This is a genomic window from Chitinispirillales bacterium (assembly GCA_031254455.1).
Classification (GTDB): domain Bacteria; phylum Fibrobacterota; class Chitinivibrionia; order Chitinivibrionales; family Chitinivibrionaceae; genus WRFX01.
The window spans coordinates 1-45573 of sequence record JAIRUI010000030.1; the positions used below are offsets into that span (position 1 = coordinate 1).

38 protein-coding genes and 2 tRNA genes are annotated in these 45573 nt (G+C 39.6%); 26 read left to right on the forward strand and 14 right to left on the reverse strand.

Going from position 1 to position 45573, the window contains the following annotated elements; genetic code table 11:
- Positions 1-98, forward strand: a 98-nt coding sequence (locus tag LBH98_01920; GenBank protein MDR0303514.1) for an IS5/IS1182 family transposase, incomplete at its 5' end; no start/stop codon positions are given.
- 135 nt (positions 99-233) lie between these two features.
- Here the strand turns inward: LBH98_01920 and LBH98_01925 are convergent.
- Genes LBH98_01925 through LBH98_01935 form a run of 3 tightly spaced genes read right to left on the reverse strand, consistent with a single transcriptional unit; the run spans position 234 to position 5004 of the window.
- A complete protein-coding gene (locus LBH98_01925; GenBank protein MDR0303515.1) occupies positions 234-1178 on the reverse strand; it encodes a glycosyltransferase family 2 protein in 945 nt (314 codons plus the stop codon).
- A complete protein-coding gene (locus LBH98_01930) occupies positions 1175-2902 on the reverse strand; it encodes a DUF6311 domain-containing protein (protein MDR0303516.1) in 1728 nt (575 codons plus the stop codon). Before LBH98_01930 ends, LBH98_01925 begins: the two co-directional genes overlap by 4 nt.
- Positions 2899-5004 (reverse strand): cation:proton antiporter, encoded by a 2106-nt coding sequence (locus tag LBH98_01935; GenBank protein MDR0303517.1) that lies wholly within the window; start codon positions 5002-5004, stop codon positions 2899-2901. The genes LBH98_01930 and LBH98_01935 overlap by 4 nt, the downstream gene beginning before the upstream one ends.
- Before the next feature lie 185 nt (positions 5005-5189).
- On the opposite strand from LBH98_01935, the gene LBH98_01940 reads away from it, so the two are divergent.
- From LBH98_01940 to LBH98_01985, 10 genes are all read left to right on the forward strand, one after another.
- Positions 5190-5438: a hypothetical protein gene (locus tag LBH98_01940; protein MDR0303518.1), complete on the forward strand. Its 249-nt coding sequence runs from the start codon at positions 5190-5192 to the stop codon at positions 5436-5438.
- A gap of 4 nt (positions 5439-5442) precedes the next feature.
- The gene (locus tag LBH98_01945) at positions 5443-5949 is read left to right on the forward strand and encodes a hypothetical protein (protein ID MDR0303519.1); all 507 of its coding nucleotides are present in this window, start codon (positions 5443-5445) and stop codon (positions 5947-5949) included.
- Complete coding sequence (locus LBH98_01950) at positions 5897-6496, forward strand: hypothetical protein (protein MDR0303520.1); 600 nt, start codon at positions 5897-5899, stop codon at positions 6494-6496. The genes LBH98_01945 and LBH98_01950 overlap by 53 nt, the downstream gene beginning before the upstream one ends.
- 10 nt (positions 6497-6506) lie before the next feature.
- A complete protein-coding gene (ispE, locus tag LBH98_01955) occupies positions 6507-7355 on the forward strand; it encodes a 4-(cytidine 5'-diphospho)-2-C-methyl-D-erythritol kinase (GenBank protein ID MDR0303521.1) in 849 nt (282 codons plus the stop codon).
- 141 nt (positions 7356-7496) lie between these two features.
- A complete protein-coding gene (locus LBH98_01960) occupies positions 7497-11249 on the forward strand; it encodes a tetratricopeptide repeat protein (GenBank protein ID MDR0303522.1) in 3753 nt (1250 codons plus the stop codon).
- A gap of 54 nt (positions 11250-11303) precedes the next feature.
- A complete protein-coding gene (locus LBH98_01965; protein ID MDR0303523.1) occupies positions 11304-11939 on the forward strand; it encodes a MotA/TolQ/ExbB proton channel family protein in 636 nt (211 codons plus the stop codon).
- Between the two features lie 33 nt (positions 11940-11972).
- Complete coding sequence (locus LBH98_01970) at positions 11973-12881, forward strand: hypothetical protein (GenBank protein ID MDR0303524.1); 909 nt, start codon at positions 11973-11975, stop codon at positions 12879-12881.
- A 16-nt stretch (positions 12882-12897) separates the two neighbouring features.
- A complete protein-coding gene (locus LBH98_01975; GenBank protein MDR0303525.1) occupies positions 12898-13398 on the forward strand; it encodes a biopolymer transporter ExbD in 501 nt (166 codons plus the stop codon).
- A 1-nt stretch (position 13399) separates the two neighbouring features.
- The gene (locus LBH98_01980) at positions 13400-14665 is read left to right on the forward strand and encodes a TonB family protein (protein ID MDR0303526.1); all 1266 of its coding nucleotides are present in this window, start codon (positions 13400-13402) and stop codon (positions 14663-14665) included.
- A gap of 16 nt (positions 14666-14681) precedes the next feature.
- On the forward strand, positions 14682-16013 hold the full coding sequence (locus tag LBH98_01985; protein ID MDR0303527.1) for a hypothetical protein: 1332 nt from the start codon (positions 14682-14684) through the stop codon (positions 16011-16013).
- Positions 16014-16106: 93 nt separating this feature from the next.
- On the opposite strand, the gene LBH98_01990 is transcribed toward LBH98_01985, so the two are convergent.
- From LBH98_01990 to LBH98_02000, 3 genes are read right to left on the reverse strand one after another with little or no spacing between them, the layout of a single operon-like run.
- Complete coding sequence (locus tag LBH98_01990; GenBank protein ID MDR0303528.1) at positions 16107-16379, reverse strand: EscU/YscU/HrcU family type III secretion system export apparatus switch protein; 273 nt, start codon at positions 16377-16379, stop codon at positions 16107-16109.
- Between the two features lie 3 nt (positions 16380-16382).
- Positions 16383-18755 (reverse strand): hypothetical protein, encoded by a 2373-nt coding sequence (locus LBH98_01995; protein MDR0303529.1) that lies wholly within the window; start codon positions 18753-18755, stop codon positions 16383-16385.
- Positions 18756-18760: 5 nt separating this feature from the next.
- A complete protein-coding gene (locus LBH98_02000; protein MDR0303530.1) occupies positions 18761-19543 on the reverse strand; it encodes a hypothetical protein in 783 nt (260 codons plus the stop codon).
- Between the two features lie 187 nt (positions 19544-19730).
- On the opposite strand from LBH98_02000, the gene LBH98_02005 reads away from it, so the two are divergent.
- The 4 genes from LBH98_02005 to LBH98_02020 all read left to right on the forward strand — a co-directional run bounded on the left by LBH98_02005 (position 19731) and on the right by LBH98_02020 (position 21830).
- Complete coding sequence (locus tag LBH98_02005) at positions 19731-20474, forward strand: metallophosphatase family protein (GenBank protein MDR0303531.1); 744 nt, start codon at positions 19731-19733, stop codon at positions 20472-20474.
- A 119-nt stretch (positions 20475-20593) separates the two neighbouring features.
- Positions 20594-21349, forward strand: a complete 756-nt coding sequence (gene tpiA / locus LBH98_02010) for a triose-phosphate isomerase (GenBank protein ID MDR0303532.1) — start codon at positions 20594-20596, stop codon at positions 21347-21349.
- Positions 21350-21359: 10 nt separating this feature from the next.
- Positions 21360-21719 carry a preprotein translocase subunit SecG gene (gene secG, locus LBH98_02015; protein MDR0303533.1) on the forward strand — a complete coding sequence of 120 codons (360 nt, stop codon included), beginning with the start codon at positions 21360-21362 and terminating at the stop codon, positions 21717-21719.
- A 27-nt stretch (positions 21720-21746) separates the two neighbouring features.
- Positions 21747-21830, forward strand: a tRNA-Leu gene (locus LBH98_02020).
- Between the two features lie 22 nt (positions 21831-21852).
- Here the strand turns inward: LBH98_02020 and LBH98_02025 are convergent.
- Positions 21853-24360 (reverse strand): SpoIIE family protein phosphatase, encoded by a 2508-nt coding sequence (locus LBH98_02025; protein ID MDR0303534.1) that lies wholly within the window; start codon positions 24358-24360, stop codon positions 21853-21855.
- A 203-nt stretch (positions 24361-24563) separates the two neighbouring features.
- Between LBH98_02025 and rpmE the strand changes: the two genes are divergently transcribed.
- The 3 genes from rpmE (at position 24564) to prmC (ending at position 26765) form a co-directional block, all read left to right on the forward strand.
- Positions 24564-24779: a 50S ribosomal protein L31 gene (gene rpmE, locus LBH98_02030; GenBank protein ID MDR0303535.1), complete on the forward strand. Its 216-nt coding sequence runs from the start codon at positions 24564-24566 to the stop codon at positions 24777-24779.
- Between the two features lie 89 nt (positions 24780-24868).
- Entirely contained in the window at positions 24869-25936 is a 1068-nt protein-coding gene (prfA, locus tag LBH98_02035) for a peptide chain release factor 1 (GenBank protein MDR0303536.1), read from the forward strand.
- Between the two features lies 1 nt (position 25937).
- Complete coding sequence (gene prmC, locus LBH98_02040; GenBank protein ID MDR0303537.1) at positions 25938-26765, forward strand: peptide chain release factor N(5)-glutamine methyltransferase; 828 nt, start codon at positions 25938-25940, stop codon at positions 26763-26765.
- Positions 26766-26771: 6 nt separating this feature from the next.
- On the opposite strand, the gene LBH98_02045 is transcribed toward prmC, so the two are convergent.
- The 4 genes from LBH98_02045 to LBH98_02060 all read right to left on the reverse strand — a co-directional run bounded on the left by LBH98_02045 (position 26772) and on the right by LBH98_02060 (position 34178).
- Entirely contained in the window at positions 26772-28673 is a 1902-nt protein-coding gene (locus tag LBH98_02045) for a hypothetical protein (GenBank protein MDR0303538.1), read from the reverse strand.
- Between the two features lie 104 nt (positions 28674-28777).
- Positions 28778-32293: a hypothetical protein gene (locus LBH98_02050; GenBank protein MDR0303539.1), complete on the reverse strand. Its 3516-nt coding sequence runs from the start codon at positions 32291-32293 to the stop codon at positions 28778-28780.
- A 100-nt stretch (positions 32294-32393) separates the two neighbouring features.
- The gene (locus LBH98_02055; GenBank protein MDR0303540.1) at positions 32394-34064 is read right to left on the reverse strand and encodes a cellulase family glycosylhydrolase; all 1671 of its coding nucleotides are present in this window, start codon (positions 34062-34064) and stop codon (positions 32394-32396) included.
- Between the two features lie 37 nt (positions 34065-34101).
- Positions 34102-34178: transfer RNA gene (locus tag LBH98_02060), tRNA-Pro, on the reverse strand.
- A 193-nt stretch (positions 34179-34371) separates the two neighbouring features.
- On the opposite strand from LBH98_02060, the gene rplM reads away from it, so the two are divergent.
- The 7 genes from rplM (at position 34372) to LBH98_02095 (ending at position 39776) form a co-directional block, all read left to right on the forward strand.
- The gene (gene rplM, locus LBH98_02065; GenBank protein MDR0303541.1) at positions 34372-34800 is read left to right on the forward strand and encodes a 50S ribosomal protein L13; all 429 of its coding nucleotides are present in this window, start codon (positions 34372-34374) and stop codon (positions 34798-34800) included.
- Positions 34801-34813: 13 nt separating this feature from the next.
- Positions 34814-35203: a 30S ribosomal protein S9 gene (rpsI, locus tag LBH98_02070; GenBank protein MDR0303542.1), complete on the forward strand. Its 390-nt coding sequence runs from the start codon at positions 34814-34816 to the stop codon at positions 35201-35203.
- A gap of 103 nt (positions 35204-35306) precedes the next feature.
- A complete protein-coding gene (rpsB, locus tag LBH98_02075; GenBank protein MDR0303543.1) occupies positions 35307-36116 on the forward strand; it encodes a 30S ribosomal protein S2 in 810 nt (269 codons plus the stop codon).
- Positions 36117-36199: 83 nt separating this feature from the next.
- Positions 36200-37096 carry a translation elongation factor Ts gene (gene tsf / locus LBH98_02080; GenBank protein ID MDR0303544.1) on the forward strand — a complete coding sequence of 299 codons (897 nt, stop codon included), beginning with the start codon at positions 36200-36202 and terminating at the stop codon, positions 37094-37096.
- 8 nt (positions 37097-37104) lie between these two features.
- Positions 37105-37818, forward strand: coding sequence for a UMP kinase (pyrH, locus tag LBH98_02085; protein ID MDR0303545.1), 714 nt, complete (start codon positions 37105-37107; stop codon positions 37816-37818).
- 4 nt (positions 37819-37822) lie between these two features.
- On the forward strand, positions 37823-38380 hold the full coding sequence (frr, locus tag LBH98_02090) for a ribosome recycling factor (GenBank protein MDR0303546.1): 558 nt from the start codon (positions 37823-37825) through the stop codon (positions 38378-38380).
- 19 nt (positions 38381-38399) lie between these two features.
- Positions 38400-39776 (forward strand): DEAD/DEAH box helicase, encoded by a 1377-nt coding sequence (locus tag LBH98_02095; protein ID MDR0303547.1) that lies wholly within the window; start codon positions 38400-38402, stop codon positions 39774-39776.
- A gap of 19 nt (positions 39777-39795) precedes the next feature.
- Here LBH98_02095 and LBH98_02100 read toward each other — a convergent pair whose 3' ends face one another.
- The 3 genes from LBH98_02100 to LBH98_02110 form a co-directional block, all read right to left on the reverse strand.
- A complete protein-coding gene (locus tag LBH98_02100; GenBank protein MDR0303548.1) occupies positions 39796-41037 on the reverse strand; it encodes a geranylgeranyl reductase family protein in 1242 nt (413 codons plus the stop codon).
- A gap of 174 nt (positions 41038-41211) precedes the next feature.
- On the reverse strand, positions 41212-42393 hold the full coding sequence (locus LBH98_02105) for an NAD(P)/FAD-dependent oxidoreductase (GenBank protein MDR0303549.1): 1182 nt from the start codon (positions 42391-42393) through the stop codon (positions 41212-41214).
- A gap of 48 nt (positions 42394-42441) precedes the next feature.
- Positions 42442-44097 carry a carbon starvation protein A gene (locus LBH98_02110; protein ID MDR0303550.1) on the reverse strand — a complete coding sequence of 552 codons (1656 nt, stop codon included), beginning with the start codon at positions 44095-44097 and terminating at the stop codon, positions 42442-42444.
- A gap of 300 nt (positions 44098-44397) precedes the next feature.
- Between LBH98_02110 and LBH98_02115 the strand changes: the two genes are divergently transcribed.
- A partial coding sequence (locus LBH98_02115) for a PAS domain-containing protein (GenBank protein MDR0303551.1) occupies positions 44398-45573 on the forward strand: 1176 nt, incomplete at its 3' end.

Sequence of the window (45573 nt, forward strand, 5' to 3'; positions counted from 1 at the left end):
TTAAGGTAATATCTGAAAAATACAGAAACAGAAGAAAAAGATTTAAACTAAGGTTTAATTTAATAGCGGGGATATGCAATTATGAAAATAATTATTGATTTCGCAAGAGGTCTATTATAGGATACATAAAAATTTTGCAATCCCGCAAAAACGGCGGAACAATATTATCAAGTATATAGTTTATTATCAGTGTTATGTTTCTGTTTGGAAACTTCATATTGTTTTCCTCTTAATTATTTCTCTCCATCGACAATGAAATGCGGGCGTTTTTTTACTTCTTGATGAATTTTGGCAAGATATTCTCCCAAAATTCCCACTGTAAAAAGTTGTATTCCGCCGATAAATAACTGCAGACAAATTATTGACGACCATCCCGTATCGGGAAGTCCGGCTATAAATTTTCTGACAATCATAAACGCAAAAAGCAAAACCGAAAAGACAAAAATTCCTATTCCTAATATTGACGCCAAATGAAGCGGTTTAATTGAAAATGAAATAATGCCTTCTAAAGAATAAAAAAATAATTTCCAGAAAGACCATTTCGTTTCGCCTGCGGCTCTTTCTATATTTTCGTATTCAAACCATTTTACCTTAAAACCTACCCATGGAAAAATACCTTTTGAAAACCTGTTGTATTCACCCAAAGAAAGAATCGCATTAACATATTTTTTGTTCATCAAACGAAAATCTCTCGCTCCGTCAACAACATAGGTGTCGCTTAATTTTGTAATGATTTTGTAAAATATTCTTGCGAAAAACGAACGAATCGGCGGTTCGCCTTTTCTGCTTACCCGCCTTGAACCGGCGCAGTCGAATTGTCCGTATTTAACCGCTTCAAGCATTTGCGGCAGCAAACCGGGGGGATCTTGTAAATCGGCGTCGATAGTAACGATAAAATCTCCGTTCGCTTTTTGAAGTCCTGCAAACATCGCCGCCTCTTTCCCGAAATTTCGCGAAAAAATCATATACTTGATTTTCTCATTATCTTGAGATAAAAATTTAATGATTTCTGCGGTTTTGTCGCAAGAGCCGTCATCGACAAATACAATCTCGTAATCGACTTCTTTTGCTAAACTTTCATCAAAAACTTTACGGATTTCGTTATAAAAAATCGGTAAAACTTCCTCTTCGTTAAAACACGGAACCACTATTGAAAGAATAGGTTTATTCGCATTCATAATTTGTCTTTGTACGATATGTGGGGGGGGGCAATTAAATATTCGTCAAGATAATCTTTGGAATTTTTAAGCCCAAAAACTATGTTATTAACCATGTAAGTCGGCATAATATCGGCCATAAAAGCGCCTGTTTCCAGATTTCCAAATATGTAAATCGTACTGTCTTTAACGTCTCCTTTCAAAATTCGTTCAATTTCTTCTTCTCTGTACTTTGACACGGGAAAAATTACTCGGGAGTAATTGTTTTCGTTCATAAACAATTTGTTTTGAACCGCAAAATACGACAGCGGATATAAATGTAATTTCTCAAAATACCTGTATTGTTGAGCAAGCGGAAGAGTATAAAATATCATTCTGTTGTCGTTTCCGATTTTATTCCAAATTGAAGAATTTAATTTGTTGGAATATTCAAATTTGTGTTTTAAAATTACGCCTTTGCGGTATATGAATTTATGTACGTCGGCGTACTGCACGACAAACAAAAGCGCCAGAATTATGGAGGCGGCGATAGGCTTAAATCCCTTGAATATACAAAATATGGAGAATAACATTAAAATATAAACCGTAACCCAGACAAATCTTCCGGTCGCCCTGAAAACAGACCAAATCTGCAGAATAAATTCCGGATACGGAATAAGCCAATTGTTCTTTCCTAAAGTAATTAGCGGAGAAAGCGCTATTATTACAAAAACGAGACACATTGTAAATATGAGCCCAAACTGTAAATATCTTTGTTTTGATACGTTTTTGTTTTTGATTTTTACCGCGACGATAAATAATGATATAATTACGGATATAATAATTCCTAATCCCAAATATCCTAACCCTTCTTCTTGCGCCGTATTAATTGTGGGCGTTACGGGCAAAAAAGTAGAAAAATAACTTATCTGCGGATTTATCGGGAAATTTAGGTTTGCGCTGTATAAACCCAATCCTTCCGCATAAGAGGAAGTATTGTCGTTAAAGTATCCGAGCAAGTACAACATTAACAAAACGCATAATATCGAACTTGCATAGGTGTATGTAATTCTTGAAGATTCTTTGTTTATAATAAAATCATGGAGCAAATAAAATGACATGATAATAAAACACATAGGCAAAAAATAACTATGAAACAACACGCTTAACGAAAGAATAGACGACCAGACAATACAAGTCTTAACAATACATCTTCTGTTGTTTGTAATTGCCGCATATATTGCAAGTAAGACGATAAATTGGGCGGCTAAACCGTCGTGATAAAATATGCGGTAGGTTAATATAGGCGCAATAGTGAAAAACAGAGAGCCGATAATTGAAAAAACCGAATTTTTAGTAATTTTTTTTATTAAAATTCCGGCGATTGAGCCTTGTAAAAAATGCATGATCAACAAAAATAAACCCGTATATTGAAATTTTTCAGGTAAAATCGGTGAAAAAATTTTGAATATAAAAGAAAATAACGGAATTGAACCGGTATATATAACAGAAACATCAAACGGATAAGAATTTGCGTTTGTTAAGCCAAATGGAAATTTCCATTGCGATATACGAAAAAATTCCCAGCCCAAATATTCCAATGCGACATCATGTTCGTTTACAAGCAACCAGTCGATATATTGGAAATTGAGAATTCGGATTCCGTAATGAAAACAAAAAAATATCGACGCCAATACGCCGCAAATAAGAAATATTCCGGCTTGCGAATTAAAGAATTTTTTGGTTTTCTTTAACTGCAAACTCACCAGTCTTTCTCTTTTAAAATTTCATACAATATTTGCGAATTTTGTGCGTTTATGATTTTTTCCCGCACGTTTGCTTTCGACAAAATTTTGCTCATTTCCGAAAGAAACTGCAAATGCGGCGTTGAATCCTTTTTAGGAGACAAAATTAACACGACGATATAAACCGGTTTTTTGTCTATCGCTTCAAATTCGATTCCGTCGGGCAAAACGCCTATAGCCGCCGTAATGTTTTCTACCGAGTCGGTTCTTGCGTGTGGAAACGCTACGCCGTCGCCGAGTCCGGTGGACATAGATTTTTCTCTTTCAAGCACTTCGTCATAAACTTCGCTGAGATTTGAAATTTTTCCGCTTTTTTCCAAAATATCGACCAATTCGCGGATAACCCCTTTTTTTTCTGTGGTTTTCAACGGAACAATTACCGAATCCGACGACAAATATTTCATATAATTGAAAGTCGTTTCACTTTCCGAATCGTCGTTTGAAATAATTTGGTTTAGTTTGTCCGGTCTCATAACTTCGGCGATCGAACCAAGCGACTGGTTAAGTTCGATAACCGTTTCATACATAATCGTGCTTGCGTATCCGATGTCTTTTGGTTCGGCGACAACCTGGATATTTTCATCGGTAGCCCTAAACAAGAACGTATGTTTACGCATTTGCATCATATAATCTCGTTGTTCTTCTTCCAATTTTTCGCGAATGAAAAACCCTTCTTCTTCACAATGTTTAATGATTTTGGTTATTATCAAGTCGATAAGCCCTTTGTTTAAGAAGGAATATTCTTTCTTTGCGCATATATTTTCATCGATTTCCATGTTTTCGGGTTTAATGCCAAGTTTGTCCATAAGTTTTTTTACGGTCGTTCCTTCCGCAAAAAGTGAAAACAAAATACAGGCGAGAGTGAGTTGAACTATCAGTCCGCGGTGCGGATAATCCACAGGGATTGCAAGCGCCAAAGCCGTAGGAATCGCTCCGCGCAGTCCGCCCCAAGTTAAAATCAGCGAATAATTGTGTGAAATAACAAGTTCAGGATTTTTCTTTCTCACAAAAAAGTTATACGGAGCGTTGCAAGCAATGACGCTGACGTATCTTGCAATCAATAAAACGACAATTGAAACTACAATCGCCGCTAAGACGCCGGTCGTAATCGGACTTTGGCTGAATATGTGCGCCTGTGTCATTCCCATAAGCAAAAACACGAAACTATTCGCCAAAAAAGAGAAAAACCCCCAAAATGTTTCGACTTGCTCGCGATTTTTTCGTTTGATAACGTCCTCTGCTTTAAGCGAAAGCGCAACTCCTGCGGCAAGCGACGCCATAACTCCCGAAAATTCAAGCTGATCGGCGATTATAAAAGCCGAATACGCCATAATTACGCTCAAAACTATCTGATATTCTCGTCTGTCTTTATCTAATTTGCAGATATACGAACCAAGAAGCCCGACAGCTGCTCCGACAGCGGTTCCGCCCGCCAAAATAGCGAAGAAATTCCATATCGCCAGCGGAATATTCAAGTTTGCGGCGCTTTGAGCGGCTTGCAGGCTGCCTGTCTTTATGTAGGTTAGAGAAAAAACAATTCCAAACAAAACTATGGCGGTGGCGTCGTTAGCCATTGACTCGCCGTCGATTATCGTTGTGAGCCGCTTTGGTGCGCTCACTTCCTTGAAAAGTGCGATAACCGCTACAGGGTCGGTGGCGGAAATAAGCGCTCCGAATAAAAGCATTGCGCCGAAAGACAATCCCAATGTTAAACTCAATAACCCACCCACGATAAACGCAGAAATTAAAAGTCCGAACGCCGCCAAAACGACAATCGGGACTATGTTTTTGAAAAGCACTTTACTATCTACGTTTAGCGCGGCGTCAAACACTAAAACCGGAAGAATCAAATACAAAATTATATCGGAAGATAACTGTAAATTTCCAAAGACCGCAAGTTCTTTCGGGTATAAAATCGAAAGCGTTCCGATGATAATTCCGACTACCACCAACCCGATAGTGTAAGGGAAATTTAGTTTTTTGAAAATTAAAGAAGAAAGAGCCGCTATCCCTATGAGCGACAAAATCAACAAAATTCCGCTGAGCAAAGATAATGAATCCACGAAAATCTCCTGTCTATAAGTCTTTTATCAATAAAAAATGTTCAAAAGCATACAGTCGGCAAGGAAAATATTAAATGCACAAACAAAAAGACTTCAAAACGACCGAAATTAAAGTAATTTTAAACGAAACGCTTGTTTAACAAATATTATTTTAACTATAAAAATTCAATAAAAGGTGCGGTTTTATGGAAAAATATTTGCGGGAGAAGCACGAAGAAAGTTTTGACGCCCAATATAATTATTGGCGTTTAAAAATGTTGCAAAATCCGTCGCAGGCCCTAAAAGATATAGATGCGGAATTGCAGGTTTTGTATATACGTTTGGACAACGATCAAGAGGGGAGAGGTCTCGTAGCCGAAACCGGAATTGCCGGAATGATCGCCGGTGTTGAGGCTGTTCGCGCAGAGTGTTTGGATTTGTTGAAAAACGGATGAGAGTTTGCAAAAAATTGTAATCGCTGTAACCGTTACGATATTTCTCGGATGCATTTTTGTTCCGGAAGAACCGCCGTTGCCTGCAGGTAAGTTTGAAGACAGGTTAAATTTTCGAGAAATAGTTTCGGAAACTTCGGCGTATTTCAGTTTTAACAGTTATCTTGAGTTGTTTGAAAATTCCGTCTCGTTCTACTGCGACGCAAACGATCAGGAATATTCGTCTAATGATTTTTTGGGACGCATAAATTCTATTTGCGCCGATACTTCAATTAGATGTTTTTGGAGCGGGAACGACGCCGGCGATGTATATATTTCAATGAATGAAGCGGTCGAACTTAACATCCGTAATTTCAAAATTGTTTCAAAAAATATTTCGGATACTATAAGGGGAGAAGCGAGAATTACTATAAGGTATGGAGGATTATCCGGATGGCAGATTGTTCGTTGGAGGGAAATCGGTGAAAAATACTCTTATTTTCATCCTTATTACAGTGGTTTTGTCGGTAATTAGTTGTTTTAATCCGTTTTTCCCGGAAACAGGTACGCCGCAACAGATTGAAAGTTCGCCGGGAAGGACGATTCAACTTTTGAAAGAAGCGTATGAGCGTAAGGATATTTATTCTTTTGAAGATTTAATATATTCAAAAAATGAATTTTCGTCATATACCCAGATTTCCGACGGCTACTTGTTTGAGTTAAACAATTTTTTATCCGCGACAATACCGAAAGTTTTTATCGACAGCGTTTTTATACCGAACAGGTTTTTGTTTCCAAATCTGTCTTATTTTGAGTTAAAATGGGAAGACGAATACAGAATTCATAGAAAAATGTTTGAAGCGCTTGAAGAAATAGTATTTTTATCTCCGTTTTATGTATCGGACGTTCAATATGAGATTCGCGGAGACGATACGGTTTCGGCTTTGGTAAAAACAGAGTCGTCGAAAATGAGGATCATATACGGGGGAAATAACGATGTCGTCGATATTACCGGGCAGATTTTTGCCATGAAAAAACACGGAGAAGTTTGGAAAATTTGGAAGTGGATAGAGTTGAATTGAAAGAGGGAATGTGATTCAAGGAATTTCTTATACGCGCATTACGCTTGCGCTTGACATAATAAAAAAAATACCGGATGGAGAGTTTGCAGGTTATCATGAACTCGGAATAATAAAACATCAAATTAATTTGGGTGATACAATAACCATTGAGAAATCCGGAGCGATGAAAATTTTTTGCGATAATCCGAACGTTCCTTTGAATGAAAAGAATATTTGTTGGCAAGCGGCGGATTTGGTAAAAAGAGAGTTTGGAATTAAAGAAAATGTTTCTATTGACATCGAAAAAAAAATTCCGGTTCAGGGCGGGCTTGCCGGCGGAAGTTCAAATGCCGCAGAAACGATAAAACTTTTGTTTGAATTATGGGACATAGAAATTCCGTTTTCGCAAAAAATTTCACTTTCAAGGAAATTAGGAATGGATGTCCCGTTTTATTTTTACGGGAAAAGCGCGTTTGATTCCGAAGCGGCGCAGGAACTGCATCCTATTGAAAACAATTGCAAAAAAATGTTCTTTTTGCTTGTAATTCCTCCGTTCGGAGTATCTACAAAAGAGGCGTATGCCAAAATTGACTACTCAAAAATCGGAAAGAACACCGATAAAACCGAGACGATAAAAAATGCTTTAAAAAGTGGAAATATTAAAAAAATTGCAGAAAACATGCATAATGATTTTGAACAGATTGTATTTTTACTGCACCCTGAATTGCAGGATGTTAAAAACAATTTGCTGAAATTTGGCGCCAACGCGGCGATTATGTCAGGTTCCGGTTCGACGATATTCGGCATTTTTGATGACTTTAAAACAGCCGAAATGGCAAAAGATAAATTTGAAAATGTGTTTTTGGGAAATTCTCTTTAAGAAAAAAAATGAGTTTTTTGAAAAAAAATAAGTAAATTTTTAATTGGTGAATTATTATATTATAGAGATGAAGTTTTGACGAAATGAAAAGTTTTGATTCTAAAAAATAATAACGAGCCGGATAAGGAGCTTGCAGCGGTTATGAAAAAAATTAGATTGATTGGTTTTATCGCAGTGTTTTTGATGGCGATTGTCACGCCGTCCGGAATTTACGGACAAACGGCGGCAGCGGATAAGGAAGCGGCGAAAAAAGAGAAAGAAAGACAAGAGCTCATCAAAAAATTGGAGGCGATGCAAAAACAAAAAGCGGCTGAAGAAGCGAAAGTAAATGCGGCAGGTAACGCTCCCACGGTCGGCGTGGAGCAAACTATCGCCCAATATGAGAGCTATTACGAAAAAAATTGTAAGGATGCCAATAATAAGACGTCTCGCTGCGCAGACGCTATGTTTTCTCTTGCGAGCGGTTATTATAAAGATGCGAGAGACGGGTTTGTAAAAGCGCAGAACGATTATGAAATAGCGATGAGCAGATGGGAAAAAAATCCCGTAGGTAAAAAACCGATTCCTCCGAGACCCAGTTATGATAAATCGTTAAAAACTTATGAGGAAGCGGTAGTGAAATACCCGGATTTTACTAAGGCGGCGGAAGGATATTATCAAATAGGAAACATTTACCTTCTTGACGGAAATACGGAAAAATCCAGAGCGGCTTTTACTACGTTGACGCAGAAGTATCAGAATTCTACCCGTGCGTCGGCGGCGCACTTCCGTGTCGCTGAAATATGTTTCTCCGATGTCAGGGATTATGCTTGTGCGCTTGAGAATTTAAATAAAATCAAAGATGAACATGTTACCGACGATATTAAAGAAATGGCTCATTTCCGTAAGGCTGAAATTTATTATAACCGCGGCGATTTGGATAAAGCTGCAGAATTATTCGGTTCTTATGTCGATAAATGCGACAGAAGAGAATATCCCAAAAGAGAACTTCGCGGAGAAGCGTTAGAATATTTGGCTGTTTCGTTTTCGGATATGCCGACAGGCGCGGATGCGGCAATAAGTTATTTTAAGAAAATCGGCAGCCGTTCTTATGAAGACACAATTATCTATAAAGTCGGTATGAAGAACTACGACCACGGACAATTCGACCAGTGTATCGTGGCTTTGAAGAGAGCGATTGAAAAGTATCCGCTTTTTATAGACGCTCCTAGGGCGCAAACAAATGTGATCAACTGTTTAGTTATTCGCAAGAAAAACGAAGAGGCTAACGTTGAACGAGAAAAATTGGTCGCGGCTTATAGCGCCGGAAGCCCGTGGGCGAACGCTAATGCGAATAAGCCTATTGCGTTGGCTTCAGCCGCCGAGAGTATTAAAAACGCGCTGAGTTCTATCGCTATATATAATCATGCTTTGGCGCAAGAAAGTAAAGACCCAGAAGGAAAGAAAAAATATTATACGAAGGCTATTGATTATTATGAAAGAGTTATACGCGGTTATCCCGACGACAAATGGCCGGTTTATGAATATCGTTACAATGTGGCGGAAGCGTATATGTCAACCGGACAATTTGAAAAAGCAGCCGAAAGTTACGATTTCGTAGCCAGCGCCGATTTAAGCAAGTACCCGGTTTATAAATCCGATATTGATACTTTGGGTGCGGAAGCCAGCGATGTTGAAAAGGCAAAAGCGGAAAATACAAGTAAAACTTCTCCCGTCAATATTTCTCAATCGGATGCAGGATTTAACGCTATTGTCGCTTTGGACAGCGTTCGCCAATCTGAAATTAAGAGAGGTAATTTGACCCCCGTGCAGGCGTATTCTCTGCCGGCGACGACGAAATTTATTAATTACATAAAGAGTTATCAGGCGAAGTTTCCTAAAAGCGAAAGCGCTTCCGAAGTGCTTTATTTGGCGGCAAGCGTTCATTTTGACGGCGGAAATTACAAAGAGGCGGTTGCGGCTTGTCAATTATTGCTTTCGGCATACGGGAAAAGCGATACGTCAATGTTCAGAAGATCTACGAAACTTGCGGCGGATTCTTATGTTAAGGATAAATTATACGATTTGGGTATCGCTAACTACGATACGCTTATCGCAAGAACTCCGAAAAACAGCGAGGATTACGTAAACTATGTCGATCTGGCGGCGGCGGCGATTTTCCAAAAAGCCGATGATTTGAGAACAAACAAACAAGTTGTTCCCGCAGTTTTGGAATTTAAGAGAATTGTTTCGAAATATCCGACAAGCCAAGTAGCCGACAAAGGTTGGTTTGAGGCGGCTGTAACGTATGAACAAGCGGATTCTGCGGTATCGGCTGCGGAAGTGTTTAAAGAATTGCACGTTAAATTCCCCGCGTCTGTTCTTATTGAAATGTCGTTCGTTCGTTCGGCGGAAAATTATGTTAAAGCCAAGAAATTTGCCGATGCGGGCGCTACGATGAAATTGGCGGCGGAGGTTGTTAAAAAACCTGAATTCGCCGTCGGCGCTTATTCAAGCGCTTCGGAATATTACAAAAGCGCTAACGAACTGAATTTAGCCGGGGATATGTTCTATGAAATATATAAAAAATTTCCAACGGATAAGCAAACTCCGCAAGCATTGTATAATGCCGGTTTGATATATGAAGACGCGCTGAATTATCTTAAAGCGATTGAAGTATATAATATTCTTGGGACAAAATATACTGAATCCGAGTTCGCTCCGTCAGGATATTTTTCAATCGGATTGTGTTACGAAAAAATGGGCGATTTCCAGAAAATGGCGGCTGCTTTTGTCGATTATTCCAAAAAGTACACTTCAAACCGCGACAGTCAAGTTAAAGCCTTGGTGAAAGCGGGTCAGGCGTATATGGATTTGAAAAACGAACCGGAAGCGAAAGCGAATTTCTATTTAGCGACACAGATATTTGCTAAGTTTAAGGACAGCGATGCGTTGTCCGCTGAAGACGGGGCGAAAGCGTACTTCAATATGGGTGAAATTCTTCGCCGCGATTTTGAGGCTATTAAACTTACCGGAAAGACGCAAAAAGATATTGACGCACAAGCGAAGAAAAAAACGGAAGCGTTTAAACCGGTTATTGATTCTTATATGAGCGCTGTAGGATTAGCGGTAGCCGAATGGGCGATACGTTCAATTTATTCAATCGGTATTGCGGCTAAGAACTATGCGAATGACGTACTTGAGCAGACGCTTATCGGTAAAAGCGAAGTTAAACTTGGAACGAAAGTTAAAATATTATCCGAAACGGTTCAGCCGATTTATGACGAAGCGATAGGAAGATTTGACAAGGCGATACAGCTTGCTCGTGAAAACGGTATTAAAGCGGATTATGTAAAAGAAGCCGAATTGTTTTTGATGCAAGCATGGTTTCTTAAAGGATATGCGTTTGAAGAAGCCGGCACTCTTTTGCGTAATTCGGAAATTCCCAAAGGATTGGATGAAGAAGAAGAAGTCGCTTACATTGACGCTCTTGAAGAATATTACGCTCAATACGCTCAAGGTGCTTTGCCGGTGTATCAATACGGTATTGCAAACGCTACAGGTTTGTTTGTCGGCAAAAACGGATGGTCAGACAGTATTCAGATGCATTTGGGACTTCTTGCGGCGGAGTTCGGTTTGGAAGATATACCCGCGGCTTCCGTAGATTTGGATACGGAAGTGGCGAAAGCGAGGTCCGAAGGTCGTTTTGTTGAAGTTTCCGCTGCTGATGCTGCTAAAAAGACGGCTGAAAGCGAACATCAACAGGCGATATCTGCGATTGCTTCCATATTTTCCGGAAATATGGATATAAATCAGAAAATAGAGGTTTTGGCGTCAAGGGAAGCGAATGCGAGAAGAGCGATAATTGAAGAAGAAACGAAAATTGCGAAACTTAAAGAAAAATTGGGATTATAATTAAGAGTGGATTTAAGATAATAACTATTAACAACTAACCGTGGAGGGTTAAAAATGGATTTGTTCATTAATTACATCGTTGTGGGGTTCAAACCGGAAAATGGCGGAACTTGGTCTCAAGTGTGGATTTTATTGTTGGGACTTAGCGGGCTTGGTTTTTGTATCGAAAGATTTATTTATTTGTTCTTTACGGCGGGAAATACTAAAGATTTTATGAGTTCTCTTCAAAGATTTGTGAAAACGAGCGATTGGGATAAGGCGCAAAAATTTGCCGAATCAAAACCAAACATGCCGCTTGCGAAAGCGGTTGCCGCAATTATAAAAAATCGTGATGCGGGAAGCAAAAAAGTTCAAAAAGCGATTGACGAAGTGTTTTTAAGCGACGCTCCGAATGTTACGAAGAATATATCGATTATAAGTATGTTCGCAAATACCGCGACGATGGTTGGACTTATGGGAACGATTTTCGGACTTATGATGTCGTTTGACGCTGTGGCTAACGCTCCGGCCGCTCAAAGAGCTACGGAACTTGCGAAAGGTATTTCTATCGCTATGTCAACAACGCTTTTCGGTCTTACAAACGCTATTCCGCTCATTCTTATACAAGGCGCTTTGGCGGGTAAAGCTGATAAAGTTCTTGCCGATTTGGATGAAAAAACGTCAAAACTTGTAAATCTTATTGAAGCGTAGTGACGGTCTTTATTAAAAAAAGAAGGTTTGTAAATGGCTAATAAGATAAAAAAGAAAGAAACGACGCCGGAGGACTTGGATTTAACCGTCTTTATGTCCTTAATGGTCGTCCTTATTCCGATTTTGTTGGTGTCTGCTGAATTTGCGAAAATCGCTACTGTGGATATAACGCTTCCGAGAGGCCGCGGTTCGCAGACGCAGACTACGCAGGCGGCAAAACCGCCGGAAGAAGAAAATAAATTGATTCTTACCGTGTTGATTTCAGATTCAGGTTTGACCATAGGCGCGGCGAACGGTTTCTTACCGTCGGTATTCTATAAAGAGTATCATGACTATACTTCAAAGTCGAACGGAGAAGCGTTGAAAGATGTGGAATATCATCCCGATAAGTTGGACAGAGAGACGATGGTATATTCCGACATGCCGATAAATCCTAGGTCAGGATTGCCTTATACTCCTCAGGAGAGAGAAGAAATAAATCTTATCGCTTGGGAAGTTGACGACAATCTCCAATATACCAAACCTCTGAAAGGTTGGTACTCAATTAATGACAACGATTTGATAACCGAAGAAAACGGGGATCCTGTCGGCGAAAACAATTTGAAAGTCGGCGATGTAAAATACGCTCTGCTTACTCGTTTCAGCAGTTCGGTTTTGGCTGTAAGGGAAAGTTCCGACGAGGACGATACCACCGAAATCGCCGCACGTTCATTGGAAGAGATAAAAAGTCTTGCCGATTATGAATTGAGAGAGATCTCGGCTTATGATTGCATTAAATCGTATTTAGTCCAGATACGCGAGCGTTATCAGGATGTCGAAGACAGAAACGATCTTATAATCGCTGCGGAAAATCAAATTATCTATGATAAGATAATTCAGATTATGGACGTGGCGAGAGGGGCTAATTTACCTAATATTTCAATCGCTAAATTGAGATTGTAGAAAGGAGGAAAACAGTATGGCGCGCGGACATTTTAAGAAACCGAAAAGTAAATCTTCTATTAACATAACGTCTATGATGGATATGTTTACAATTATATTATTGTTCCTTCTGAAGAGTTTTTCGGCGGACGGTTCTATGCTTACCAACGCCGACAATTTGATTCTTCCGAACTCAATATCTAACAAGAGACCGCAGGAAGTTGCGTTACAGGTCGCCGTTTCACAGGAAGCTATTCTTGTTGATAATACGCCGGTGGTCGATACGAAATCCGTTTTCAAAAAAGACCAGGATGAATATGACGAAGATACTACTTCGGCGTTGGACATGGCTCTTAAGGCTAAAATGGACGTAGAATTAGAGCTGTTGAGAATCGGGGCGTTAAAAGAAGTTAAAGGCGAGATTATAGTTCAGGTTGATAAAAATATCAACTTTGATGTGATGTATAAGGTTATGAGAACCTGTGGAAGACAGGGGTATATTAATATGAAATTCGCAGTAATGATGAGGGAGCAGTAATATGGCTTATCAAATTAAGTTAAAAAGGATAACGAATCCTGATGTTCTCGACAAAGTTGTTGCGGAAATTGCGAGATCGTCGGGAGCGTCTTCCGAAAAAATTAAAGGATCTTTGTCGTCACAGGCGTTTACTTCCATAGGTAAAAGTTTTGATCGGCAGACTGCAAAAGATTTACGGTCAAATTATGAATCTTTGGGCGCGATAGTTCAAACGATTGATTTGGACGACATTGACGAAGACGATGAAGAAGAAATCGACGGCAGAGTTCTTTCTCAAGAAGAATATATAAAAGCGCTTAACGAAAGAGCGGATATATTCAAAGTTGAAGAGGAAAAGAAATCGACTAAATTTATAGTTCCGCTTTTGTGGCTGCTCGGTATTGGGTTGAGTTATTATTTCGCCGTGATATTTAAAATAGAGGTTGTTGCGGCGGATTTCTACGAAAAACACATCAAAGAAAACGTAATCCAATTAGCGGAAACGATTGATTTGACGAAAAACCTTGACGAAAAGAAGAAAGAGGAAGAAAAAAAGGAAGAGCCTAAAAAAGAAGAGAAAAAAGAACTTAAACCCAAAGAAAATAAAGGCAGCGGCGGCGTAACGGGCGGCGGCGGAGATCCTAGGGCTAGAGTTACTAAAAAAGGTGTATTAGGTATAGTTTCCGGCGCTGTTACAGGAGCTGCGGTAGCCAATTCGGATTTATTCGGAAAAGGCGGTTATGCGCAAGGTATTGATGCCGTTCTTTCTGGTTCGGGCGGGCTTAAAGCCGGCGGCGGCGGTGGAACGGGGCGCGCCGGAGCGGCGGGTATAGGATTCGGTTCCGGATACGGCAGCGGTTTTGGCGGAGGTTCGGGTGGAATTGATAACCTTGCCGGATTAATGGGCGGCGGCGGCAGTAATGTCGAAATCAAAAAACGCGGTGATTTGAAAGTAAAAGAACCTGGCGGCGCTGGAGCGGCGGGACTTACAGGCGGTCGTTCCAGAGCTAGCATTATGCGTGTTGTCCGTCAAAATATGGCGAGTTTGCAATATGCGTATAATCAGCGGCTTAAGGATAATCCGGGTATGCAAGGACGTGTTACGATAAAATGGGCTATTGACGAATTCGGAAACGTTATTTTCTGTAAATTGGTCGGTTCTACTATTGGAGACGAGTCTTTTGAGCAAACAGTTGTTGATAAAATAAAACGGTGGGCGTTCGGGAAAATTGATATTCCCGGCGATGTTACCGAAGTAGAATATCCTTTTGTGTTTACACCTAACTAATTAAATAAAGGAGTTAATGGTGAAAAAAATTGTTATCGGTATTATGTCGGCTGGAGTCGCTTGTGCGGTTTTTGCAACCGATGCGAGAGTAGAAACTATGGGTAGAACCGATCATTTCTTTGCGGATGAAACTTCTATTCATCAAAACGCGGCGAACTTGGGTTTGTACGACAAAATTATGTACGGTTCTTATGGAGTATATAGTTTCGTTGACGGTAAATATAGTTCCGGAAAACCGTTGTTGCCGTTTTTCGGAGGGGCGGTTTCTTTAGGACAAAAAGAAAACAGCCGTTCAAAGTTTTCCATTGGCGTTACTTTTAACCGAGTTGATTCTGCACTCAACTATGTTATGTTTAATGTCGATTCTTTGGGCTTACGGTATAAAAAACTTGACAAAACGACTGACGGAAAGGTTCATTATGCTATAAATTCTTCAAGTGACGCCGTTAAATATGTGGGAAATCCGGAAAAAGGGTATAATAATGAATCTAGAAAAATTGATTTGGTAGGAAAAGTTGACGTTATGCTGGCGCAAACGCTTAATAACGGAACGACTATCGGTTTAGGCGGTTATCTCGCGTTTCAAGACTCGTCAAGAAGCAATGCCGACGGATATAAAAACCGTTTTGTACGCGGAAATGTCGGTGTAAACACTCCTATTGGCGACGGAGTTAATTTGGAAGCGTCCGTAGCTTTTTCCGCTACGACTTTGAGAGGAGAAATATTGTCGCCGGACAACGCTGAAAAACCATGGTTTAACGCCGCAGACAATGATATCGGAACTCATATCGACGTTCGTATGTTTGCGGACGTAGCGTCTATAAACGCGGCGTTTGTTCCTCATCTTCAGGCAAATATTATTCAGTATGCCTGCGGCGAAGAAAAAATTCTGGATTTCAATGCGGGCGTCGGTTTTAATTTGAATATAGACCGAGGTTTTTTCTGGACGGGTATCGAGGGCTTTTACAATAAGGCGACACGCGCTTTGGTTGAAGAAAAGATAGGCGGACCAGAAGCGGGACTGTACTTTGGAAACAGGGGTGTCATGGGAGGTAAAGTCGGTTTCGGTATCGAAAGAAACGTATTAACCGATTGGTTTGTTATTCGTGTCGGCGGCGGAAAGGTTCTTGCCAAAGAAGTGCTTGCAGACGGTAAAAAAGGTTCGAGATGGGTTGAAAATGCGGACGGAGATCACGTATCTTTAGGTATGGGAGTAAATATTGAAGATCGTCTGAAAATTGATTTTACCGTTTCTGAAAATATTCCATATACGTTTACGAATTTATTCAGCAATTCCAATGAAAGTTCGTACGTAGCGACTCGTGTCAGCGCGGTATTTGCGTTTTAATATCGGGATTTATGTAATCTAATTAAAACGGGAGCAAATTTGCTCCCGTTTTGCGTTTTTAAAAGGAATTTTATAAACATAATAAAGTTGGAATCAATTTATACTTTTGTGCGCCCTATAAACCCAACTTAAAATTTCCGCTACCGCTTTATATAATTCCGTAGGAATTTCACGATCAATTTCAATTTCGCTCAAAACTTCGACTAGCGCACCGTCTTCATAAATCGGAATTTCGTTTTCACTTGCTTTTTTAAGAATTTCTTCGGCGATTTTTCCCTCTCCCTTAGCCACAACTACAGGAGCGTTCGCTGTTTTCTCGTCGTATTTAAGAGCCACCGATTTTTTTTTCCGTAATTTTTTTACCATAAATTAACCTTTAACGTCAAAACGGTTTATTAAAATTTCTCTTTGTTCTTTCGCCTCTTTTGTTTTTTCTTTATTAAAAATTACAGAAATAGATTCTGTTCCTATGCTTCTAAGCGATTCGCAAAATTCTTCATAGTTTTTTTTGAACCATTCAAGCATTTTATCGTTTGTAAAATTTATCGAAACTTGTAATTGTTTTTCAATTGTTAAATTTGTTTTTGCGGAAACGCTGTTTCCTTTTTCAAGTTCAATGTTTAATTCTACTTGCTGTTCGTTTTTTTTTGATTTGGAATGTTTGTTTTTCCCCTCTTTATTCACATGCAGTTCGATTTGAATCCATGCGTCGGCAATTTGTATCGGTACGATGATAGTTTGTTCCGTACGTCCTGAAGAAATTACTTTATTCGCCAATAAATTTGATCCGTCGATTTTTCGTAACGCGTCGTTGACGGAATTTGATAAATCTTTTAATTTACCGAAAATCTCGGTCGATTTTTCATTTGTTTCAAAATTCGGTATGTTTTGCAATTTCTGCGAAACAATCTTTATATGCTGTATAATTTCCTTTAAAACCCCTTTTAAATTTTCTTCAAGTTTTTCTGATTTATTTTGTAAAATTCCTATTTTGGATATTATATATTCTATAGGTTTTTTTTCTTGGAAAATCATTTCTGAATTTTGAAAAATATTTCGAATTACATTTAGTTTTTCAGTCGAAAGTTTGAGTTCGTTTAATAAAAAATACGGATTGTTTTCTAGATCATTAGCAAATTTCTTTATGTTTATGGAGATATTTTCAATTGAATTTTCTTGTCCAAGCAATGATTTTAATATCGGCAGGATAACTTGTTTATTTTGTTCGTCGTTGGCGAAATTAAGCAGATTTGATAATACGGGAGGCAATATTTTTGAGTGAGAATTTGATGGTTTTATATTACTTTCTTTTATTGAATCTTCTAAAATCTTCTTAATATCGGCGGATATTGTTTCGATAGAATTTTTTTGCCAAAACAACGATTTCAGAACAGGCAGAGCCGTTTGTTTATTTTGCGTGGAATTAACAACGTTAAGCAAATCGTTAAAAGAAGATAAAATTGTTTTAATTTGCGGACTTGAATTTTCGTTAATAGAAAGCGGTACAGTTTTTGTTTGTGGATTTAAATTCTCGTTTGAAGTTTTAATACGTGTTTCAGCGATGTTTTTTGAAACAGATTCAAGGCTTTCTGTAAAATTTTTTATTTGAGCGGAAATATTTTCAATTGATTTATCTCTTGTAAATAACGCTTTTAATACAGGTAAAGTAAGTTGTCGATTTTTTGAATCGTTGGCGTAAATAAGCAAGTTAGACAAAATAGCCGGCGTAATTTTGTGCTGCGGGTTTGGATTTTCGGTTTCTTTTATGACATCTTGTAAGACGGTTTTCACGTCTTTAGTTAAATTCTGTGAAAGCATAAATCGCTGTTGTGCGCCGTTACGGATTATATTTGCGGTATCTATAAATAGTTCTTTAGGTAATTGTGGAAAATTTTTACTTAAAATAGCGCTAAATTCGGAATTAAACCGGGTTTGAAGAGTTATAGGTAAGAAAGTCGTTTGTGCTTTTCCGTCAATTTTTGCAAAAGCGAAGTTTTCGGCTTTAATTTGAGGAATTTTGTTTAATATTTCATTTAGCATATTTTTTATTGCCGAATTGTCTGTCGTCGTTATTAAACTATGAATGTTTTCTTTAAATTTCTCAATGTTTTGCACTATTAAGTGAATATTCTCCGGATTTTGCGATGTAATTTCATTTGCGTAATTTTCGCGAGAGTTTATAAGAATTTGCGGAATTGAAAAGAAATCGCTTGCCGATAAATTTTCATTTTTTATTTGATTTGCCGTCCACATAAAGAAATTTGTCACATCCGTATTTTTTGGAAGATTTTGCATTAATAGATATGAAACCGGAGAACGTTGAAACATACGTTCGATTTCTTTTAATAGAGCTTTCGCGAAATCTGCGTCCTCTGCGGGTAAAGACGGTGTTTCAAACGATTTTAAAACGGCTTCTGCATATTTTTGATATTCTTCTGTGTAATTTATAGTAGTCTGCTTCATTTGTGACGCAAACTTGTCCACTGCGTCGGCATCGGAATTTTCTTGCGGGACAGCGGAAGGCGAAGGTAAATAATCTTTTATGAGAGATAAAGGAATTTCTATTTTGTTCCCTTGCAGAAACGCATCGGTCCCTTGCGGAATTTCCAAGACCGCCAAAGCGCCGTTGGGAAGATTGAGTAAAAGCGAATTTTGTGAAACGGATTTTATCTCGGCATATATCGTCTTTTCATCCGGCTTTACGGCAAATATCTGATTTGACACGATATTTTGAAGCTCCAACTATTTTATTTCCTTCCGGCTAAATTCAGAATCATAACAACTTGGTCTTTACTCATAGAGAAATCCTGCGCTATTTTTGCCGTATCTTCGCCGTTATCGAATCTTTTTACTATTTCGTTTTTAATTTTCAACGCTCGCATTTGCTTCGGCTCCTCATTAGGCATAGTTTCGGTTTTCGGTTCTATTTGAACGACGGCTGCGTCACTCGTCTGATATTTTTGAGCGAGTTCCTTTATTGAGTAAGTAACGTTTTCTAAGTTTTTCGTTCTTTCTTTATATCGGTCGATTTCGGTCAATACATTTGCAGTTTTAGGTAATATTTCTTTTTTTGTTTCAAAATCCGGTAATTTTTTTGCGGTTGAAGTTCTCTTGTTTTTGTTTTTTTGGGAAACGATAAGGAAAATTCGCGCAAAAATTAAGAATGTCATTGCTAAAACGGCAATAGCCCCCATCACAATCACGAGGTTGTCTAAAACGGAACGATTCGTAAAAAAGTTTAAATTGTCTTCTTCATTTTTCAAAGGTGTTTTTTTTATATTCTCTTTGTCGTCAGAAATATCGTCGCTTTTATTTGAACCGTCCGCTTTCATTTCGTTATTTTTTGTTATGATAGCTCGTTCCAATTGCTTTATTTCAGAAGAAAATTCGTTACCGTCATCGCCGTCTTTTATCGCCTCGCGCCTTAAAAAATTAAGAGAGTCGAGCCGATACTGCAGTTGTTCCAACGTATGAGGAACCGCCGCTAAAAACGATACGAAGACAAATATAACTAAAAATATTCTCACCATTGTGGATTCTCCTTTTTACGACAAATTCAACGTGAATTTGTAACGTTTATTCTCCATTTATTATATTAAATATACTTTATTACTTTGTTGCAAAAGGATTTGTTTTTTTATGATAAAAACAATTATATATGATAAAAGGAAGCGAATAAAATTCTGTTATTTACATTTAATGTTAAAGGCGGTTTAATTGCGAATCGCTATAATGTCGGATATACACGGGAATCTTGAAGCGTTATCTTCGGTTCTTGTGGATATTAACGGTAGAAATGTTGACAGGATTATATGTTTAGGCGATATTATCGGTTACGGTTCTGAGCCAAATGAGTGCGTTTGGATGGTTGAAGCGTACTGTGACTATTGTTTGTTAGGAAATCATGAAGCGGCGATTTTTGATAGGCTTGTTGCGCAGGAATTTAATAAACATGCACATTTTTCAATTGATTGGACACGCGGCAACTTGAATCAGAAGTCTGTTAATTTTATTGAAAAAATGGAGTTGTTGAAGGTTGAAAATGAATTTACCGCCGTTCACGCGACGCCATATAGACCGAATTCTTGGAATTATATTTCTTCAATGGACGATGCGCGGTTTGCTTTCAATTTTTTTAATACTAAGTTTTGTTTTATCGGTCACAGCCATGTTCCTGGTGTTATTGTTTCGGAGAAAGATGAGTTAGATGTTTCAATTTTACCGCCTCGATCTTTTAACTATGGAACAGGTTTTAAGCAAAATGCGAAGTTTATAGTCAATGTCGGCAGTGTAGGGCAACCGCGCGATAAAAATCCTGATAGTTGTTATGTGATAATTGACACGGATTTACGAGAAGTGTCTTTTTTACGCATTCAGTACGATATTGCACTTTGCCAACAAAAGATGCGCACTGCCGGGTTGCCTGTTTTTTTAATAAACCGCATTGCTGAAGGTTGTTGAAAAATCATATCGGTCGCAATAATTATAATCGTTTCGTCAAATTTTACAATATTATCTTGATTGTACGTCTTGACAATAATTATTTTCATTATTGAAGTATTATTTTAACGGAGAATTTAATGAGTAGAAAAATATTTATTGCCGGTAACTGGAAGATGAACACTACAATTGAAGAGGCTGTAGAGTTGGCTAAAGGCATCATAGAGGAAACGAAAAACAGAGGTGATGTTGAAGTCGCTGTTTGTCCGCCATACGTCAATTTGTCGGTCGTAGCGCAGATAATTAAAGGAAGCGGAATAAAACTCGGCGCACAAGATGTTCATTGGGAACCGAGCGGAGCATATACAGGGAAAATATCCGCCGCTATGCTTAAAAGCGCAGGCTGCGAGTATGTTATTATCGGACATTCCGAACAGAGACAATATTTCGGTGAAACTGACGAAAGCGTTAACAAAAAAGTAAAAGCGGCGATTGCAGGCGGACTTAAACCGATTATATGTGTCGGCGAGTTATTAAGCGAACGGGAAAACGGGTTTACCGAAGTAACGGTAGAAAAACAGGTTGTAGGAGCATATAACGGTTTGTCTAAAGAAGACGCGTTGAAGACGGTTATCGCCTATGAGCCGGTTTGGGCGATAGGGACAGGTAGAACAGCCACTCCCGAGCAGGCGGACGAAATGCATTTGTTTATAAGAAATTCTCTTGTAAAATTATACGATAAAGATCTTGCGCAGAATATCGTCATTCAGTATGGCGGAAGTATGAATCCTAAAAATGCGAAAGAATTACTTGCGAAAGAAAATGTCGATGGCGGGTTAATAGGGGGCGCATCGCTTAAGCCTGATCAATTTAAGGGCGTGGTAATACCTCAGTAAAGGAAAAAGTATGTTGTTTGGATTATTGGTGTTTTTATTTTTGCTTGTTTGTTTGATTTTAATGTTTCTGGTTTTGGTTCAGGATGATAAAGGCGGAGGTATTTCCGGTGCGATCGGCGGCGGCGTTGGTTCTACGGCAAACTCAATTTTGGGGTCTCAAAACGCCGAGACTATTTTGACGCAGGGGACAAGAATTTTTGCAGGCGTATTTTTTGTGCTGACGATTGTAATTACACTTTTGGTGGCAAAAGGCGGTAATAGTTCTAAAAATTCCGCTTCACAGTTGAAAGAATATACTACAAGCGTTTCGGATGTCGTCGCTCCGTCCGGTGAGGCGGGGATTACGCCGTTTATTCCGAAAGACGAATAATAATTAACTTATGAGATTTTCATTTACGCGGATATGGTGGAATTGGTAGACACGCAGGATTAAGGATCCTGTGGGGGTTGCTTCGTGCCGGTTCAAGTCCGGCTATCCGCATTTCTTTTTTAGCGCTTTGAAATCAAAATGTCCTGTAAAGACTTATCATAGTTATATCGTCGAATCTGTCGGCGCTTTTTCTAAAATGTGACAAATCCTCATCGACCGTTTTTATGACATCCTTTGCGGTCTCATATTTTTTTCCTAAAAGTTTATCTAAAAGCCGTTTGAACGAATAGAACTTATTGTTATTGTTTCGCGTATCCGTAACCCCGTCTGTGTACAAAAATAATAATTCGTCTTTTTCTATAACGCACGAACCAACGGGGAATTTTGCCGTATCGGCAAGTCCGATAGCAGGGGCGGACGATTTTAATTCTTCGCGTAAAACCCCTTTGTTTGAAAACAAAAGTCCCGGGTTATGTCCTGCGTTTACGTAATCAAGTACGCAGGTTTTTGTGTTTAGTATCCCATAAAACAGTGTAACAAACATAAATCTTCCGTTGCGTCGTTGATTATATTTTGAAATGTAATCGTTTGTCGCGTAAATAGAATCAAGAGGCGATTGTCCGCTTTTAAGTGAGTTTTCGGTGAGAATTTGTAATAGTGTTTTTGTAAGAACCATAAATAAGGCGGAACTTACGTCTTTTCCGCTGACGTCGGCTACAATTATCGCTACCGTGTCGTCGTTAAGTTTGCAAATGTCGTAAAAGTCTCCAGATACCTCATGCGCCGGTTCGTAAACAACTTCGATATTAAATCCTTGCGGCTGGTATATCTGCTGTGGGAGAAAACTTCGTTGAATATCGCTGCCGAGTTGTAATTCGTGTTTTACGACTTCAAACTTTGAATGCTCTTTCTCTTGCTCCTTTTTATTGTGACTCATTATTTGTTCCGTGTGAATCGAATCGCTTATTTGTTTTCCAAGGGCTTCGAAAATATTTGTTTCATATTCTACTTTTTCGTCCAATATAAAATAGAGTGCGCCGTATGTCTCATTTCTAAAATAAAGCGGCTCGACAACGATTACAAAAGGTTTTTCTATATTTTTGCTGATAATATTGGGAAGCATAGTTTTTTCATATTTGTTTCCCGAATTTTTATCTATATTTAACCTTTTTCCATTTTTAACGGCAAGGGCGACTTTAGGTGCGACGATTTTGCTTGTCGCCGAAGATTTATATCTTAGCATAAAAAAGGTGTCCAAGCCGATTTGCGGAAATTCTTTTGCGATCGTATTCAATATTTTTTCGTAGTCCGCCGCATTTGAAATCAGTTCTTTCAATTCGTATAGATTCAAATAATTACTTTTTGTTTTAAGCCTTTTGTATCCTTCGTGTTGGTTAAGCATGTCAAAACGAAGATTTTCCGCACGGTTTAGCAGCATATCTGCGAACGCAAACGCTTCTCTTGTCATGTGTGAAATGGAATAATGCCATAAAACTCTGTAAAGCTGCGACAATTTGGATAAATTTTTACCTTTAATGACATCTTTTTGAAATTTTTGTTGAATAGTTTTTAAGAAGATATTGCTTTCCTGATTATTAACGTCTTCGCAGAAAGCGAATACTAATTGTTTTATCAGGTTTTTGTCATTATCGCCGATTTCACGTGAATTATTGAATAATTCAATTACGCGACCGTACAGGTCTTCTTTAATAAGAAAGTTTTTTGTGGCGACCGGGGCGAGTAACGCTCGTTTTATTCTTCCTTTCGGAATATCATACTCAAAAAAACATTTGCAGGAATTTCGTTTAACAAGTTCGGTTTTAAGCATAATGTCGCTTGGAACGTCTTTCCCGTCAAGTTTTTCCAAAAGCAGTTTTAACGCTTCGCCGCCCAATTTGCGAAGCGGTTGATTTACGGTTGTCATCGGCGGAAAAGTAAATTTGCTTTCGTCTGTGTTATCGAATCCTACGACGGCGATGTCTTGAGGAACATTTAATCCGAATTCTTTTAAAGCGTCAAGTACTCCCATAGCGGTTTCGTCGTCGATGCATACTATGACGTCGTAATAGATTTTTCCTTCGTGTTTTTCTATTATTTTTTTTACGGCGTTAATTCCAGATTCTCTGTCAAAATAGCCGAAAAAGACATCGTTTTTTGAAAATTTGACGTCTCTGATTTTCAAAACTTCCTTGAAAGCCGAAAATCTGTCTTTTACTTCCGAATTGTTTACCGGACCGTTTACAAAGGCAAATTTGGTAAATTTGTGTTCGTCAACTAAGTGAAAAGCCAATTCTCTCATTCCATATTGATTGTCTATCGTTACCGCCGGGATATTCGATGAAAGTTTGAGCATTGAGACTATCGGTATATCGCCGTATTCGGCGATAAATTTTTCTACTTTTTCTATCGAAACGTAACTGCATATCGAGCCGGAAATAATAATTCCGTCCAATTTCATCATTTTGGGAATTTCGTATAAAATATTTCGTCGAGTTTCGTATTGATCGTCCGGCGCTTCTAAAGATCCGCCTACTAATGCGATAATATTTATTTTTTTGGTACTGGTGCGAGCCGCCTCTTTTATTCCTTCCCACACTCCGGATTGATAATATCCGTCTAAACTTCCGATCAGAACGGCAATTGTCTTTTCTTCACATTCTTCTTTCGTAATTACCTCCCGAACATATAACGATTACAATATAGAAAAGTATTTTATCGGATACGGCGAAATCAATATATAATGTAAAAATTTATATAATTTATTATTTTCGTATAAATACTTGACTGGATAAATAACGTTTAAGTATTTTCACCTTGTACTATAATGAAATATCGGAGGGAACTGTGAGAGAAGGAATTCATCCCAAGTATCAAGCGGCTACGTTCACCTGCTCCTGCGGGAATGTAATAAAAACCAGCGCCGTAATCGGCGATAAGCATATTGAAATATGCAATAACTGTCATCCGTTTTATACCGGAAAATCAAAATTAGTGGATACTGCCGGAAGAGTTGAAAGATTTAACGCTCGTTATTCGGCTCTTAAAACGCCTAAAAAATAGGCGGAGTATCTGTTTTGTAAGAAAAAGAATGTGAATAGCTTCACATTCTTTTGTTTTTTTGAGAAATGATAATACGATAGGAATTGAAAATGAACGACAAAATACAAACGATAATTGAACGTTATTACGAATTGGGCAAGCGTATGGAACAGCCGGATTTTGCCGGTGATTTGAAAAAGATGCAAGAGGTAAGCCGTGAATACAGCGACATAGGAAAAAAACTTCCTTCTTTTAAAAAATATCTTGATACGCTTAAAGTAATCAACGATTCTGAAGATATTTTGAAGACGGAAAGCGATACGGAAATTCTTGAATTGGCGAAAGAAGAATTGGCGGCGGCGAAAGAATATTTGCCGGAAATTGAGAAAGAAGTGCAGATTTTATTGATTCCGAAAGACGAATCGGACGGTAAAAACGCAATTTTGGAAATTCGTGCAGGAACGGGCGGCGACGAAGCGGGGCTTTTTACGGGCGACCTGTATCGCATGTATCAATATTATGCGGAAAGCCGAAAATGGAAAACGGAAATAATGAGTTTAAGCGAAGGTGAAAAAGATTCCGTAAAAGAAGTAATTTTGCTTGTTTCGGGCGAAGATGTTTACGGTTCGCTGAAATACGAGTCCGGAGTTCATAGAGTTCAAAGAGTTCCTGAGACCGAAACTCAGGGGCGAATACATACTTCGGCGGCGTCGGTGGTCGTTTTGCCGGAAAGCGACGATGTCGATGTCGTAATTGAAGAGAAAGATTTGAGAATCGATTATTTTAGAGCGAGCGGCGCGGGAGGGCAGCATATAAATAAAACGGATTCGGCAGTCAGGCTTACTCACTTTCCAAGCGGGCTTGTGGTGAGTTGTCAGGACGAACGTTCTCAAATTAAGAACAAGGCGAAAGCTATGAAGATTCTGCAATCCCGTCTTTTAGATTTGGAAATACAAAAAAAACAAGCGTCGGAAACATCGGCGCGGCGTTCAATGGTAGGAACAGGCGACAGAAGCGCAAAAATCAGGACTTACAATTTTCCGCAGGGACGTGTCACAGACCATAGAATAAATTTAACGCTCTATAAATTGAATCAGGTTATGACCGGAGATATTCAGGAGTTAATTACGGCGCTTGCTCAGGCGGATTTACAGGAAAAGATCGCCGCAAGAGAGTGAAATGAATATTCGCGAAATTTATGTAAAAACCGCTTCGGAATTAACCGAGATTTCGGGAGATTTTGCCAAAAAAGAGTCGGAAGAGATAATTTGTTTTGTCTGCGAATGTTTAAGAAGCGATATTTATTTAAATCAAAAAACAGAAATTTCACAGAATCGGATTTTGCAAATTCAAGAAATAGTTTCACGAAGAAAAACGGGGAAACCGCTCGCTTATTGTATGAATTCAAAATATTTCTACGATAGAGAATTTTTTGTAGATACAAACGTTTTGATACCCAGGCATGACACCGAAATTCTGGTAGAAACCGTTTTGAAGAATGAAGACTGCGGAAAGAAATTTGTGCTGGAATTGGGAACGGGGAGTGGAATAATTTCACAAATATTGCAATCAAAACGTTCCGATTGGCGAATAATCTCGATTGATATTTCGTTTGAAGCGGCAAAGATAGCCAAGAAAAACTGCGATGAGAAAATATTTATTGTAAATTGCGATAAATTTTCGGCGATAACCGAACAAAACGTTTTTGATATTATTGTTTCCAATCCGCCTTATATTCAAAGTGCGGAAATTGAGAATCTTGACGATTCGGTAAAGAATTATGAACCGAGAATTGCAATCGACGGCGGGAAAAATGGATGTTATTTTTATGAATATTTGGCAAGAACGGCAAAAAAACTTCTTAACGAATACGGGAAAATTTATTGCGAAATAGGATTTAATCAAGCCGATATAGTTCCGCAAATATTTTTGGGACACAATTTTACGCAAGTTGAAACGACGAAAGATTTCGGCGGAAATCCCAGAGTCGTTTGTGTGCGAAATTAAAAAAACTTATCTGTTCCAAACCAACGAAACGGATAAATCCCAAAAATCTTTTGACGATAAAATTCCTTTGTTTATATTTCTTTTTATATAAAAATCTAAAAAGAAGTCTTTTTTTATAACGGCGTTTCCTGAAATAAAGGGAGACAAAAGATATGAAACGCCTCTGCTTTCGTAATCGTTTTGAGAATAAATAAAATTGTACGATTTCATTCTTTTTACTTCGATTCCGCTTGACATCATAAGAAAAGACGTAGATTTTGACAGTGAGATATTGGAAATTATTTCATATTTTTTATCTTCAACGCCATAGTATTCTTCATTATAAATTATTCCTCTGTCGAAGCGTCCAAGTGAAAAATAAAGATAGTTTGACCACCCGTTACTGTATTGCAGCGATAAATCTGAGTTGAATGAAAAATTTCTATTGTGATAGGGCAGGGGAGTGTTTCCGTCACCGGCAAAGCGGTATTTCTGCGGCGCAGCGGAAATATTTCCTTTCAGTGAAAAAATTACGGAAGTGTCTATGGTAAACATATTGCCTAATTCAAAAGCGTATCGTCTTTCACTTCTGCTTGCCGCACTCATTTGCGGTTTTAGAAAATAGATTTGGTATTTCAACATTTCCGCCGAAAAATATAAATCGTAAATTTGCGTTAAATGTAAATCGCACTGAATTTTCGTTTGGTTTGACACGTTGTCGAAATCGTCGTTCGCTTTCATAAGGATTCCGTTTGAGTTATATGAAAAAGGATAAACTCGTTTATGCCTTTCAATCGTATATTCGGCAAGCAAATGTACGATTTCTTTGGGCGATATATATTGCGACGATAAATAATACATAGGATTAAAAACGTTCGCGTCTTTTAATTTTTCGTTTAAAGTGTCGATGCCTGTCGATTTGGAATTTATATTTGATAAATAACAATTTTCCTCTTTTGCACCCGAAATTCTCAGTCCCGTTTCAAAATTCCAATTTCCAAAATCTTTATCGACGAATCCCAAAACGGAAACGGCGCTTTTTTTAAGCGAACCGTAAAATTTGTCGGTATTTAAATAACGGTAGCGGTTATTATTAACGGAAATTTCAAAAGACGGTTCAAAAAACGCTTCTCCGATTTTGGTAGCGCGCAGCAAGACATTCAAATTATTACCGTATTTATCAGGGATTTCGACTGTTCTAAATCCGTTTAGATATCCGAATCGTGAATTTATTTCACCCAGAACTATAGTGTCGCTTATGGAAAGAATTAGAGAGTCGGTTTTGAAAAATCCGTTTTTTTCGTATGTTAATTTTGCTTTGGAAACGGCGTTTCTATGGTTTTTATCGGAATTTATGTATCTTCCCATAATATTCCCGTCAAACAGAAGCGGAGTCTGCGCTATTTGACCGCCTAAACTGTCTCCGCCGAATATTGAAAAATATCCGCCGCCGCCCCAAATTTTTTCATTTTGCAAATCAATCGCATTATGTGCGGTATTACGATTTAATCCGCCTTCAAAGGCGGGGCCCAATGAAAAACCGAAAGGAAAATTTTTGGATGCGCTTTCTGCGGTAAACCCGATAGAAACAGCCGTCGCGTCATAGCCGTTATCGTTACCGTCTAAAGAGTATCTATAAACGAATACGGGAATATTCCATTCTCCGCCGATATTAAATTTTTCGTTGTTTGTCGTTTTCTTCCCATTAAACGAAAACAGCGACGATTGTTTTTTTGTTTCGGAATCGTTATAATAATCAATTTTTGCGTTAAGCGAATCGATTGAATTGGAATCTTTATTATTAAACTCGAACTCTGATTTTGAATCTGTAATCGCTCGATAAACCGATATATTCGATTCGAAATTGAATTCGTTTTCATGTGAAAAGATACTCGTAACAACAATTGTAATAATTACAATTATTTTCATTGTTTTCAAGTTTTCTCGCTTTTTTGACTTTCTTTCCACATTTTGCCAGGAATATACGTAATAAATAATAAGAGCGGATTAAAAACCCGCTCTTATTATTTATTTTATTTATTTTTAGTTCTTTCCGGAACGTATATAAGAGAAGACGTAACTCCTTCTTGTTTGACATCGCCGGTCGGCCATTCCGTCACGACAAATAATTTGTATGCGCCGGAACCCACGCTTCTGCCGTTTGCGTTCTTACCGTCCCAGGATATTCCAAGCACCACAGTTTCTGCATTTCCCATCTTGAATAAAGCTACTTTTAAGTGTTCGTCTTTGCCTTCTTCACCAAAGCCGCTCGTTTCTATAACCTTATTTCCTACGGCGTCAAGAATTGTGGCGGACTTAAGTTGCGTATTGTCTTTATTAACATTGTTGAGACGGGGATTAAGTATCGCTATCACGACCGCTTCGCTTCCGTTAACGTCCGTAATATCTTCATTGCCATCAACCGGAACAAAAACATCGTTCAGCTGTTTATCGTTGTCTTTATTCCAATTTTTTGTCGTTATTACCGTCATTGTCAAGTTGAGATCTTTCTGCCCGATTTCTAATAACGCTTTCCTGTTGATCGTATTATCGGACCAATTATCGTCGTTTATGTAATTATCGTAATCGTCATGCAGTCCCGCAGCCGGATGAACGTTAATTGAGTCACCCCTCGTCGGCTCTTTTTTGCCTTCTATTCCTATTACTTTAAAGCGCCATTCGTCATTCGATTGACTTATATACTCTACTTTTACTTCTTTGTATCCGTTTTTATCCCACAAGTAAAACACTCGCAGCTCACCAGTATTGTAATAGGCTTTCTCGCTGAAAGTTATTATCAAAATATCGGATTCTCCAGGCAGCAATTGACCATTGTTGCCGGTTTTGCCGAAGTTATAACGCGCTTTAACAATGTACGGCGGGATGTTGTCGTGTATGTTTGTCACTTCGTACGATTTTTCGTGAGAATTTACGAACCCGTCTTTTTTAGCGGTAATTTTAATAGTTATTTCTCCGTCCGGCATTTCGGCAAACGGAATTTTATCGCCGCTTTTTACAGTCTTTGACCACAATTTTCCGTCTTTGTCATACACTTTGACAACGACTTCCGCATCTGAGCCTTCGTCTTCAAGGTTTTTCCAGTATGTGTCTATTATCAAAGTATCATTCATATTTAGAATATCGCCGTCTTTGATATCTTTGAATTCGTCTTCGTCCTTTACAACGGGTTTAACCTGCAATTGTTTGAGTGTAATTACGGCTTCTTTCGGATCCTTGTCGTCAAATAATTCGTTAGCCTCAGTCCCTGCGGTAATCTTAATCGTAGTATTTTCCGCTTTTGAAGGGTCTATACCTATGTCGTCCAACAAACTAATTTTTATATACAATAGATCATCGCCTACATTTTTTTCTATAATTTCCCAGATTGCATTTCCTTCGCGGCCTCCGTATTCCCATTTCCCGTAGAACTTATGCTCGTAGTTTTTCATGTCGTCAGACATTTCGCTGGGGTCAAATACGACGATTATATAGTTTTGGTCGGTTCCGATTTCCTTACCGTTTGCGGAAACCATACCGCCGCCCTCTTCTATTTTTATGTCGGGTGCGGGAAATCCGTAGTGGTCGTAACCGATCCATAAAGTCATATCGTGCAAAATAGCGCGGCTCGCGTCTTGATCTTTCAAATAAGTCGGCTGATAACCAATCATAGCAAGGCGCTGACGTCCGTGCTGAACGACGGAAATTTGATTGTAAATTTTGTCTTTGAAAGCGTTGTAGTACGGATTTCTCCCTGAATTTGTCGCAGGAAGTTCGCTTTCTCTGAAATAATTTCCATCCTCGTCAAATTCTCCGGCTTTATTATCATCTTGTTCTTCTCCCGCTTTTGGTCCTGTCGCGTGCGGACGAACGAATTGCGCTTTTATGTTACCGGGTTTTCCCGCCCTTTGTTCGCCTAAGTAGTTGGCGTAATAATTCTCTTTCTTAAATCCTTCTTTTTCAATATCTGAAAAACTTTTCGGATTCATGTATTTGTTAAACGCCCAAATGCTCGCGCCCGCCTGAATTCGTCCGTTATCTCCGGCGCTGCTGCCGTACGGCTTAAATTTAAGTTCGGTCATCCCCATATTGGCAAAAGTCCCGCCGTAGTGACTTCCGAAAATTTCGTCGTAAATTTTACCTACGCCGTTATTAATAACGATTCTCAAATCGCGCAGTCCGCCGGCGTTAAAATTGATTTGTGTCCCGGCGGAGTATTGAGCCCAATCGTCTTTGTCTCCGTTTTGACCGCTTGGTCCTTTGCCTTTATTTGTGCTGTTGTTGTTTCCGTAATAAGCGTCCGCGCTGACGTTTTTTATATATCCAATTTTTTGCCCTTTACGCAAAACAATTAAACTGTCGTTTCCTCCGGTTTCAGGATTTTTTGCCCCAATCTTCCAATGATCTTTAACTACGTCGCCGTTCATAATCAATCCGCTATCGGACAAACAAAGTCCGCGGTCGATTCTCATTTCTCCGTTCAAAAACAGAGACGGAGACTCTCCTTTTATATAAACCTTATTATCTTGTTCTAAAATCCCGACTAAAAGGTCAACTTCGTTATGCCAACCGTAACCCATCCGCGCTTCGTACTCGTCGTTTTCTATAACTTCCACCGCCTTTGCGTTAATAGACCATTCGCCGTATTTGTGTAAAATCGTTGGAGCGGGGGTAACAATGTCGTAACCTGACTGCCATCCGCCTTTTTTACTGTCGTAAATAGGCTTATTTTTATCTATACTATCATTTTCAATTAGGTACATTTTGTACCCCTTATCGTCATTGCCAGCAATCGTAACTGTATCGGCTTTCTCCCAAAAATATCCGTACGCGTCGTTACCGTCGTTTGTTTTTAAAAAATTAAATTCCTTTATAATGTCTGCGGTTCCATACTTGCTATACACATCGTCGCTGTAACGCTTAATGGTAAAATTGTTTTGTACGCCCATAACTGGGAACGTAGTTTTTTCAGGGTCGAGGTCGCGGGCGTCGGTTACCGAACGCTGCCCGATAAAGAAAATCCCTACGCCTTTTTGAGCCGCTTCCTTGAACATATCGAACATATTGTCGCCGTCTTCTATTTCCGCGCCCGCCCCTATGTAAACGATCGCGTTGGGCTGTGAACCGTCAAAATCTCTTTCTATTTTATCGTAAGTGATATCGTCGTCGGAAGAATAAACTCTTACATGCGGAAGTCCCAAATACTCAAGGTCTCCGTATTCCGGAGTATTTGTAGTATCAAGCGTTTTATTCGGTTTTAAGTCGGGGTTGTCGGGATTAAGCGACCAAAGGAAAAATTTTAACTGCGCTTTCGATATTTCCGGAGCGTCTTTACTGTCGCCGTCCCATCTTCCCTCTTTCCATCCTCCAGAAAGTTGATAATCTTCTTCTCCTACTGGCCAGCCGAGCGGCGCGTCGGTGTTTTGTGTAGCGGGGTTCCATATCACCGCGATTTTCATATTCTTTACGTCATAATCGTTGGCTGCGAATACCGTCGCCGCCGTAAAACAGATTACGCAAGCCGCGTTAAAAAACGATTTTAATTTATTCATAATTATCCTCCTGTGAAAACTTCTTTTATAAAAACTTATACCATATTCTATATTATATACAAAAAAATTATTTTTTGCTTGAATTTTTTCTATTAAGGTTTCACTTGCAAATGTACTTCAACGAAAGATTGTTTCCTATTCGCACCGTATAAATTCCTTTCGGCGTATTTTTTATTTCCGCTTTTCCGTCTGCGCCGCATTTTCCCGAAAAAATAACTTTCCCGTTTGCCGAAATAACTTCAAATTGAGCGGACGGATATGCGTTGACAACGTTTCCGGAAATGAATATTTTCCGATTTAAGCCGGTTAGTAATTTTTGTCCGGAAACGGGCGCGGCGTCGATGACGATTTCTTTAATCGAAACGTTTGAAAGAACCGCTTTTCCCGTACTCAAACCTAAATTAAAAATCAAATTTATCGTCCGCGAGGTTTTTTCCGTCTGGATTACCGCCTTTACGTTTTTTGCGGGAACGCTCGCCGTAATTCCACCCCAAATTTCGTAATCTTCGTCGGTTTCCACGCATGCGTAAAGAGTCATAGCGCTGTCGCCCGCCGCGTCAAACGAAAGCAGATACGATTTCCCCGCTTCAAGAGGAAGTTTTTCCTGAATAACCTGTATTCCCCAAACGTCCGACGGAATTTTTGATACGTTTATTGAAAGCCCGCCGTCTGAGAATTCAAAATCCGCGCTTCCCGTTTTGTCCCAAACCCCGTAAGTCCAATTTTTCGCCTTGTTTTCAAAATTCGGATTGCGGACAAGATTTTCGTTCCCGATAGAATAATCGCCGCTTGATATTTCTTTTGTCGAAAAAAGCGCCGCCGTCAATTCTTCACGCCATTTTTTTGTCTGCGGATCGTAAAGTCCAAAACCAGAAGAATATTCCCAGTATGAAAACGCAAAGCCGAAACGGCTGCAGAGCGCCGCGGCGTATTCCGTCCAGAGTACCCTGTCGTCATATATCGCTTTGTCGTAAGCCCCAAATTCGCCGATGTGTATTTTCAGATTTTTTCGTTTCGCGTAATCGTAAACTTCTTCAAAATCTTGAAGCATAGCCAATTTTTGAACGCCGCTTTGCGTCCAGCGGGTTCCAAGCCAAGCGTTTGAGCCTTCCGCCCAATCCGCACCCTGATGCGTAAATTTACCCGGATTGTAATAATGTAAAGTGACGATTAAATTGTCGTCTTCGGGAATTTTCAGCGTCTTGAACATTGAAAATCCGCCCCAATCGGCCGTTCCAAGCAAAATCGGGCGGGTCTTGTTGGTTTTTCTGATTATTTTTACAAGTTCGTCCGGATAAATATTCCAAAGTTCTATAGTGGTCGCGTCGTGCGGCTCGTTCATAAGTTCAAATAAAACGGAAGAGTCTTTATAGTTTGCAAATTCCTGCGAAACGTCTTCCCAAATATTTTTAAGGATTTCAAAATATTTTTGCGGTTCCGCCGCCATTCCTTCAAAATGATGGACGTCTATAATCGCGGTCATTTTGTTTCTTATTGTTTGATCGACCGCCCATTTTACTTTTTGCATAAACTCCGGAGAAACGCGCTTTTCGTTTGTTACGTAATCCGAAAATCTTGCGGGAATACGGATATTGTTAAATCCTTTTTGCGCGATATTTACAAAATCGACCGAATCGATACTTACGCCCCAATTTTCGTTTTTTGGCGCCTCTAACCAATCGCCGAGATTGACGCCTCTACCGGGGAACGGCAAATCGCAAAAAACCGATACCGCAGATAAAAAAACGGGGAAAATAATGGAATTTTTCATTTGAGACCTCCGAAAAAAATTACAGTCGCTATAATTTTGGTCGGAGCGAGAGGATTTGAACCTCCGGCCCCTTGCACCCCATGCAAGTGCGCTACCAGGCTGCGCCACGCTCCGTTTCATAAAGTCGGCGCAAATATACTATATTTTTGTAGTTTGTAAAATGATTTTTTTTCAAGAAATTCGGTTTTTGTCGAATTTATAATAAAATTGTATATTTGTTTCTTATTAATATTGACTAATCGTTGCGGAATATATTATATTGCTGACGGATTTTATTGAGAATTTTTTAACAAAGGTGTTTTTCAGGATGAAAACCGTTGTAATTAATGCAGATTCCATACAAAGAAAATGGTTTGTGGTAGATGCGGAAAATGTAGTGCTTGGAAGATTGGCTTCCAAATTGGCTTATATTCTTATGGGGAAAAACAAAGTAAATTATTCTCCTAATCAAGACCATGGCGATTATGTTATCGTAATTAACGCTGAAAAAGTCGCTTTGACCGGAAATAAAGAAGAAACGAAAACATATTTTCGACATTCGCGTTATCCAGGCGGCGAAAAGATTCGTCCTTATAAAGTTCAAAGAGAACTTGACGCGTCGGTGATTATTAAAAAGGCGGTGCACGGAATGCTTCCGAAGAATGCGCGCGGTAAGGCGATTGAGCGTAAATTGTTTGTTTATGCGGGGAATGAGCATCCGCACACGGCGCAGAAACCAGAAAATTTATTTATTTAAGGAGTTTGTAATTTTGAGCGATACTATTGTTACGGTAGGAAGAAGAAAAAGTGCGGTCGCAAGGGTCTTTCTTAGTAAAGGAAGCGGTAAAATACTTGTGAACGGAGTCGATGTTTCCGACTATCTCAAAAGCGAAACGCTTCGCGTAAACGCCCAAAAGCCGTTTACGGTTTTAGAAAACGAGGGTGATTACGATGTGAAAGTCAACGTTTGCGGCGGCGGTTTGAGCGGCCAGGCGGGCGCGATTCGTTTGGGGATAGCGAGAGCGTTGGTCGAACTGAACGCGGAAAATCGTCCAATACTCAAAAAGGCGGGGCTTTTGACCCGTGACGCGCGTGAAGTCGAAAGAAAGAAATACGGCCAGGCGGGGGCGAGAAAAAAGTTCCAGTTCTCAAAGAGATAATTATTTATATAAACTAAAACAATGCACGCTCGAAGTAATGGGTTCTGCCTAAACGGCAGCGTTTTCGGGCGGAGGCGAAACCCATTAATATTAAGGAGTTTTAATGTCGGTAATCAAAATTGAAGAGTTGTTGGAAGCAGGCGCTCACTTCGGTCACCAAATTCGGCGTTGGAATCCTAAAATGAAACCTTACATTCTTTGCGAAAGAAACGGTATTCATTTTATGGATTTGGAAAAAACCATTTTGGGGCTCAATAAATTTATTGAGAAAGTCGGCGAAGTGACGAGTAAAGGCGGAAAAATTTTGTTCGTGGGAACAAAAAAGCAGTTGAAAACGTATATTAGAGAAGAAGCGGAACGTTGCAAAATGCCGTTTGTTACGGAAAGATGGCTTGGAGGGATGCTCACCAATCTTGCTACCGTAAAAGAAAGTATCCGCCGTCTTGATAAATTGGAAGCGGAAATGGAAACGGAAGATTTTCACAAACTTACCAAAAAAGAGCAGGGGCAAAAACTTCACGACAAAGAAAAATTACTCTCGGTTTTGGGCGGTATCCGCGATATGAAGCATAATCCGAAAATCGTGTTTGTCGTTGATACGGTAAGAGAGCATTTGGCGGTTGCCGAAGCGAGACGTTTGGGTATTGAAGTAGCGGCTATCGCCGACACCAACAGTAATCCCGATTTGATAGATTATGTTATTCCGGCGAATGACGACGCCATAAAATCGGTTAAAGTTATTACCGAAAAAATAGTCGATGCGATTATTGACGCGACTAAAGACCTCAAAGTTATTGCCGGAAAAGAGGGCGAAGAGGACGAAGCGAAAAAAGCGGCAAAATACGAAAAACAAGACGCCGAAGATGAAGAATCTCGTAAACCAAGAAAAAAAATCAGAAAAAAAGCGGAATAATTTGTCCGTAAAAATTAACGCGCTCCTTTTGTTTATAAAAGCGAACGGGTTTGTTTATCAACAATAAAACAAAGGAATAAATAATGGATATTACCGCTTCGATGGTGGCACAGTTAAGAGAAAAAACCGGACTTGGAATGATGGATTGCAAAAAAGCGTTGACGGAAGCGGACGGGAATATGGCTTTTGCCGTTGAAAATTTGAGAAAGAAAGGCGCTGCGACCGCCGCAAAACGTTCGGGTAAGGCGACAAAAGAAGGTAAAGTCGTTTCGGTAACCGACGGAAAATTTTCGGCTATTATAGAAATTAATTGTGAAACGGAGCCCGTAGCGAAAGTCGAAGATTTTACGAATTTGCTCGAAGATATTAAAAAAGCGGTTATAGCCGATAAGCCCGATACTTTAGAATCGCTTTTAAAAATTAAGTCCGGTTCGCAGACTATCGGCGAAAGAACTATTGATTTGATTGGTAAAATCGGCGAGAAAATCGCCGTTTCGTCATATTTTCATCAAACCGCGCAAAACAATGACTTAATTTTTTCTTATGTACACTCAAACGGTAAAGTCGGTTCGTTGATTAAACTTACCGCAGATAAAAATTTAGCGGACAATGCTGATTTTAAGACTTTGGGAAGCGACATTGCGATGCAAGTCGCCGCCCAAAAGCCGCTTGCTATTGATAGAGACGGAATTTGTGCGCAAGCCGTCGCCAAAGAAAAAGAAATTTGCGAAGAACAAGTTAAAAACGATCCGAAAAACGCTAATAAGACGGCAGCCGTTTTGGAAAAAATCGCAGAAGGTAAATTATCTAAATTCTATAAAGAATCGACGCTGCTTGATCAGGAATTTATAAAAAACGATAAAATGTCCGTTCGGCAGGTGATTGACGAAACATCTGTAAAAATCGGCGCAAAAATTTCGGTCTCGGCTATGAATATGATCGAATTGGGCGCTAACAGCGTAGAGGAATCGGAGGAATAAGAGAAAGAATGGGGAAGTATAAACGAATACTTCTGAAATTGAGCGGAGAAGCGCTTGCCGGCGAAACGGGTTTCGGCGTTTCTTCCGATATTCTTTTGAACGTAGCGCAGGATATAAAACAAGTTGCCGCCGCCGGTATTGAGGTCGCTGTGGTGATAGGCGGAGGGAATATATTTCGCGGAATGTCCGCCGCGGCGAACGGCTTTAACAGAACGGCGGGCGATAATGTCGGAATGCTTGCGACTATCATAAACTCGATTATGCTTGCGGAGACGCTGAAAAAAATAGATATCGACGCTCGCGTGATGAATTCTTTTCAAGTCGATAAAGTCGCCGAATATTTTGTCGCTGAAAACGCGATACGGCATTTACAAAAAAAAAGAGTCGTTATTGTTTCCGGCGGAACGGGGAATCCGTTTTTTACGACGGACACGGCGGCGGCTTTGCGTTGTGCGGAATTAAATTGCGACGTATTTTTTAAAGCTACGAAAGTTGACGGTATTTACGACAAGGATCCGATGAAGTATAAAGACGCTGTAAAATTTAACGAGATTACGCATTCTTTTGCGCTTGAGAAGCGATTGAAAATTATGGATTCTGCGGCATTTTCGCTTTGTTTAGATAATAACGTTGAAATCTTGGTTTTTGAATTGCTTAATAAAGGAAATATTTTTCGCGCCGTAAACGGTGAAAATGTCGGTACGGCGGTAAAGAAAGGATAGGATTGTGGTTGATTTGATTAAAACCGAAACAAAAGAAAAGATGGAAAAGTCCGTTGAATCTTTAAAAATTCATTTCAAAAAGATACGTACGGGAAGAGCGTCGATAGATATGCTTGACGGAATAAAGGTTAGTTATTACGGAACGCCGAAGCCTATAAACCAAGTTGGAAATATTTCGACTCCGGATGCGAAGACGATAGTTGTTCAGCCGTGGGAGAAAAATCTTATAGGCGAAATAGAAAAAGCGATTTTGTCTTCAAATTTGGGAATTACTCCGCAAAACGACGGGAATCTTATTCGTTTATCCGTTCCTTCGCTTACGGAAGAGCGGAGGAAAGAGTTGGCTAAGGAATGCAGAACTATGTCGGAAGATATAAAAGTCGCTATACGAAACATACGTAAAGACAGTAACGAGCAGATTAAAAAAGCGGAAAAAAATAAAGAATTGAGCGAGGATTTATCTAAAGACGCTCAGGATGATATTCAAAAAATTACCGATTCCTACATTGCCAAAGTCGATGAACTGCTGGCGGTGAAAGAAAAGGAAGTTTTGAACCGATAGGGGTTTCAGGTTTTTATTGATGAAATTTACAGAATTAAATCTTTCGCAAAACGTTATGAGCGGCGTAAACGACGCCGGTTTTACGATTTGTACCGAAGTTCAGGAAAAAGTGATTCCGTTTGCGGTTAACGGACGTGACGTTTGTGTACAATCGCAGACAGGGACGGGAAAGACCGCCGCATTTTTGCTGTCGTTGTTTGAAATAATGGAAAAAAGCGAGTATCGGGAATTTGCGCTTATCGTTGTTCCGACACGGGAACTTGCCGCACAAATTGAAAAAGAAGCAAAACTTTTGGGAAAATTTCTGCCTTATAACATCGCTTCGTGTTATGGCGGCGTCGGTTATGAGGAACAAAAAGAAAACTTGCGGGTCGGGACGGAAATTCTTATAGGAACTCCGGGGCGTCTTATTGATTTGCAGCGAAAAGGGACGTTGAAACTTGAAAAATATCATTTTGCGGTTATTGACGAAGCCGACAGAATGTTTGATATGGGATTTTACCAAGACATTCGAAAGATTTTTAGAGCGTTGCCGGCAAAAGATTTTCGGCAAATTATGTTGTTTTCGGCGACCATGAGTTTCAAATGTCAAATTTTAGCTTCCGATTTTATGCGCAATCCGGTGAATATCGTAATTAATCCCGAAACTATAACGGTAGATAAAATCGAACAAAAAGTTTATCACGTAGGCAGTTCAAACAAATTTCGGCTAATGTTAGGCATACTGAAATCTTCTGAAAATAAAAGAGCGATTGTTTTCAGCAATACCAGAAATTTGTGTGAAGAATTGTATGCCAAATTGATTATAAACGGAGTGTCGGCTGTTTATTTGACAGGCGATATGACGCAGCGAAAACGCGATATTGCAATCGATAATTTCAAAAAAGGTTTGATTTGCGTACTTGTCGCTACGGATATTGCGGCGCGTGGAATACACGTCGATAATCTTGACATTGTAATAAATTATGATATTCCTATGGATGCGGAGAATTATATTCACAGAATCGGACGAACTGCGCGTGCGGGTAAAGAAGGAATCGCTTATACGTTCGCTTGCGAACATTTTGCCGAATATTTAAGTCCGATTGAAGAGAGAATAAATAAAAAAATCCCGTCTATTATCGCTTGCAACGATGATTACGCCGAAGATAAAAGCGTGGGCGTATCGTGGCGTTCGGAGATAAAAGGTATGCAGAATCAGAATCGGCGCGATTATGCATATCCGCATAAACGCAGTGTAAAACCATATACTGAAAAATCAAAACATCGCGCTTCTTTTGTTGAAAAATATCACGAAGGGCGCGATATTAGTCATCCTCAAAACCCTGTATCGTTGCAGCATTCGCACAAAATTCACGACAATACCGTTAAAAGAAAATTTCTTGGATTGTTTTGAAGAAATATTTTGTAAATTTTCATCTCTTAAAAAGCAATTTAATGTAAAAAAGCGGATTTAGTAATTGTTTCCTGTCTTTTTGAGAAGCCACCGCTTCGGCTATTTTTATCATTGTTTCGCGGTTTTTTGCCGCGGCGCCTATAACAAAATCAATTAACCAAACCCATTTCATTTTATTGACTATCGCCGACACGCGAAATTCTTTGAGCAGCGCTTTTACACAAATTTCGTGAAACATAGCCATTTTTTTTGCGGAGAAATCCCAGTTTTTGAATGCCGAATCAATAACTTGCGCCGCTTTTTGCGCCGAAAACATAGCGTTTCCTACTCCTTCACCGGTAAAATGTTCGGTTAATCCCATAGAATCGCCGATAATTAAAAGATGCGCTTTCGGCTTGAAAACCTTTATTCCGCCCAAATTCAGAAATGTCGCTTTGGGTTTTGTTATCGCTTGTGCGAATTTGAATCTGTCGGCAAAATGGCGGCTTGAAATTATCTTTTCCAATTCTCTTTTCGGGTTGATTTTGCGCCGTATTCGCGCTTTTTCCGGAATTACAAAACCTATATTGACAATGTCGTCTTTTTCAGGGAAAATCCAAAAATATCCTTCTACGATTGATTTCACAAAGTGCATTTCTATCATATTTTTATCACATTCGACATCTTTGAAGTATTGTTTGATTCCGAATACGCATTTTTTACTGCTTGGGTAATTGTAATTTATCGTTTTTAAGATTTTCGGAAAAATTCCGCAGGCGCAAACAACTATATTAGCCTCAAACATAACCGATTTTTTTGAATTGACTTGATTTCCGCGAATTCCGCAAATTTCGTTTTTCTTGTTGAAAATAAAACCCTTCGCCTCAAAATTTTCCAAAACGTCAACACCTGCGTTTCGCGCTTTGTTTATCAAAAAATTGTCGAAGAAGATTCGATTCAAAGTATAACCTTCAACGTCTTCCGTTCTACCCATCTTCGCATAATTTATCGGCAGAATCGTACCGTTCGGACTTGAAAAAACAACGCCGTCAATTTGGTTTACAGGGCATTCTTCAAGAAATTCTTCATACAATTCAAGCGCCTGAAGCGTTTTAATCGCTCGTGTGGAAAGCCCGTCGCCGCAAATTTTTTCACGCGGGAACACCGCTTTGTCTATAAGAAGTACGGAACGGTTTTGCTTTTTTACAAAAAGTGCGGCGGCGGCGCCGGCCGGTCCCGCTCCGACAACAATTACATCAAAATTTTCAGTAATTTTACTCAAAATTTATCTCACCGATTTTTTTATTTAGAATCATTTAATATCGTGAAAAATACGAATTATCGGCGTAACAAATGCGGAAAAAACCAAAATTTCAAATAATAGGCGAAAATGTATGTTTATTTTGATCGTAAATTTTTTATTTCATTCACATATTTTTGATAAGGTTTATCGTCTTCATCTAAACAAAAAGAATACTTTTAACAATAATTTGGGATGTTTTGCAAAAACCTTCATAAAAACGCGTAAATAACTCAATTTTTCCGGATTTTCATTTTTCAACGCCGCTGCGACGTCGTTATAAAAATCGTCGCCTTTGCTCAAAAGCGCGGTTTTCAGTACGTATGAGCGAACTTGATTCTTTCCGCAATATTTTTTCCAGTTTTTTTCGTAATCGTTCATTTTTTTATAGTTTACAATGCCGTTTTTAAGCGAATCTACAATTGTCTTACCTGCGGTTTTGCCGGCAAAAAGCGCGTATGCTATTCCGCCGCCGTTGAGCGCATTTACCTGCCCTGCCGTATCTCCCGCCAAAACGACGCCGTTTTTTGACAAAGGCGATAAATACTTCCCCACAGGAACGCCGCCGCAGTGCAAGTCTGTGATTTTTGCGTTCGGGAATTTTTTATCGACGAAATCATAAAACAATTTTTTCGCTAAACCCGCATTCGAATATTTTCCCAGAACGCCAAGTCCGACGTTAGCGCAATTTTTTCCGCGCCCGAATACCCACAGATATCCGCCGACTGCGATTTTACTTCCCGTGTAAAATTCTATAGTGTTTTTTTCAATCAGGTCGTGTTCCACTTTCGCAAAAACGCAGCTTTCAATATCTTCGGGGGCAAAACCGTTTCTCCACCAGGTTTTTCTGCGAATTAGACTCTCTATTCCGTCTGCGGCCGCCAATACGCAGGAGATAAAAACGTCACCGTCTTGTGTAACGCATTTATATTCAAACTGCAGATTGCTTTTTTGCAGAATTTCAACATTGGAAATATATGTATTGTTAAAATATTTTGCACCCGCTCTTTGCGCGTTTTCTACAAGTTCTCTATCCATTTTTGTTCTATCGACGCAGAAACTCTCGCCGATATTTTTAACTTCTATATGCGTGTCGTTTGCGGAAACAAACCTGACTTTGTCGATTTGAGACAAAACCCATTCCGGCTTGATTCCCGTTGAAACGCTCATTCCTTTAAATCCTACGCCTTCACCGCAGCGAACCGGCATAGACGGAAACTCCTTACGCTCAATAAGTGCGGTGTTCAGCCCTGATTTTGCACAGATTTCGGCGCAAATCGCTCCTGCCGGACCTGCGCCGACAATCACGACGTCAAATCTTTTAATATTCTCATCCATATTGCCGAGTAATATACTTTCTGCAGCAAAGAGCAATGTCGGAAGACATTATTCTATAACGGTTTTTTTATCGTTTAGCGCAATAACTCCTTTTACGGCTACCACAACTCCAAGCGCAAAAAGCAAGACGGCAAAAACTAATTGTATTCCGTCCGATGCAAAAGAGAAATTCGTTGGAATTTTGCCGACTAATTTAAATACGCTTATTCCAAGCGCAGAAAACGTAACGGCAAGCATGAATCCAAACGGAATGTAAAGAGCGAAACCGCTACGATTCGTCTTTTTTAGGAACACGGCGCAAGCAATCAACGCAAGTGCGCCGAGCAGTTGGTTTGCCGAGCCGAAAAGCGGCCAAATATCCTGATAACCGCGCAACGCAAGTAAATACCCCGTAACAAGCGTTATGGCAGTGGCAAAATACTTGTTGCATAAAATCTTGACAAGCAAAGACTGTTTTTCGTCGTTCATAAAAAATTCTTGAAAAGACAAACGCCCGATTCGTGCGCAGGAATCTAAAGAAGTCAGCGCAAAAGCGGAAATAGACAAAGTAATAAGCGTATATACAATGTTTTGCGGCAGTCCGAATTCGGATAAAAATCCCGAAACGGCGTTTGCAAAAATTACAGGCGGCGTTCCCTGCGGCATTTTTCCGCCTGCGGCAAGTGCGCCTACCGCAATAAGCGCAAGCACTGCGAGTAAACATTCGACAAGCATAGCCCCAAACGAAACAGGAAGTATATCGCGCTCATTTTCTATCTGTTTTGACGCTGTTCCCGATGCGATAAGCGCGTGAAAACCCGAAACTGCGCCGCATGCGACGGTTACGAAAAGTATTGGGAAAAGATAATTTCCATTCACCTCAAAACCGGTAAAGGGGGCGATGTTCATCTTTGGATTATCGATAATAACGCCCGCAAAAGCGCAAATCATCATAGCGATTAACAGAAAAGAATTCAGATAATCTCGTGGTTGAAGCAGCGCCCAAACAGGCGTAATACACGCGATAAACACATATCCGAATACGAAATAAAGCCAAAATCCCTGTGTCATAAAAATCGGAAATAAAAGCCCAAACGCGACACATGCGATAAGTAAAATAATCGCTGTCGAAGTTTGCAAAATATTATTCGGTTTTCTTCTGATAAAAAATCCAAGTCCGACCGCCGCAATCATAAAAAGAATCGACGTTGTCGCGACAGCCGCGTTTTCAGGTATTTTTTCCGCACTTTTTGAGAAACCGTTAAAGGTTTGCGCTACAATGTCGGCGAAAGCGGCGATAACGAGTATTGAAAACAGCCACACGAACATCAAAAACAATTTCTTGCCCGTTTGTCCGATATACTGTTCGATAACATATCCGATTGTACGTCCTTTGTTTTTGACAGACGCATACATTGCCGCAAAATCTTGTACCGCGCCGATAAAAATCCCGCCGATAAGTATCCACAAAAGCACCGGAAGCCAGCCGAACATCGCCGCGATAATAGGTCCGTTTATCGGTCCCGCACCCGCTATAGAAGCGAATTGATGCCCGAATACCACGCTTCTTTTGCCTGCGACGTAATCTACGCCGTCGCTTAATTCGTGCGCGGGTGTTTTTTTGTTCGGGTCGATACCCCATTTTTTTGCCAATCGGCCGCCATAAACCACATACGCCGTAACAAGACAAAAGCTTGACAATAAAAGCAACAAAATTCCACTCATAAACTTACTCCGGATTTGATAAATAGTGCGGATAAAATAATTTTTGCATCAAACGTTTTGACGAGCGATATTAAAAATCGTACATTTTGAGCGCAACAATATAGTCAATTATTTAAAAAACGTCATATCTACATTTTATACTTTTGATTGATTATACATTTATTATATTTATTATGATTTTCTTGGGTAATCAATAAAATATTATTTATTGATGCCAAAAAATGAAAAACTTACGATAAAAATTCGCCTGATGTTATGAAGCGGATAAAGCTTTATAATGAAAGTAAGCTGGGAGAACGTATGCAAGTGAATGAAAATATTAGACTTATGCTGGACGCTACGCCGCTGGCGTGTATCATGTGGAAGAATTTTAAAATATTAGAATGTAACGAAGAAGCCGTCAGATTGTACCGAGTTAAAGACAAGTCGGCTTTTCAGGAAAAATTCTTTGAATTGTCGCCTGAGTATCAGCCTGACGGGCGACGTTCTATTGATTTGGTTTCGCAATGTATCCAAAAAGCTTACGACGAAGGCAAATATATCTTTGAATGGATGCACCAGACGTTAGACGGGACGTTGTTTCCCGCCGAAGTAACGTTAATGCGCGCGAACGTGAAATCGGACGACCATATAGTTTTTAGTTATACGCGTGATTTGCGCGAACAAAAGCGGATGACGGAAGAACTCAGGCAGGCGAATGAACGCATTAGCCTTATGCTGAACTCTACGCCGCTCGCCGGTACCCTGCGCGATAGGAATTTCAGGGTATTCGACTGTAATGAGGAAGCCGTCAGACTGTTCGGAGCTAAAGACAAACAGGAGTTTATAGAAAGATTCAGTGAATTGTCGCCGGAGTATCAGCCTGACGGACAGCGTTCCGTTGAGCTTGCCGCTCAATATGTACAAAAAGCCTACAAAGAAGGCAAATACGTCTTTGAATGGGTGCACCGGACATTAGACGGGACATTATTTCCCGCCGAAATAACGATAATTCGCGTGGGCGAGGAATCAAGCGGCTATACGACTATGGGCTATACGCGGGATTTGCGTGAAGAAAAACGGATGACTCAAAACGTGCGCGAAACCGCAGCGCTTCTGCAAAAGGTGGTTGCGAACTATCCGGGCGCTATCTGGAGCATTGACAGGAACGAAGTGTATACATTGTTTAACGGCAGGTCTATCGGTAAATTTGGAGTTACGCCGGAACAGGTTGTCGGGAAATCTTTTAACAATGCGCCCCCCCAGATCGTATACCCCGAAATCATTGACTATATACGTAAAACATATACCGACGGAGCGCAGGAATGGGTTGCCAAGATTGAACAGGGAGCTTTCCATATCCGCACTTCGCCGATTTATGGGGACGATGGGAATATAATCGGCGTGGTCGGCAACTCCGATGAGATAACGGAAGTTATCCGCCTGCAAGATGACCTGAAAGAATCGCTTGATAAAGCCAATGAAGCGAACACGCTT

Coding starts and splice junctions, on each gene's coding strand:
- LBH98_01985 (MDR0303527.1), top strand. CDS start 14,682: ATGGTGAAAAAAATTGTTATCGGTATTATGTCGGCTGGAGTCGCTTGT.
- secG (MDR0303533.1), top strand. CDS start 21,360: ATGTTGTTTGGATTATTGGTGTTTTTATTTTTGCTTGTTTGTTTGATT.
- LBH98_01925 (MDR0303515.1), bottom strand. CDS start 1,178: ATGAATGCGAATAAACCTATTCTTTCAATAGTGGTTCCGTGTTTTAAC.
- LBH98_02000 (MDR0303530.1), bottom strand. CDS start 19,543: ATGGTGAGAATATTTTTAGTTATATTTGTCTTCGTATCGTTTTTAGCG.
- LBH98_01970 (MDR0303524.1), top strand. CDS start 11,973: ATGGCTAATAAGATAAAAAAGAAAGAAACGACGCCGGAGGACTTGGAT.
- LBH98_02050 (MDR0303539.1), bottom strand. CDS start 32,293: ATGAATAAATTAAAATCGTTTTTTAACGCGGCTTGCGTAATCTGTTTT.
- tpiA (MDR0303532.1), top strand. CDS start 20,594: ATGAGTAGAAAAATATTTATTGCCGGTAACTGGAAGATGAACACTACA.
- pyrH (MDR0303545.1), top strand. CDS start 37,105: ATGGGGAAGTATAAACGAATACTTCTGAAATTGAGCGGAGAAGCGCTT.
- LBH98_02055 (MDR0303540.1), bottom strand. CDS start 34,064: ATGAAAAATTCCATTATTTTCCCCGTTTTTTTATCTGCGGTATCGGTT.
- rplM (MDR0303541.1), top strand. CDS start 34,372: ATGAAAACCGTTGTAATTAATGCAGATTCCATACAAAGAAAATGGTTT.
- rpsB (MDR0303543.1), top strand. CDS start 35,307: ATGTCGGTAATCAAAATTGAAGAGTTGTTGGAAGCAGGCGCTCACTTC.
- LBH98_01975 (MDR0303525.1), top strand. CDS start 12,898: ATGGCGCGCGGACATTTTAAGAAACCGAAAAGTAAATCTTCTATTAAC.
- LBH98_01965 (MDR0303523.1), top strand. CDS start 11,304: ATGGATTTGTTCATTAATTACATCGTTGTGGGGTTCAAACCGGAAAAT.
- LBH98_01980 (MDR0303526.1), top strand. CDS start 13,400: ATGGCTTATCAAATTAAGTTAAAAAGGATAACGAATCCTGATGTTCTC.
- prfA (MDR0303536.1), top strand. CDS start 24,869: ATGAACGACAAAATACAAACGATAATTGAACGTTATTACGAATTGGGC.
- LBH98_01960 (MDR0303522.1), top strand. CDS start 7,497: ATGAAAAAAATTAGATTGATTGGTTTTATCGCAGTGTTTTTGATGGCG.
- prmC (MDR0303537.1), top strand. CDS start 25,938: ATGAATATTCGCGAAATTTATGTAAAAACCGCTTCGGAATTAACCGAG.
- LBH98_02095 (MDR0303547.1), top strand. CDS start 38,400: ATGAAATTTACAGAATTAAATCTTTCGCAAAACGTTATGAGCGGCGTA.
- LBH98_02105 (MDR0303549.1), bottom strand. CDS start 42,393: ATGGATGAGAATATTAAAAGATTTGACGTCGTGATTGTCGGCGCAGGT.
- tsf (MDR0303544.1), top strand. CDS start 36,200: ATGGATATTACCGCTTCGATGGTGGCACAGTTAAGAGAAAAAACCGGA.
- LBH98_01990 (MDR0303528.1), bottom strand. CDS start 16,379: ATGGTAAAAAAATTACGGAAAAAAAAATCGGTGGCTCTTAAATACGAC.
- LBH98_02110 (MDR0303550.1), bottom strand. CDS start 44,097: ATGAGTGGAATTTTGTTGCTTTTATTGTCAAGCTTTTGTCTTGTTACG.
- LBH98_01940 (MDR0303518.1), top strand. CDS start 5,190: ATGGAAAAATATTTGCGGGAGAAGCACGAAGAAAGTTTTGACGCCCAA.
- LBH98_02045 (MDR0303538.1), bottom strand. CDS start 28,673: ATGAAAATAATTGTAATTATTACAATTGTTGTTACGAGTATCTTTTCA.